Source organism: Streptomyces sp. NPDC051173, assembly GCF_040689515.1.
GTDB lineage: Bacteria > Actinomycetota > Actinomycetes > Streptomycetales > Streptomycetaceae > Streptomyces.
The window spans coordinates 171,259-228,586 of sequence record NZ_JBFBBD010000002.1 but is presented as its reverse complement, the minus strand read 5'-3'; the positions used below and the strand labels follow the sequence as shown (position 1 = coordinate 228,586).

The window sequence follows — 57,328 nt, the reverse complement described above, 5'->3', positions numbered from 1 at the left end:
AAGCGCGGGGCGAGCGGCACGGTCGCCTTGTTGAAGGGCAGGTCGGCGTCGTCCTGCGGCCGCCACTTGGCGAGGCTGCGCCAGTGGACGCCGTCACCGGGACTGCCGGACGGCAGGCTGTCGGGGAACCAGTAGGAGGCGTAGGGCTGGAGGCCGCCCTTCCCTTCGGCTGAGCCCGGGCCGGCGGACAGGGCGAGCGCCGTGACCGCCCCTGCGCCGATGACGACGACCTCGCGGCGGGTGGGTCTTGGGTGCATGTCGTTCCTCCAGGGAACCGGGTTGCCGCCTGGGGCGGGGGATCCTTCCGCAGACTGCGGTCCGGAGAACTCGGCCTGTCCGGCGGCTGAGGACACACGGCGGAGCCGTGTCGGGGGCGAGGGCCTTCCCCTCGCGCGGCGGAGCCGCACATCGATACGGCCGGGAAGGGGCGGGTCCGGGGAAAGGACCACCGGCTACGGGACTTGGTCCACGGTCAGCACCTCCGTGATGCCCCGCCCAGCCAAGTGGTCAGCATCCCCGGTCAATTGGGAGAGCACCACCGCGGGCCGCCCGCCGCCGGAGGTGAGTCGCATCCACGCCTCGAAGTAGTCCCCGCCCGGCGCGCACACCGCCCGCAGCGGCGCCCCCGCGACATCTCCCGCCTCCACGGCCAGCGCGGTCGACCGCGGCGGCGCGGTGGGACCGGCGGCACGGTACTCCCGGGCGAGCCGCGCGACCGTCTCGCCGGCCGGCTTCACCCGCCGGTCGTTGGTGAGCAGCCCCAGCCCGTACTCCAGCTCGGGGAAGTCGGCGAGCGCGCGGTCGACGTCGTGGGAGCACCACCAGGTGATGCCCCACAGGCCCGGGCAGTCCAGCGCGTTGGTGACGGTCGCCTCGGTGAACGCGGCCGCCTGCTCGGGAGCGATGTGCGGGGCGGGCGCCCCGACCTCCTGGAGCCACACCGGCCGGGCCGGGTCCTCGGCCCATGCCTTGGACAGCTCGATGAGATACGCGGCGTGGTGTTCGGTGGCCGTGCCGCGCGGGCCGTGCCGTTGCGCGGTGCCGTTGAAGACCCAGGAGTGCACGGCGGTCATGGCGCCCAGGCGGGCCGAGTGGGCGGGGGTGAAGGGGTGCGCGCCGTCGTACCAGGCGACGTCGTAGGAGGCGTGCAGATGGGTCCGGCCGGGCGCGGCCTTCTCGCAGGCGGCGAGCATCCGGCGCAGCCAGCGTTCCGCCTCACCGGGCCCGATCCGGTCGGGGTCGGGGTGCGGGTCGCCGGAGAACTGGTTGGTCTCGTTGCCGACCGTCATGCCCAGGAAGTGCGGCCGGTCGGCGAGCGCGCCGGCGAGGGCGGCCAGATACTCCTCCTGCGCGGTGACGACCTGGGGGTCGGTGAAGAGGTTGCGGCGGTGCCAGGTCGTGGTCCAGGAGGGGACGAAGTCGAAGCTGGAGAGGTGGCCCTGGAGGCCGTCGACGGCGACGTCGAGCCCGCGCTCGCCAGCCGCGTCCACGAGGCTCACCAGTTGTTCGACGGCGCGCGGGCGGATCAGCGCGCGGTTGGGCTGGAAGACGGGCCACAGGGGGAAGACGCGGATGTGGTCCAGGCCGAGGGCGGCGACGGAGTCGAGGTCGGCGCGGATGTCGTCCAGGTCGAAGTCGAGCCAGTGGTGGAACCAGCCGCGGGTGGGGGTGTAGTTCACACCGAAGCGCATGGGGTGTCCCTTCGGGCGGGGAGCGGGGTCAGCCCTTGACGGCACCTTCGCCGACGCCGCGGAAGAAGTACCGCTGGAGGCAGGCGAAGAGCGCGATGAGCGGGGCGACGGCGATGATGGTGCCCGCGGCGACCAGCCGGGGGTTCTGCTGGAACGTTCCGTGCAGGTAGTTCAGGCCGACCGTCAGCGTGAAGTGGTCCGAGTCGGAGAGCACGATCAGCGGCCAGAGGAAGTCGTCCCACGCGCCCATGAAGGAGAAGATCGCGACGACGGCCAGGGTGCCGCGCACGGACGGCAGGGCGATCCGGCGGAACCGCTGCCAGACGTTCGCCCCGTCGATGACGGCCGCCTCCTCGATCTCGTACGGGAGGTTCGCGAACGCGTTGCGCATCAGCAGCACGTTGAGCGCGCCGACCGCGCCGGGCAGGACGACGGCGGTGAGGGTGTTGTTGAGGTGCAGGTCGCGCATCATGGTGAACTGCGCGATGACGATGGACTCCAGAGGCACGAGCAGCGCCACCACGAACGCGAGCCCGGCGAGCCGCCGGCCGCGGAAGCGCAGCCGGGCCAGGGCGTATCCGGCCAGTGAAGCACCCACAAGGTTGGTGACCACATTGGCGAGAGCGACCTTGAGGGAGTTCAACGCATAGTCCCAGACCGGAATGATGTCGGCGACACCTGCATAATTTCCGGTGGTCGGATGCTCGGGCAGGAAGCCGGGCGGGTAGGTGTAGATGTCCTCGGAGGCGCCCTTGAACGAGGTGGACAGCTGCCAGAGGAACGGCCCGACGGTGATGCCCAGCACGACGAGCATCAGCAGATAGCGCAGCGCCTTCTCCCAGCCGGAGGTCCGCGTCACGAGGCGTTCTCCTTCCGGTCGGCGCGGAGCGCCAGCAGCATCAGCAGCAGCGCGATCACGAAGACGACGAGGGACAGGGCCGAGGCATAGCCCACCCGCCCGTTGAGCCCGGTGCCGGTCCGCTGGACGAGCATCACCAGCGTGGTGTCCTGCCCGGCCGGTCCGCCGGTCGGTCCCGCCAGCAGATAGACCTCGGAGAAGACCTTGAAGGCGGCCACCGACGACAGCGCGCCGATCAGCACCATCGTGGAGCGCAGGGCCGGGACGGTCACACTGAAGAAGCGCCGCAGGGCACCGGCCCCGTCGACCGCGGCGGCCTCGTGGAGCTCGCGCGGGACGTTCCCGAGCGCCGCGAGATAAATGATCATGTAGTAGCCGAGACCCTTCCACACCGTCAGCGCCATGGCGCTGAACAGCAGCAGCCACTCGTCACCGAGGAAGGCCACCGGGCCGGCCCCGAAGAAGCGCAGGATGCCGTTGACGAGCCCGCGGTCGTCCAGCATCCAGGCCCAGATCAGCGACACCACGACGACGGAGGCCACGACCGGGGTGTAGAAGGCGGAGCGGAAGAAGGTCACGCCCGGGAGCCGCTTCTGGACCAGCAGCGCAAGCAGGAGCGGCAGCAGCACGGTGAAGGGCACGACCAGCAGGACGTACAGCCCGCTGTTGCGCAGGGCCACCCAGAACTGGTCGTCGCCCAGCATGTCCTGGAAGTTGCGCAGCCCCACCCAGCTGCCGGGGGTCAGCGTGCGCGCGTCGGTGAACGCCTTCTGGACGGTGGTGAGGAAGGGGTAGAGGTTGAAGGCGGCGATCACCCCGAGGCCGGGCAGCAGGAAGAGCCAGGGGCTGGCCGCCCGGTGGGTGCGCACGCGTGCGGAGGGCTGCTTCACGGCCGTCAGCTCTGCTTGAGGAGCTTGTCGCTCTGCGCGACGGCGTCGTCCAGCGCCCGCTGGGGCGACTTCTTGCCCTGGAGGGCCTTGGCGACCTCGTTCTTGAGGACGACCTTCATCTCCTCGCTCAGCACCACCGGCGTGTAATTCACGGCGCCCTTGAGCATTTTCGCCGAGGCCACCCGGACCCGGCCCTCATCCGTCCCGTCGTCCTTGGTCCAGTAGGGGTCGTCCAGCGAACCCTTGGTGCTGGGGAAGACGGCGACTTTGTGCGCGAAGTCCTCCTGGTTCTTCCGGTCCGTGACGAAGTGCGCGAAGGCGACGGCCGCGGCCTTGTGCTTGCTCTGCTTGCTGACGGCCAGGCCCATCACGTACATGTTCGGCTTGCCCGTGTTGTTCGGGGCGTCGGTGATGCCGAGTTCCTTGTAGAGACCGGGCGCGCTCTGTTTGAAGGTGTCCAGGTCGTGGGCGCTGCCCGGATTCATGGCGACCTTCTGCTCGAGGAATTTCTGCCCCGCCTGCTCCGCGGTATTGGTGAGCGCCTGCGCGTCGAGCCCGCCGTGCGCGTAGAGCTCCTTGTATTTGGTGAGCAGCTCGACGCCCTTGGGCTCGTTGTAGGTGAACTTCGTGGCGTCGGAGTTCATCAGCCGCACGCCGTAGCGGCCGAAGTCCTCGATGGACGGGGTGCCGGCGAGGGTCGCGGTCTTCCCGCCGGACCGTTTCGCCAGGGCGTCGGCGGTGGCGAACAGCTCGTCGTAGCTCTTCGGCGGCTTCTCCGGGTCGAGCCCCGCCTGCCGGAAGAGCGCCTTGTTGTAGAACAGCGGGCCCGTGTTGAGATACCAGGGGAAGGCGTACGAACCGTCCAGCCCCGGCAGCACGTTGCCCTCCCACGCCTCGGGCGTGTACTCGCCCTTGAACTTCGCCGCGGCCTGCTCCCGGTCCAGGTTCAGCAGCAGCCCGGCCTTGGCCAGCGGATAGGAGAGGTCGGGCGACACGTTCACGACATCGGGCAGCGTGCCGCCACCGGCGTCGGCGCTGAGTTTCTCCGCGTAGTTGTCGGCGGGCTGATCGATCCATTTGACCCGCACGCCCGGATTCTGCTTCTCGAATTCCCCGACCAGGCCCTCGAAGTAGTCCTTGAATTTGCTGCGCAGATTCCAGGTCTGGAAGGTGATGCCACCCTCCGCCTTGCCGTCCGCGTCACCACCGTCCGAACCACCGCCGGAGCCGCAGGCGGTGAGCAGCAAGGCGGACGCGAGAAGCGGGACGGCGGCGGCAGCGGTTCTGCGGGAACGGGGCATGGCGCGGCGAACTCCTTCGGTCGGACCGGGAGGTGCGCAACAAAAACTGCACCCGTGGCGGGGTGAAGTCAATACTTCCGCTGTCGGCTAATGCGCTTTAGCCTGCGGTGGGTCACGGTCACTCGCACGCTTCAGTACGGCCCCGCGCCCCGGGCGCGGGCAGAAGGAGAACCATGCGCCGCACCCCGGCCCGCCGCCCGACGATGAAGGACGTCGCGCGCCGCGCGGGCGTCTCCGAGAGCGCGGTCTCCTTCGCGCTCAACGGCCGCCCCGGGGTCTCCGACGCCACCCGCGAACGCGTGCGCCGGGTCGCCGAACAGCTCGGCTGGCAGCCCAGCACCGCGGCCCGTGCCCTGTCCGGCGAGGGCGCGGCCACGGTCGGCCTCGTCCTGGCCAGGCCCGCCCGCACCCTGGGCGTCGAGTCCTTCTTCCTCCAACTGGTCTCCGGCGTCCAGGAAGTGCTCGCCGGACACCGCCTCGGCCTGCTCTTCCAGATGGCCGAGGACATTGACGCGGAGTGCGCGGTCTACCGCCGCTGGTGGGCCGAGCACCGCGTCGACGGACTCCTCGTCGTCGACCCCCGCGCCGACGACCCGCGCCCGGCGCTGCTGGACGAACTCGGCCTGCCCGCCGTCGTCATCGGAGCGCTCGACGGGGACATCGGCGCCCACGGCGCGATCTCCAACCTCTGGGCCGACGACACCGGCGCCATGGCCTCCATCGTCGGCCACCTCCACGGCCTCGGGCACCGCCGCGTCACCCACGTCGCCGGCCTGCCCGAACTCGCCCACACCCGGCGCCGGATGGACTGCCTGCGGGCCGAGGCCGAGCGGCGCGGCCTGCCCGACGTCACCTCGGTCACCACCGACTACTCCGACGCCCAGGGCGCCGAGGCCACGCGGCGGCTGCTGTCCGCGTCACGGCCGCCCACCGCCATCGTCTACGACAACGACGTCATGGCCGTCGCGGGCCTCGCCGTCGCCGCCGAGCTCGGGGTGTCCGTACCCGCCGAACTCTCCATCGTCGCCTGGGAGGACTCCGTCCTCTGCCGCAGCACGCACCCGCCCCTGACGGCGCTGACACGCGACACCCCCGCCTTCGGCCGCCAGGCGGCCGGCCTCCTGGCCGAACTCCTGACGGGAGCCCCGCCCGCCCGGGTCCGGGCGGCCACCCCGCGCCTGACGGCCCGCGAATCGACGGGCCGGGCGTAGGGCCTGTCCTGCGGATCGCTGCCAGGCTGGCGCCGTCTGCCGTCTGCCGTCTGCCGTCTGCCGTCTGCCGTCTGCCGCCGGGCGCCCTTCGAGCGCGTCCTCAAACGCCGACGGGCTGCCGCGGCCGCGGCCCCGGCCCGTCCGGCAGTTGAGGGTCGCTCGCGCGAAAGGGCGGGGCAGCGCGCGTACCCGCCGGCCCGCTCGGTCACCCCCTACCCCCGGCCCTTACCAACCGCTTAGTATGCGAACCGCACGCCACCCCACCACCCCGGAGGCCCCAGTGAAGGCATGGCGAGTGCACAGCAACGGCGAACCCCGGGACGTCATGCGTCTCGAGGACGTGGCGGATCCGCGGCCCGGGCCGGGCGAGGCCCTCGTCCGCGTCCTCGCCGCCGACGTCAACTTCCCCGACGCGCTGCTGTGCCGCGGTCAGTACCAGGTCCGCCCGTCCCTGCCGTTCACCCCCGGCGTGGAGACCTGCGCCGAGATCCTCGCCCTCGGGGAGGGCGCGCAGGGCACGGTGGGAGCGCGCGTCCTCGCGCAACCCGCCCTCCCCGCGGGTGGTTTCGCCGAGCTTGCCGTCGTGGACGCCCGGACCCTGCTGCCCGCCCCCGAGGCCCTGGACGACGCCGAGGCCGCCGCCCTGCACGTCGGCTACCAGACCGGCTGGTTCGGCCTGCACCGCAGGGCCCGCATCCAGCCCGGCGAGACCCTGCTCGTCCACGCCGCCGCGGGCGGCGTCGGCAGCGCGGCCGTACAGCTCGGAAAGGCCGCCGGGGCCACGGTCATCGGCGTCGTCGGCGGCCCCGACAAGGCGCGCGAAGCCCGTGAGAACGGCTGCGACGTGGTGATCGACCGCCGTACCGAAGACGTCATCGCGGCCGTCAAGGACGCCACCGGCGGCCACGGCGCGGACGTCGTCTACGACCCGGTCGGCGGCGACGCCTACACCCAGTCGACCAAGTGCATCGCCTTCGAGGGCCGCATCGTGATCGTCGGCTTCGCGAGCGGGAAGATCCCCAGCGCGGCCCTCAACCACGCCCTGGTGAAGAACTACACCATCCTCGGCCTGCACTGGGGCCTCTACAACACCAAGGACCCGGCCACCGTCCGCGCCTGCCACGACGAGCTGACCAAGCTCGCCGCCCAGGGCGCGATCCGCCCCCTCGTCAGCGAGCGCCTGCCGCTCACCGCGGCGGCCGACGCCGTCCAGCGCGTCGCCGACGGCACGACCACCGGCCGCCTCGTCGTCCTTCCCGCCCAGGAGGGCTCGCGATGAGCGCCCCGGACGCGGGGGAGCTGCGCGACCGCGTCGCCGGGCTCCTCGCCGCGCACGACCCGGCCACCACCGCACCCCTGGACTTCCTGCGGGCCCGCTTCGACGCCGGGCTCGCCTGGATCCACTTCCCCGAAGGACTCGGCGGCCTCGGCGCGACCCGCTCACTCCAACCGGTCGTCGACGCCGCGCTCGACGCCGCGGGCGCCCCCGGCAACGACCCCCGCCGCATCGGCATCGGCCTCGGCATGGCCGCCCCCACGATCCTCCAGTACGGCACGGACGAGCAGAAGCGGCGCTTCCTGCGGCCGCTTTGGACGGGCGAGGAGGTGTGGTGCCAGCTGTTCAGCGAACCGGGCGCCGGCTCCGACCTCGCCGGGCTCGCCACCCGGGCCGTGCGCGACGGCGACAGCTGGACCGTCGACGGCCAGAAGGTGTGGACCTCCAGCGCGCACCTCGCCCGCTGGGCGATCCTCATCGCCCGTACGGACCCCGACGTGCCCAAGCACCAGGGCATCACCTACTTCGTCTGCGACATGACCGACCCGGGCGTCGAGGTGCGGCCGCTGCGCCAGATCACCGGCGAGGCGGAGTTCAACGAGGTCTTCCTCACGGGCGTACGGATCCCCGACGCGCACCGCCTCGGCGAGGTCGGCGACGGCTGGCGGGTCGCGCAGACCACCCTCATGAACGAGCGGGTGGCCATCGGCGGGACACGTGTACCCCGCGAAGGCGGCATGATCGGCGTCGTGGCCCGGACCTGGCGCGAACGCCCGGAGCTGCGCACCCACGACCTTCACCAGCGCCTGCTGAGCCTCTGGGCGGACGCCGAGGCGGCCCGCCTCACCGGCGAACGGCTCCGCCAGCAGCTCAAGCGCGGCCGCCCCGGACCCGAGGGCTCGGGCATGAAACTCGCCTTCGCCCGGCTCAACCAGGAACTCAGCTCCCTGGAGCTCGAACTCCTCGCCGAGGACGGGCTGACCTACGACGACTGGACCATGGTCCGGCCCGAACTCGTCGACTTCACCGGCCGCGACGCCGCCTACCGCTACCTGCGCGCCAAGGGCAACTCCATCGAGGGCGGCACCTCGGAGGTCCTGCTCAACATCGTCGCCGAGCGCGTCCTCGGCCTGCCGCCCGAGCCCCGCAACGACAAGGACCTCCCGTGGAAGGACCTGCCCCGATGACGCCGGACCTGCTCTACTCCGAGGCCGAGGAGGACCTGCGTACCGCCGTACGCTCCCTGCTCACCGCCCACGGCGCCCCCGCGTCCGTGCTCGCCCGCGCCGAGGACGGCCACCCGTACGACACCGGCCTCTGGCAGGCCCTCGCCGCGGGCATGGGCACGGCCGGGCTGCTCGTGCCCGAGGAGTCCGGGGGCCAGGGCGCGACCGCCCGTGAAGCCGCCGTCGTCCTGGAGGAACTCGGCCGCACCGTCGCCGACGTCCCCTTCCTGACCAGCGCCGTCCTGGCCGTACGCGCCCTGCTCGGCTGCGACACCGGCCGCCCCGAGGTCGCCGCCCCGCTCGCCGCACTCGCCGAAGGCCGTCAGGTGGGTGCGCTCGCCGTGCCCCTGCCGACCGCCCCGGGAGCGTCCGCGCGGCCGTCCGTGCGCGCCGAAACCACCGGCTCCGGGCGGGCGTTGCTCACCGGCACCGTGAACGCCGTCGCCGGTGCCGCCGGCGCCGGCATCCTCGTCGTTCCCACGGACACCGGCCTCCACGGCGTGGACCCCACCGTGGAAGGCGTCACGGTCACCCCGCTCACCGCGCTCGACCTCACCCGGCCGATCGCCCGGATCTCCTTCTCCGGGGCTCCGGCCACGCTGCTCGCCGAGCCCGACCGGGCCGCCGCCGCCCTGGACGCCGCGCTGCTCACCGGCGCCGGACTGCTCGCCTCCGAACAACTCGGCGTCGCCGAGTGGTGCCTGGCCGAAACCGTGCGCCACGCCTCCGAGCGACGGCAGTTCGGCCGTCCCATCGGGTCCTTCCAGGCCCTCAAGCACCGGCTCGCGGCCCTCTGGCTGGACATCGCCTCGGCCCGCGCGACCGCGCGCAACGCCGCCGACGCCCTCGCGACCGACGCGCCCGACGCCGCGATCGCCGTCGCCGTGGCCCAGTCCCACTGCGCCGAGGTCGCGGTCCGCGCGGCGGAGGAGTGCGTCCAGCTCCACGGCGGCCTCGGCATGACCTGGGAACACCCGGCGCACCTCTACCTCAAACGCGCCAAGACCGGCGTGACCGCGCTGGGCACGCCCGCCCGTCACCGTCAGTCCCTGGCGCACCTGGCGGACGTGCCCGGCCCCGTCACCTGAGGCGGATCAGGCGCGGATCCGGCCTGGGTCAGCGGCTGTTCCCGAGCGGCGCCCGCCCGTCCGTGCGGCTGTCCGACGTGGTGAACGCGATGATCCTGGCGGCTCCGCGAGCCGCCAGGAAGCGCCGTCGCTGCCAGCGCGAACGGGGCTGGACGCCCCCGCGGTCCCGCTGCGGTACGAGCGCGAGATCGGTGAGGCGCCGGCCGGCCTGGGCGATCTCGCCCAGGAGCCGCTCACGGCGCCGCTCGTTCGCGGTGGCGTGCAACGCGGCGTACAGGCCCTCGATCTCGGCCACCGCCGCTCCGATACGCAGGTTGTTACTGCCGGTCGATGGTGTCCTGCCGTGCGGCAACTGGGCTCCTTCCGTGCGCGATCCAGTAACCGTTCCGATGTGCTGCCGGCTCTGTGGAGGGGGGTGCGGGGACGCGCCGACGGACGTCCCGTGACAGCGGCCCGGCGGATCAGGGGCTCGCCGGGTCGAAGCCGTACCGCAGGGGTGCTTCCTTCACGCGCAGATCGCGCCGGTATACGTACAGCGCCTCGACGCGCATCCCGCTCGTGGAGTCCTCGACCGCACAGGGGTGGGTGACCTGCACCACTCCCGGTCGGTTGGCCAGCCGGATCAGCGCCCCGTCCGCCGGCCCGCCTTCGAGCACGGCCGTCTCCCATTCCGCCACGCCATCGTGTGTCATGGATGACACTTTAGAGGTTGCGCAACTGGGCAATGCTGGCGAGTCGGTGAGGTCCGGGATGAAACCGCCGCCCCGCTGCCACGCGTCACTCACAGTGTCCGGACTCCTGTGCGGATCACGGGCCACAGATCAACCGCTGGAAAGGCAGAACGACATCATGGGCATCATCGGCTGGATCATCCTGGGACTGCTGGCCGGAGCGATCGCGAAGATCCTGCTGCCGGGGCGGGATCCCGGCGGGCTGATCGGCACCACCCTCATCGGCATCGCCGGGGCGTTCATCGGCGGCTGGATGTCGGCCAAGTTCCTGCACAAGACGATCAGCAACCACTTCTTCGACGCCGCCACCTGGGGCTCCGCGATCGCCGGCTCGCTCGTCCTGCTGATCGTGTACCGTCTCCTCTTCGGCAACTCACGCGACTGAGACGTCAGTTCCGGGATCGGCCCGGGGGCCGGTGTGACCCGCGTGAAGAGACATATCGCCTTCGAGAGTCTGCACAACTTCCGGGATCTGGGCGGCTACCGGGCCGCCGGCGGCCGAACGGTCGGCTGGGGCCGCCTGTTCCGCTCCGACTCGCTGGGCAAGCTGCGGGGCGACGACTGGGACCGCTTCCTCGCCCTGGGCGTCCGCACCGTGATCGACCTGCGGTACCCCTGGGAGGTCGAACGCAGCGGACGCGTCCCGCGCCACGAGGGGCTCGCGTACCACAACCTGAGCATCGAGCACCGGCCGTACGACCAGGCGGGCCTGGCGCCGGACATCGAGCCCGCGCGCTTCCTCGCCGACAAGTACGCCGAGGTCGCCGACGACGGCGTCGAGGAGATCCGGCGCGCGCTGGAGATCGTCGCCGACGACACCGCCCCGCTGGTGTTCCACTGCCACTCCGGCAAGGACCGCACCGGCCTGCTGGCCATGCTCGTCCTCGCCCTGATCGGCGTGCACGAGGACGACATCGTCGCCGACTTCGCCCTGACCGGCCTGGCCACCGAGCGCCTGGTGGCCGATTGGCGCGCCAGTTACCCCCACCTCACCCTCACCTGGCCCGGCTACGGCCGCGCCCCCGCCGAGATCATGCGCCTCTTCCTGGCCGACTTGAGCACCCGCTACGGCTCGGTGCGCGGCTATGCCGCGGAGCGGCTCGGTGTCGACGGCGATCTGGTGGCCGCGCTGCGCGGGCGGCTGCTGCATCCATGATCGCGTCGGCCTCCACCCACCAAACCTAGGCATGTTAGGTTTCTGCCTGTACATACTAGGAACGTGGAGGGGGCCGTATGGTGCGCGCAGGGCTGACCGTTGCCAAGCTGACGGAGGCGGCCGCGGAGCTCGCGGACGAGAGCGGGATCGACAAGGTCACGCTGTCCGCGCTCGCCCGGCGCTTCGGGGTGAAGGACGCGAGCCTGTACTCGCACGTCAAGAACGTGCGGGACCTCCGGGTCCGGGTCGCCCTGCGCGCTTCCGAGGAGATGACCGGCCGCATCGCGGCGGCCGTGGCGGGCCGGGCGGGCAAGGACGCGCTCGTCGCCTTCGCCGACGCCTACCGCGGCTACGCCCTCGAACACCCGGGCCGCTACGCGGCGACCCAGATGCGCCTCGAACCCGAAGAGGTCGCCGACTCCGTCGGCCTGCGCCGCAGCGTCGAGCTGACCTACGGCATGCTGCGCGCCTACGGCCTCACCGAACCGGACCTGACCGACGCGGGCCGCCTCCTGCGCAGCACCTTCCACGGCTACATCCACCTGGAGCTCAGCGGCGGCTTCGGCCACTCCCGCGACGTACGCGCATCGTGGTCGCGTTCGCTCGACGCCCTGCACGTACTCCTGGAGAACTGGCCGTCCCGACACACTGGGAGCGAATGATGGACAAGCCCACGACCGGCACCCTCGCGGTGCCCGGTGCCACCCTGTACTACGAAACGCGCGGCAGCGGCCCGGTCCTGCTGCTGATTCCCGGCGGCGCCGGTGACGCCGGGTTGTACGAGGGAATCGCGAGGGACCTCGCCGCCCACTACACGGTGGTCTCCTACGATCCGCGCGGCCTCTCCCGCAGCCCCCTCGACGGCCCCCTCACCGACCAGCGGGTGGACGTCTGGAGCGACGACGCGCGCCGGCTCCTCGACCTGCTCTCCCCGGACCGGGAGGCGTACGTCCTGGGCAACAGCTCGGGCGCCATCGTCGCGCTCGACCTCCTGGCCCGGCATCCCGAACGGCTGCGCCGCGTGGTCGCCCACGAGCCGCCGCTCGTCGAGGTCCTCGAGGACCCCGCGCCGCACCGGGCACTCTTCGCCGAGGTGCGCGACCTCTTCTGCGAGGAGGGGCTCGGCGCCGCGATGGCGCGCTTCAGCGAGGGCCTGGGTGACGACCGCTCCACGGAGGAGGCGACGGAACTGCCGCCCGAGATCCAGGAGATGCTCCCGCGCATGCACGCCAACTTCCCCGTCTTCCTGAAGCACATGCTGTGCCCGTTCTCGGGAGCGGCCCCGGACATCGCCGCCCTCCACCGCGCGTCGGACCGCCTGGTCCTGGCCGCCGGCCGCGACTCCCGCGCCCAGATCCCGCTCCACGGCCCGGCCGCCCGCTTGTCCGACCTGCTCGGCACCGACCTCGTGGAATTCAAGGGCGGCCACCTCGGCTGCACGGAACACCCGAAGGACTTCGCGAAGCAACTGCTGACGGTGCTCGCCTGAGACCCCGGATCCAAGCCCCCGCAGTCCGCGACAACCGCACCGGGCCACGCTGCCGGCGGCTCCCTGATTGGCTCCCCAACCCCCCGAACCGCCCCGCCTCATGACCTCCCCTTTACGTACTGTTTAATTGCAACTGATTCGCAATAGCAGTAAATCGTGAGTAAGAGGGTGTGGGGCATGACGGCCCGGTCCGTACGGGGAGTGGCCGCCGCGGCCATGGCAGGGGTTCTGGCGGCAGGTGCCGCGGCGTGTTCGACGCCGGGCGGGAGCAAGGACAAGGAGTCGCTCGTCGTCGGGCTCGCCAACGAGCCCGAGACGCTCAGCCCGCTGCTCGGCTACGGCAAGGACGGCAACTCCAAGATCTTCGACGGGCTGCTCCGCCGCGACGCGGACATGAAGCTCCGGCCCGCCCTCGCCGCCGCGCTGCCCGCGGTGGCGGACGACGGGAAGACGTACACCTACAAGCTCCGGCACGGCGTGAAGTTCAGCGACGGCGAGCCCTTCTCCGCGAAGGACGTGGTCTTCACCTACCGGACCATCCTCGACGAGAAGACCAACAACGCCGCCAAGGGCGAGCTCGACGCCATCGACGGGGTGAGCGCGGAGGGCGACGACACCGTCGTCTTCAAGCTCAAGTACCCATACGCGCCGTTCGCCGAGCGCACCGTCCTGCCCATCGCCCCCGAGCACGCGGCCAAGGGGCAGGACGTCAACACCGGTTCGTTCAACACGGCGCCGGTCGGCACCGGCCCGTACGTCCTCACCGGCTGGAGCAAGGGCGAGAAGCTCAGCTTCAAGGCCAACCCGGACTACTGGGGCGGCGAGCCGAAGATCAAGAAGCTCACCATGGCGATCATCAAGGACGACGACGTCCGCGCCACCCGCCTGCGCAGCGGCGACCTCGACGGCGCCATCCTGCCGCCGAACCTCGCCAAGCGCTTCAAGAGCGACAAGTCCAAGCTGTCCGTCACCGCCCGGACCACCGACTTCCGCGGCGTCACGCTGCCCACGGCGAACAAGGTGACCGGCGACATCGCCGTCCGCCGCGCCCTCGACCTCGCCGTCGACCGCAAGGCCATGGTCGACAAGCTCCTCGAAGGCGCGGGCAAGGCGGGCTACGGCCCGGTCCCCACCGACAGCGAGTGGTTCGCCAAGGGCACCGAGCGGTCCTACGACCTCGACAAGGCGAAGAAGCTGCTCGACGACGCCGGCTGGAAGACGGGCGACGGCGGCATCCGCGAGAAGGACGGACAGCGCGCGGAGTTCACCCTCTGGTTCCCCGCGGGTGACAAGCTCCGCCAGGACCACGCCCTGGCCTTCGCCTCCGACGCCAAGAAGGCCGGCCTCAAGGTCGAGGTGCAGAGCGGCACCTGGGAGGTCATCGAACCGCGGATGAAGAACGACGCGGTCCTGGCCGGCGGCGGCAACCCCGCCGACCCCGACTTCGACCTCTACAACCTGCTCCACTCCTCGCTCGCCCTCGACGGCTTCAACAACATGGCCGCCTACGCGGACCCCGAGGTCGACAAGGCCCTGGAGGAAGGGCGCCGCAGCGGCGACAAGTCCGCCCGCAAGGCCGCGTACGACAAGGTCCAGCGCGGGCTCGCCGACAACCCCGGCTACACCTTCCTCACCCACGTCGACCACCTCTACGTCATGAACGACGAGTGGCAGGACATCACCACCCAGATCGAGCCCCACGACCACGGCCTGGGCGCCGGACCGTGGTGGAACGTCGAGTCCTGGCAGCCGAAGAAGTGACCCGCGCCGCCGTCCGGCTCCCCTGGGGGCCGATGGTGCGCATGGCCGGACGGCGGCTGCTGGCCGCCGTCCCCGTGCTCGCCGCCGTCACCTTCGGCGTCTTCGCCATCGCCGCGGCCTCGCCCTTCGACCCGGCCCAGGCGTACGCGGGCTCCGCCGGGCTGAGCGCGGGCCAGGGGGTCCTCGACCAGCTGCGCGAGAATCTCGGCGCCGACCGGCCGTTCGCCGTCCGCTGGTGGGACTGGATCACCGCCGCCGTCACCGGCGACCTCGGCGACTCCACCTCGCTGCGCCAGCCCGTCGCCCAGGTCATCGGCGAGCGCATCGGCTGGTCCGTGCTCCTGTGCGCCGTCGCCTTCGCGCTGGCGGTCACCGTCGGCACGGCGCTGGGCGTCCTCGCGGCGCGGCGCCGGGGCAGCCTGTTCGACCGGGCCGTGACCTCCGTGGCGTACGCGCTCGAAGCGGCGCCGCCTTTCTGGCTCGGGCTGCTGGCCATCTGGTTCTTCGCCCTCAAGCTCGACGCCCTGCCCGCCGGCGGACTCACCGACACCGGCAGCGACGCGGCCACCCCCGGCCAGGTCGTCTCCCATGTCGTCCTGCCCGCGGTGGTGCTCGCCGTCTCCCAGCTGCCGTGGTTCGTGCTGTACGTACGACAGGGCGTCGGCGACGCCCTGGAGGAGGACCCCGTACGCGGAGCACGCGCGCGTGGACTGCGTGAACGGACCGTCCTCCTCCATCACGCCCTGCGCTCCGGGCTGCTGCCGGTCCTCACGCTCATCGGTTCGCGCGTCCCCGAACTCATCACCGGCGCGCTCCTGGTGGAGACCGTCTTCAGCTGGCCCGGCATCGCCTCCGCGACCGTGGAGGCGGCCACCAAGGTCGACTTCCCGTTGCTCGCGGCCCTGACCGTCCTCGCCACGGCCGCGGTCCTGGTGGGCAACCTGCTGTCCGACCTGCTGTACGGACTGGCCGACCCGAGGGTGGGATTCGATGGCTGAGACCCTCAGCGGTACGACCCGGCGGGCCCTGCGCGTGCCGCGCCCGAGCGTCTCCGGCGCGCTCGTCGCGGCGGTCGTCCTCGTCGCGCTGCTCGTGCCCGCGCTGTTCCCCCTGGACGAGCAGGCCGTCGACCTCGGCGCCAAGCTCCGCCCGCCGTCCTGGGCCCACCCCTTCGGCACCGACGAGGTCGGCCGCGACCTGCTGCTGCGCTGCGTCTACGGCCTGCGCGTCTCCCTCCTCGTCGGCGTCGTCGCGGCCTTCGCGGCGACGGTCGTCGGCACGGCGGTCGGCGCGCTGGCCGGTGCGCTCGGCGGCTGGGCGGACCGCGTCGTGATGCGGGTCGTCGACCTGTGCTCCTCCGTGCCGCATCTGCTGCTCGGCATCTTCATCGTGGCGATGTTCCGGCCGGGCGTCTGGCCGGTGATCGTCTCGGTCGCCTTCACCCACTGGCTGTCGACCGCCCGGATCGTCCGGGCCGAGATCCTGTCGCTGCGCTCCCGCCCGTACATCGACGCGGCCGTCGTGGGCGGCTCGTCACGGTGGCGCGTCACCGTGCGGCACCTGCTGCCGGGCGTACTGCCGCAGGCCGGGCTCGCGGCGGTGCTGATGGTCCCGCACGCGATCTGGCACGAGTCCGCGCTGTCCTTCCTGGGCCTCGGGCTGCCCACCCACCAGGCGAGCCTCGGCAACATGGTCCAGGCCGCGCGGGGTTCGCTGCTCGCCGGCGACTGGTGGCCCACCCTCTTCCCCGGCCTGTTCATCATCGTCCCCACCCTGGCCATCGCGGGCCTCGCGGCCGCCTGGCGCGACCGGCTCGACCCCCGCCGCCGATCGGAGCTGACGCTGTGACCACGCGTGCCCCCGAAGAGACCGGGACGCCCGGCGACCGGGACACGGCCGATCCCGTCCTGTCCGTACGCGGCCTGTCCGTCCGCTTCCGGATGCGCACCGGCCACGACGTCGCCGCGGTCACCGACGCCACCTTCGACGTACGGCCGGGGGAGTGCCTCGCGCTGATCGGGGAGAGCGGATGCGGCAAATCCGTCCTCGCGTCCGCGCTGCTGGGACTGCTGCCGGCCAACGCCCGGACGGTAGGGCAGGCGCTCCTCGCCGTGGCCGAGGGCGACGCCGACCGCGGGCTGGACCTCCTCGCCGCCGACGAACGCACGCTGGCGCGTACCGTACGCGGCCGCCGCATCGGCCTCGTACCGCAGAGCCCGGCCGCACACCTCACGCCCGTACGCACCGTGCGTTCCCAACTCCACGAGACGCTGCGCGAGCTGACCGGGGTCCGGAAGACCGGGCGCCGGAACGCCGGTTCGGGATCGACCGCGCTCCGGACGGACGGCCTCCGGGAAGCCGGTGAAGCCGCCGCCGCGCGCGCCGCGTTCCCCGCCGACCACCTCGACCGCCACCCCCACGAGCTCTCCGGCGGACTCGCCCAGCGCGCGGCCACCGCGCTCGCCCTGGTGGGTGACGCCCCGCTGCTCCTCGCCGACGAGCCGACCACCGGCCTCGACCGCGACCTCGTGAACCGTACGGCCGACGAACTGCGCCGGCACGCCGACTCCGGGCACGCCCTGCTGATGATCACCCACGATCTGGCGGCGGCGGAGCGCATCGCCGACCGCGTCGCCGTGATGTACGCGGGCCGCATCGTCGAAATCGCCGACGCCACCGCGTTCTTCGGCGCCGAGGGCCCCCGCCACCCGTACGCCCGCGGCCTGCTCGACGCCCTGCCCGAGCGCGCTTTCACCCCGATCCCCGGCATGCCGCCCGAACTCGGCGACCTGCCGTCCGGCTGCGCCTTCGCCGCCCGCTGTGTCAAGGCGACGGACGCCTGCGGAACGGTTCCGCCGCTCGTCGACGGCGTCGCCTGTCACCACCCGGAGGAGAGCTTGACGTGCTTGAACTGAGCCGGATCACCGCGGGTTACGAGCGACGGGCCCCCGTCGTGCGGGAGGTCTCGCTGACCGTCGCGGCGGGGGAGGCCGTGGGACTGCTCGGCCCCAGCGGCTGCGGCAAGTCCACCCTCGCCAGGGTCGCCGCGCTGCTGCACCGGCCCTACTCCGGCAGGGTCGTCATCGACGGCAGCCCCGCCCACGGCTGGCGCCACCGCGCCCCGCGCGAGCAGCGCACCGCCTTCGGCGTCGTCTTCCAGCAGCCGCGCCTCTCGGCGGACCCACGCATGAGGCTCGCCGATCTGATCGCGGAACCGCTCCGGGCCACCGGGCGCCGTGACGAGGCCGACGGCGGAACGGCCGAACTCTCCGGGCGCGTCGGCCTCTCCGCCGACCTGCTGCGCCGGCGGCCGCACGAGGTCAGCGACGGGCAGCTGCAACGCGCCTGCCTGGCCAGGGCGCTCGTGCTGCGCCCGCGCTGGCTGATCTGCGACGAGATGACGGCGATGCTGGACGCGTCCACGACGGCCGCTCTGGTGGCCGTGGTCGAGGAGTACCGCGCGGAGACCGGCGCGGGCCTGCTGACCGTGGGCCACGACCGCACGCTTCTCGGCCGCTGGTGCGACCGTACGGTGCGGTGGGAGGAGCTGGTGGACGCCGCGGAGCCCACGGTCGCCGACTGACCCCTTCCTTTTCCTTTCGGCTACTTCCGGCTGCCCGCGCCGGCCAGTTCCCGCTCGGGAGTCCCGGATGCCCCGGCCGCCGGGCGCGGAGCGGACGCCGCACGGCGCACCGAGGCGACGGCGACACCGGCCAGGACCAGCAGACCGCCGAGCACCGCGCTGAGGGCGGGGACGTTGCCGAGGAACGCGGCGTCCACGGCGAGCGCGGCGACGGGCACCGCGTACAGCACGAGCGAGGCGGTCGACGCGGTCGTCGCACGCAGCGTGCGCGACCAGGTCCAGAAGGCCATGGCCGTGCAGCCCAGGCCCAGCCAGAGGACCGCCAGCGTGCGGTGGGTGTCGGCGGCCGCGATCTCGCCGACGGCGCCCGGGGCCGTCGCCAGCAGCGGGACGAGGCCGAACAGGCTGCCGTAGAAGACGCACTCCGCGCCCGAATACTTCTTGAGCAGCGGCTTCTGGAGCGCGAACGACGTGGCCTGGGTGGCTGCCGCGAGGAGGACCATCAGCGCCCCCATGAGGGAACCGCTTCCGGAGCCCGACGTGACCGCGACCAGCAGCGCACCGCACAGGGCGAGGCCGAGCCCGGCCAGCCCGCGCCGACCGGGGCGGTCGCCGAGGAAGGCCATGCCCAGCACGGTCGTGAAGACCGGGGAAGCGGCGATCAGCATGGCCGCGGTGCCCGCTTCCACGCTCTCTTCGCCCGCGCACAGCAGCACTTGGTACGCGGTCATCCCGGTGAGCCCGAAGGCCGCCATGCGCAGAACGTCCCCGCGCTCGAGGCGGCCGATGCGCTTCAGAGCCAGGCACGGCAGGAGCAGCACCACGGTGATGGAGATGCGCAGGAGCGCGATCGTGGTGGGCGAGTAGTCCGGCAGCGCGACACGGATCGCGGTGAACGCGGACCCCCACAACGCCGCCGTGGCCGCCATCGGAAGCCACGGGGTCGCCGCACGCTGTGCCGCCGTCATAGAAAACACCACCAGCTCGGTCAGGGACTGAGCTGTCAAATTAACAACGCCCGATCTATAAGGCAAATAATGAATTCTATTCCGATCTCAAAGAATTCCTTTGAGTGAGGTGGGGGATTCACCGCCTGCGGACCAGCGGGAAGGGCAAGGTCTCACGGATCGAGAGCCCGGTCAGGAACATCACCAGCCGGTCCACACCGATCCCCAGCCCGCCCGTCGGCGGCATCGCGTATTCCAGCGCCCGCAGGAAATCCTCGTCCAGCTCCATCGCCTCGGGATCGCCGCCCGCGGCCAGCAGCGACTGCGCCGTCAGCCTGCGGCGCTGCTCGACGGGGTCGATCAGCTCCGAATACGCCGTCCCCAGCTCGGTGCCGAAGGCCACCAGGTCCCAGCGCTCGGCCAGCCGCGGATCGGCGCGGTGCGGGCGGGTCAGGGGCGAGACGTCGGTGGGGAAGTCCTTGTAGAACACCGGCAGCCCGGTCCGCTCCTCCACCAGCCGCTCGTACATCTCCAGCAGGATGTCCCCCCGCCGGTCCTCCGGCTTGTGCGGCACCCCCGCGGCGTCGCAGTGCCGCCGCAGCACCGCCACGGGCGTATCGGCGTCGATCTCCTCGCCGAGCGCCTCCGCCACCGCACCGTGGACGGTCTTCACCGGCCACAGACCCGAGATGTCGTGCTCGACGAGCTTCCCGTCGCCGTCCGCGCGCAGAATGACGGCCGAGCCGTGGGCGGCGACGGCGGCACTCTGGATGAGCTCGCGCGTCAGGTCCAGCATCACGTCGTAATCGGCGAACGCCTGATACGCCTCCAGCATCGTGAATTCCGGATTGTGCTTGTACGAGACGCCCTCGTTGCGGAAGGTGCGCCCCATCTCGAAGACCTTCTCCATGCCGCCCACGCACAGTCGCTTCAGATAGAGCTCGGGCGCGATCCGCAGATAGAGGTCCAGGTCATAGGCGTTGATGTGGGTGGTGAAGGGCCGGGCGTTCGCGCCGCCGTGCACCTGCTGGAGCATCGGCGTCTCGACCTCCAGATAGCCCCGGTCGAGCAGCCCCTGGCGCAGCGCCTGCACCGTGGCGCTGCGGGCCCGTACGGTCTGCCGTGCCTCCGGCGAGACGGCCAGGTCCACATAGCGCATCCGCACCCGCGCCTCCGGATCGCTCAGCCCCCGCCGCTTGTCGGGCAGCGGGCGCAGGCACTTGGCGATCATCCGGCTCCTGGTCACGAAGACGGTCGGCTCACCGCGGTCGGTGGTGCCCACCTCGCCCTCGGCCTCGATGTGGTCGCCGAGATCGACATGGGCGGCGAAGCGGCGCAGGCAGTCGTCCCCCGAGTCGTCGCGCGTGAAGGCCAGTTGAAGATCGCCGGACCAGTCGCGGAGCACGGCGAACGCGATGCCGCCGTGGTTGCGCACGAGCAGCACGCGGCCTGCCACGGTCACCCGCTCGCCCGTACGGGACGAGGGCGCGAGCCCCGGGTGCGCGGCCCGCACGGCGGCGAGGGTGTGGGTGCGCCGGGCGTCGACCGGATAGGGATCCACCCCGGCCTCCCGCAGCCGGTCCAGCTTCTGCCGCCTGACCCGCACCTGCTCGGGCAGGCCCGCGAGCTCGTCCTGCCGCTCCTCGCCGCCGGGGCCCTCGCCACCCGCGAAGCCGAGCTCGGAGAGCGAGGGCAGGCCCGCGGTGGAGGCGGGGCTCGTGATGCCCCGCGCCCGGCCCCGGCCCCACAGCTTGCCCAGGCTGGGCACGGCCACGAAGCCCTCGGCGATCCCGGAGGCCAGCCCGATCCGGGCGAGGGCACCCGCGTCGGCGTAGCAGAGGAACCGCGGATGCCACTCGGGGTTGTACTTCACGTTCGACCGGTAGAGCGCCTCCAGCTGCCACCACTTGGAGAAAAACAGCAGCAACTTCCGCCACAGCCGCAGCACCGGCCCCGCACCGATCCGTGCGCCCTCCTCGAAAGCGGAGCGGAATACCGCGAAGTTCAACGAGATGTGCTTGACGCCGAACCGCCCCGCCTGCGCGCACAACTGGGCGACCATGAACTCCATGACCCCGTTGGGCGCCGCTCGGTCGCGGCGCATCACATCCAGCGAGACACCGTCACGGCCCCAGGGCACGAACGACAGCAGCGCGATCATCTTCCCCTCGCTGTCGAACGCCTCGACCAACAGGCAGTCACCGTCGGCGGGATCGCCCAGGCGCCCCAGCGCCATGGAGAAACCCCGCTCGGTCTCGGTGTCCCGCCACGCGTCCGCGCGCTTGATGACCTCGCCCATCTCCTCGTCGGAGAGCGCCGAGTGCCGCCGGATCCGCGTGGTCGCGCCCGTACGCTCCACACGGTTGACGGCCTGCCGGGTCACCCGCATCTCCCGGCCGTCGAGGTCGAACGCGGCCACCTGAAGGATCGCCTCGTCACCCAGTTGCAGCGCCCCGAGCCCGGAGCGGGCATACGCCTTGGCCCCCGTCTCGCTGGCCCCCATCACGGCCGGCTGCCAGCCGTATCGCCCCGCGAGCTCCAGCCAGGCATCGATCGCCGGGGTCCACGCCTCCGGATCGCCCAGCGGATCGGCCGAGGCCAGACAGACGCCCGCCTCCACCCGGTAGGTGACCGCGGACTTGCCGCTCGCGGAGAAGACGACGGCCTTGTCACGGCGGGTCGCGAAATACCCGAGGGAGTCCAGGCCGCCGTAGCGGCCGAGGAGCGCGCGGATGCGCGGCTCCTCGTCGCCGTGCAGCGCCGCTTCCAGCCGCTGCGAACGGAAGAGCGTCATGGCCGCGTTGAGCAGCGCCAGCGCGCCGAGCAGCCCGAGCAGGAAGAACAGCCAGTGCGGCGGGTGCCCGGTGAAGTGCCGGCCGCTGACCAGGCCGCCGCACACCTTGTTGGCCACGAACAGCAGCCGGTTGCCGCCGCCCCGCTCCAGCGAACCCGGGAACGCCGCCACCAGGCCCCAGCCCACCAGGATGGCCACGGCCAGCCCCGCGACCAGCACCAGCAGGGCCCGCAGGAACGCCCCGCGCCGCGACGCCGCGTAGAACTCCCGCCGGGCCAGGATCAGCAGGGTCACCGCGGCGACACACAGCACCAGGGACGGGATCGTGTCCCAGTAACCCACCGCCAGCAGCAGCGCGTCCGCGATCAGCAGCAGGGAGAGATAGCCGAGGACGAACCAGAGGGTGACGCGTTTACGGGCCGCCATGGCCGTGGCGAGCAGCAGCAGGAAGACGGCGTAGGCGAGGTTCGGCGCGGTGGGCACGGTCAGCGTGTCCAGGGCGTCGGTCAAGGGGCGCGCCGCGCGCCGCAGCGGCACGATCAGCGAGGTGACCGCGCAGAACACCCCGAGCAGCCCGAAGAAGACCGCGAACCCGTTGGGCACCCGGTGCAGCAGCCGCTGCCAGGCGGAGCCCGGCCTCTCGCTGCTGTCCCGGCCTCCGGCCCCCGCCGTGGCGGGGGGCGCCGCCGCGTGTGGGCTGTCCGGGGCTGTACGGCTCATTCCGTCAGCCTAGGCAAGGCCCGGCCCACCTGCCCGCCGAGCGCCTGCCCCGGCCGTCCCGGCGGCCGTTCCCCGGCCGTACGGAAGCACGACCGCATCTCCGCCGCGGGGGCTCCGGACCTCTCCGCCCGGCCGACGCGTTCCTGCTGTTGAGAGGCCCGAGCCCGTTCCCGTTCATCTCAGGCCGCCCTCCCGGCATCCGGTCGCCGATACGCCGATGCCGACCTCGTTTGCGCCGATCTTGTCCGCGCGGTCGTCGCCGCGCTCCCGGACGGGTGCACTCCTACCCGATTGGAGTACACGCCCTTCGCAGGTCCCGGCCGCATGATGGGCCAGACTGGCGGACAAACCACTCCGCCGAGGAGGCTCACCGTGGCCGTTTCGATCTCCATGGTCGTACTGCTTCTGATCATGGCGGTGGTATTTCTCCGCAGTGGCGCGCTGCGGGTCTCCCACGCGCTGGTCTGCGTTCTGCTCGGGTTCCTCCTCTCCAGCACGAGCATCGCCCCGACGCTGGCCCACGGGCTCTCGGCCACCACGACGTTCGTCAGCGGCGTACGGCCCTGACGCCCCGGCCGACGGCTGTGGCCGGCCAGGGCGGCGGGTGCTGCTAGCGCCCGATCTCCACGTCCTCCAGCACGCCCAGCGCGTCCGGCACGAGGATGGCCGCCGAGAAGTAGGCACTCACCAGGTAGGACGAGACGGCCTGCTCGCTGATGCCCATGAACCGCACATTGAGGCTGGGCTGATATTCGTCCGGGATGCCGGTCTGGTGGAGGCCCACCACACCCTCGTTCTCCTCACCGGTGCGCATCGCGAGGATCGAGCTGGTCCCCGACTCGCTGACCGGGATCTTGTTGCACGGCAGCAGCGGCACCCCGCGCCAGGAGCGGACGGCTGACCCCAGGACCTCCATGTTCTTCGGGTAGAGGCCACGGCTGCTGCACTCCCGGCCGAAGGCCGCGATGGTGCGCGGATGTGCCAGCAGATACTGCGTCTTACGGCGCCGGGCCAGGAGCTCGTCGAGGTCGTCGGGGGTCGGCGGGCCGCTGCGGGTGTGAATGCGCTGGCCGAGGTCGGCGTTGTGGAGCAGGCCGAACTCGGGGTTGTTGACCATTTCGTGTTCCTGGCGTTCGCGCAGGGCTTCGATGGTCAGGCGCAGTTGCTGTTCGACCTGGTTCATCGGGTCGTTGTAGAGGTCCGCGACGCGGGTGTGGATCCGCAGGACCGTCTGGGCGACGCTCAGTTCGTACTCACGTGGGGAAAGTTCGTAGTCGACGAAGGTGCCCGGGATGGCCGGCTCCCCGATGTGGCCCGAGGCCACGGAGATGTCGGCCTCACCGCGGTGGTTCTGCGCCGGCCGGGGGCGGGAGGCGAAGCCCGCCACGTGGGCGCGCAGGGCCTCGGAGCGGTCGGCCAGCTCCTGGAAGGTCTGGAGGGGGAGTGCCAGGACCGTGCAGCGCGTGACGGCCGTGACGGTGAACGGCCAGGTGGCGTCCGGCTCCAGGGGCACGCGCTCGCCGAAGTAGTCGCCGTCGGCCAGTACTCCGAGTACCGTGTCGTCCCCGTATTTACCGGGGCCCGTCTTGTCGAGCTTGCCGTGGGCGATCAGGAAGATCTGGTCGGCGGGGGCGCCCGCCTGGACCAGGGTGTCGCCCGCCGCGTACTGACGCTGGACGAACCCGTCCGCCAGCGACTCCAGCACGGCGCTGTCCTCGAAGCCGCGCAGCAGGGGCAGTTCGCCCAGCTCCGGTGGGATCACCCGCACTTCCGCGCCGGTCGAGATGAACTCGACCCTGCCGTCGCCGACCGTATAGCTCAACCGCCTGTTCACCCGGTAGGTGCCCGCGGACACCTGGACCCAGGGCAGCACGCGCAGGAGCCAGCGGGAGGAGATCCCCTGCATCTGCGGTACGGACTTCGTCGTGGTGGCGAGCTGCCGTGCCGCGGGAGTGCCGAGGCTCAGCTGCGACTGGCCCGACTGCTCATCAGAGACGGACTCCACTGACGTGGTCATGGCTGGTTATCACCCATCTGTTGCGATCAACTGGTGCTTGCGCTGTCCGACGCGATACGCGTGCGTGGAGCCGGGGGCTTCGGAAATCCGGCCCCGGTCCGGATTTCAGTGCCCGATTTCCACGTTCTCGAGAATTCCCAGGGCGTCGGGAACGAGAACGGCGGCTGAATAGTAGGCGCTCACGAGATACGAGATGATGGCCTGCTCGCTGATTCCCATGAATCGCACCGAAAGGCTCGGGCGGTACTCGTCGGGAATTCCCGTCCGGTGAAGACCGATCACGCCCTGGGATTCCTCCCCGGTGCGCATCACCAGGATGGAGCTGGTGCCCGCTTCGGTGACGGGGATCTTGTTGCACGGGAAGATCGGGACGCCGCGCCAGGCGGGCACCGCGTGCCCGCTCACGTCCACGCTGTCGGGATAGACGCCCCTGCTGTTGAACTCGCGGGCGATCGCCGCGATCGCGCGCGGGTGCGCGAGGAGGAACGCGGGGTCCTTCCACACGGTGGCCAGGAGCTCGTCGAGGTCGTCGGGGGTCGGCGGGCCGGTGCGGGTGTGGATCCGCTGCTTGAGGTCGGCGTTGTGGAGCAGGCCGAAGGCGCGGTTGTTGACCATTTCGTGTTCCTGGCGTTCGCGCAGGGCTTCGATGGTCAGGCGCAGCTGCTGTTCGACCTGGTTCATCGGCTCGTTGTAGAGGTCCGCGACGCGGGTGTGGACCCGCAGGACCGTCTGGGCGACGCTCAGTTCGTACTCGCGTGGGGTGAGCTCATAGTCGGCGAAGACACCCGGCAGCGACGGCTCGCCGGTGTGGCCCGATGCGACGTCGATGGCCGATTCGCCGTGCTCGTTCTGCGGGCGGCCGGAGGTGGCGTGGAAGGCCGCGACATGGGCGCGGAGCTCCTCCGAGGCGGCGAGCAGCTCCTGGAAGGCCTGGCGGGGGAGGGTGAGCACCGTGCAGGCGGTGACGGCCTTGGCGGTGAAGTCCCAGGTCTGCTCGTCTTCCGCGGCGATCGCCCCGTCGCCGAAATACCCGCCGTCGGCCAGCACGTCGAGCACAGCTGTGTCGCCGTACTCGCCCTCGCGCTCCTTGTCGATCTTGCCGTGGGCGATCAGGACGACCTGGTCGGCCGGCTGTCCGGCCTCCACGAGCACGTCACCGGGCTGGAACTCGCGCTGAGTGAAGCGGCCCGCCAGGGCCTCCAGGGTCGCCGCGTCCGTGAACCCCCGCAGCAGCGGCAGCTCGCCCAGCTCGGCGGGGATGACCCGGACCTCCGAGCCGGTGGAGACGAACTCCACCCGGCCGTCGCCCAGCGTGTGCGTCAGGCGGCGGTTGACCCGGTAGGAACCGCCGGGGACGTGAACCCACGGCAGCAGGCGCAGCAGCCACCGCGAGGTGATGCCCTGCATCTGCGGCACGGTTTTTGTCGTGGTCGCAAGATTGCGCGCGGCCGCGGTGCCCAGGCTCAGGGGGGCGGTACCGCTATTGTCCGCGGTACCGGTCTCCACTGATGTCGTCATGATGCGAATGCCCACCTATCCATTGCGAAATGCCCATTGCGGACCCGACGATTTCTTTTCCGCTGATTTTTCGCTCGTGCACCCTCGAAGCTAGCAGCGGGAATCGGGTGACACAGTCACTCACATGGGTGGATTGATCGACGATGTTAGGTTCGGATAAAAATTCCGATTCCGTTGGCGACGGGCCGCTCACCTCCGCCCGACGGGTGGTTGCGGACCGTGGTGCGCCCGTCGTCCGGGTCACGCGTCACCAGGGTGCTCGACCCGCCGCCGTCCAGGTTCACCGCGTCGTCCGCGCCGAGGTCCCGCATGAGGGCGGCCAGTTCGGCGACGGTCATGCCCGAGCGGTATTCGGTGCCGCCGTCCAGGGCCATGAGGAAGAACCGCCGGCCGCTCTCGCCCATGCCCGCCGAGGTCCGCACCGCCGCCGTCGAGCGGTTCAGCCCCGTCAGGGGTCTGCCGCCGCGCAGTACCGGGAAGCCGCCGATGGCGAAGCGGAGCGCTCCCCTTCCCTTGGACTCCAGTCGCTCCTCGACCTTCACCGAGTCGCCGACCCGCAGCTTGCGGAGCTCCTTCGCGCCCCCGTCGCGCCCCACCAGGACCGTCGACCCTGAGGGGATCGCGCCGTGCCCCGGGGTCTTGGCCACCTCCGTCACGCGGTTGCGCCGCACCGTCAGTTCATAGGTGTTGGCACTGCACGGGGCGGAGCGGTCGGTGTCCGTCCCGCACGTCGCCCGCCGCCGCGAGGCCGTACCCCAGTCCGGGGTGTACGCTCCGATCCCGCCCACCGGCAAGGCGTACTGGTTCAGGCCGCGCAGCGTCAGTTTCCTGCCCTTGGCCGTCACCGTGCCCGCCAGGGTCAGGCGGTCCAGCCTGGCCTTGCCGTCCGTCCCGACGCCGATGACGTCCCGGGTCGTCGCACCCGGCGGCATCGACGGCCCGAAACGCTGTCCGTTGGGCACCGCCGCGCCGAGTCGGCGGCCCCTCGCGATGGACGGCCCCACCGGGGCACCCGTCGCCTCGACCCCTGGGTGCTGGGACTCGGTGATGTTGAAGAAGTCGCCGTTGACCCCGCCGACCGCGCCGCTCCGGTCGGCCATGTGGGACACCGTGGACCGCGCGGCGACAGCTCCCGGATAGAGCAGGTCGAGGGAGACGCCCGCTTCGCGGAGGTCGACGGTCAGCAGATGCCCGTACGCGGGCCCGTGCGAGGCCGAAAGGGAGAAGTCCCGGTATTCGACCCCGGGCGCCACAGAAGTCGACGCGCCCAGCCGTAGTGCCTGCTGTGTGCTTGCGCCCGCCGCGTCCGCCCAGGCCGTACCTCCTCCTACCAGCGCTGCCCACGCCACCAGAACCGTCAGCCCCGCGCGTACGCGGCTTCTGCATCCGCTCACAGTCTCCCCAGAGGTCCCGTCAACTCTGGCACGATGCAAGAGAGTTCACCATGCCCCGAAAGAACGACAGGCAACGTGCCGACGTCGACACCGGCAACTCTTGTCACAGCCCTGCCCTTTGGCACTGCGGCCCCGGATACTCGCAGGAGACAGCTCGTGCGGGCCGCCGCCACCGCTGCGGACGCCCCCGATCCGGGAGAGTCGCCATGACCCCTCGTACGCGCCGCGCAGCCGTCATCACCCTGGGAGCCGCCCTCGCCGGCTCCGTCGCGGGACCCGCCGTCGCCCAGCGGGCGGACGCGGCGTCCGGCGCGGGCGCCGCGCGGGGCAAGCCTCCGCTGCGCCGTGCCCACGCGCACAACGACTATGAGCACCTCCACCCGCTCACCGACGCGCTCTCCCACGGCTTCGGCAGCGTCGAGGCCGACATCTGGCTCGTCGGCGACGAACTCCTGGTCGCGCACGACGCCTCCGAGCTCGACCCCACGCGCACCCTGGAGTCGCTCTACCTCGACCCGCTGCTGCGCCGGGTCAGATCCGGACACGGCCGGGTCTACCCGGGGTACGACTTCTCCCTGCAACTGCTCATCGACATCAAGACCGCGGGCGGTCCGGCCTACCGGGAGCTCTCCCGGCATCTTCGGCGCTACCGCTCGATGCTGAGCGTCTGTGACAACGGCCGGGTCCGGCGCGGCGCGGTCACCGCCGTCGTCTCGGGGGACCGGGGTGCCCGCGGCCCCATGGAGGAGGAGCGGGTGCGGCGGGCCTTCTACGACGGCCGCCTCGCGGATCTCGGCAGCGGCGTCCCCGCGTCCTTCGCCCCGCTCGTCAGTGACGACTGGAACCTCAACTTCGCCTGGCAGGGGGTGGGTCCGATGCCCGAACGGGAACGCGCCGAGCTGCTGCGGCTCGTCTCCACCGCGCACGCCGAACACCGGCAGGTGCGTTTCTGGGCCACGCCCGACCGGCCCGGCGCGGCGCGTGACGCCCTGTGGCGCGAACTGCTCGCCGCGGGTGTGGACTACCTCAACACGGACGACCTCGCGGGTCTTGAGGCATTCCTGCGCGCGCGGCGCTGAGCGACCCGCGTAAGGTTCGACAAGCACCGGCAAATCGTATGATTATTGGCGTTTTCGTCGAGGCTGCCACGCGGAGCGGACAGGGGGTTTTCCCACCCTGGAATGTCGCGGTCCTGGGCGGAACGTGTGGCGGTACGGTCACTGCCGCGGTGTCGACGGTCCACGACCGGGAACGCTGGAGCCTATGGCCACTCCACCGGGACCGCCGTACGGCCCGCCCGCGAGCCCGCCTCCGCCGCCCTCCGCCCCGCCTCCGGGCGGGTTCGGCCCGGGTCGGCCGCCGTGGGACCCGGAGCCGCCTTCGGGCGGCGGCGGACGGCGGACGGTGATCGCCGTGACCGTGCTGGTGGCGATCGCGGCGGTCGCGCTGGGTGCGGTGCTGATCATCGGGGACAAGGGCAAGAAGGGGGACGAGCCCGGCAACGGGCCCTCGGCCGACCCGTCGCCCTCGCTCACCCTCCCCAGCGGGCTTCCCTCGGAGCTGCCGACGCATCTCCCCAGCCGACTGCCGACGAGTCTGCCGTCCGGATGGCCCAGCGGCCTTCCGACGAGCCTGCCCAGCGGATTCCCCACGGAATTGCTGCCGTTGCCCGTCGACGGCCGCGCGGACCGGGCCGCCGCTCGGGCCGGTGCCGTCACTGGGCCGGTACGGCCTGGATGTCCAGCTCGATCCTGATGGTCGCACCGATCATGACGATGCCGCGCTGGAGCATCGAGCGCCAGTCCAGGGTGAAGTCCTCGCGGTGCAACTCGGTCGAGGCCGAGCAGGCGGTGCGGGTCTCGCCCATGATGCCGGTGCCGATGCCCAGGTAGCGGGTGTCGAGCGCGACGTTGCGGCTCACGCCGTGCAGATTGAGCACACCCTGGACCGTCCACCGGGACCCGCCGCGGTGCACGAATCGCTCACTGGTGAACTGCATGTACGGGAACTTGGCGACGTTCAGGAACTCGGCGGAGCACAGGTGCTCGTCGCGCTGCTTGACCCCCGTGTCGATGCTCGCCGTCTCGATCACCACATCGATGCGGGAGTGCTCCATGCTCTCGCCGATCCACAGCGTGCCCTCGAAGCGGTTGAACCGGCCGTGCACCTCGGCGAGCCCGATGTGCCGGGAGATGAAGCGCACGGCCGTGTGGTCCGGGTCGATGCGCCACGCGCCGGGAGCCGGCATGGCCGGAGTGGGCGCCGGTTCCATGCCCACCGGTTCGAGGGAGGTCCGGGTGCCCTCCGTGGACATGAAGGTGCGCCGTACGGGCTGGAACCCTTCGGCCGTCACGGCGAGGCTGTACTCGCCGGGCGCCACGGTCGTCGCGAACCGGCCGTGCGGATCGGTCTGCCCGTGGACCACTTCCTGGCCGTTGAGATCCCGCACGGATACTTCCGCTCTGTGCAGCGGAAGCTGGACCGGATCGAGTACCAGGCAGTCGAGAGCCCCCGCGCCGTGCGGAATCGGAGCGACCTCCTGGTGGAGGGAACGCTTACGACGGCACAGCAGGGCGAAAACCATCCCGAAGGGCCTTTCTCTGATCAGAAGGTGACGTACCTGTAGATCACCATATTCCTGCACTGAAAGGCAAAATTTTCCCTACTTCCTGGGAAACTGTGAATTTCACGCACTCCTACCTTTGATTTACCGCCAAGGTGGCTGGCCTCTCAGGGGGTGTGGCCTTCTGTCAGGCCTCCTGGGAACCGTCCGTCAGGAGCGCCGCGAGAGCGGCCGCGGGATCGTCCTCGCAGGGTCCGGCGGGCTGCCAGCGGCCGCTCTCCTTGCGGTACGGCCACCAGCGGCCGTCGCGTCCGTAACGCAGCTGTGTGTCCGAGCCGACCGCCGTCCAGCGGTTGCGCGAGGCGCGCAGTACCGGCACCGTTCCGCCTTCCCGTGCGGCAGTCAGTTGCGCGCCGGCGCGTGCGAGGTCCTCGGCTTCCGGTGTCCATGCGTCCTCCAGGACCGACAGCGCGGCGGGCCCTCCGTGGCCCCATGCTTGTACGGCCTGGGCGAGCCCGGCGCGGTCGCGGCCGCAGCCTGACGCCAGTCGTGCCGCTACGTCGGCCGGCGGCCCGGAGGCGGCGAGGCGCACCGTGTCCTGCCACAGGCTCAGTTCATCTCCCACGGGCGACCGTTCGTGGCCGGGGGCGAGGGCCTCGGCCAGCAGTCTCCGGGCCCGCGCGGCCGCGTCCGCGACCAGGAACTCCAGCGCCTCGGCATCCAGCCCCGGGGCCGGCGCGGTGTCGCCCGACAGCACGGGCGGGCGGCCCACGGCCTCCACTGAGGGCGGTGCGTCGGGCAGCGGCGGTACGAGGAAGCCCGCCCCGAACACCTCGCGGGCCGGGACGCCCGAGGGGGCGGCGCTCGGCTCCGGCGCGTGCGCCGTGGCACGCGCGGAGTTGCGGGCCTGCAGCTCGTCCAGCAGCTCGCGTTCCCCACGCCCACGGATCAGCAAGAGGACGAACGGATCCTGGTCGAGGATCCGCGCCACCTGATGGCACAGCGCCGCCGTGTGCGGACAGTGGTCCCACGCGCCGCAGCCGCACGCGGGCTCCAGATCGCCGATGCCGGGCAGCAGCTCCACGCCGGCGGCCAGCGCGTCCTCCGCGAGGTGCGGGGGTATGTCGTGGTCGAGCAGTGCGGCGATATGGCCGGCACGGTCGGCCACCAGGTCGAGCAGCCGGTCCCAGTCGGCCGCCGAGAGCTCCTGGACCATCACATCGGAGCGGTACGGTGTGCCGTCGCGGTCGCGGACCAGCGCCGTGATCCGGCCCGGCCGCACCGACACCGCGCCCACGGCCCCCGCACGGGCGTGCTTGCGTCCGGACTTCACCTGGCGGCCGTCCAGAGCGGCGTCCTCCAGGGCCTTGAGCCAGGCCCGGCCCCACCAGCTCCGTGCGAAGCTCTGCCCCGGTTCGGGAGGCAGGGCGGCGAAGGTGAGTTCGGTGCCGCCGGTGATGTCGTGTCCGGTCATCGGCCGGTCCCCCTCAGTGCGACGAGTTCGGTGAGTTCGGCGACGGTGAGTTCGGTCAGGGCGGCCTCCGCGGAGCCCAGGACGGAGTCCGCGAGGGCCTGCTTGCGCGCGAGCATCTCCGCGATCCGGTCCTCGATCGTCCCTTCGGCGATCAGCCGGTGCACCTGCACGGGCTGGGTCTGGCCGATGCGGTAGGCGCGGTCGGTCGCCTGCGCTTCCACGGCGGGGTTCCACCAGCGGTCGAAGTGCACCACATGGCCCGCCCGGGTGAGGTTCAGCCCCGTCCCGGCCGCCTTCAACGACAGCAGGAAGACCGGAACTTCACCGTCCTGGAAGCGCTGGACCATCTCCTCGCGCCGCGGCACCGGCGTACCGCCGTGGAGCAGTTGCACGGGCACCCCCCGGGACGTCAGGTGCCGCTCCAGCAGCCTGGCCATCTGGACGTACTGCGTGAAGACCAGAACGCTCGCCCCTTCGGCCAGAATCGTGTCCAGCAGTTCGTCGAGCAGCTCGACCTTGCCCGAACGGCCCTGGACGCGCGGGGCAGCCTCCTGGAGGCCGTCTTCCTTCAGGAACTGCGCCGGGTGGTTGCAGATCTGCTTCAGCCCGGTGAGCAGCTTGACGATCAGGCCACGTCGCTGGAAGCCGTCCGCGGCCTCCACCTCGGCGAGCATCTCCCGGACCACGGCCTCGTAGAGAGCCGTCTGTTCCTTGGTGAGCGCGACCGTGCGGTCGGTCTCGGTCTTCGGCGGCAGCTCGGGGGCGATACCCGGGTCCGACTTGCGCCGGCGCAGCAGGAACGGGCGGACGAGCGCGGCGAGGCGCTCGGCCGCGCCCGGATCCACACCGCCTTCGACGGCCTGCGCGTAGCGCCGGCGGAAGCCGCCGAGCGAACCCAGGATGCCGGGCGTCGTCCAGTCGAGGATCGCCCACAGCTCGGAAAGGTTGTTCTCCACCGGAGTGCCGGACAGCGCGACCCGGGCCTTGCCGCCGATGGTGCGCAGCTGCTTCGCGGTGTCGGAGTGCGGGTTCTTGACGTGCTGGGCCTCGTCGGCGACGACCAGGCCCCAGTCGATCCCTCCCAGCCGCCGAGCGTCCAGCCGCATCGTTCCGTACGTGGTGAGGACGAACTCGCCGTCCGCCAGACCGTCCAGACTCCGTGTGGGGCCGTGGAAGCGGCGCACGGGCGTACCGGGGGCGAACTTCTCGATCTCGCGCTGCCAGTTGCCCATCAGGGAGGTCGGGCAGACGACCAGGGTCGGGCCGGTCGCGTCCCGCAGCGTCCCGCGGTGCAGATGCAGGGCGATGACCGTGATGGTCTTGCCGAGACCCATGTCGTCGGCTAGGCAGCCGCCCAGCCCCAGCGAGGTCATACGGTGCAGCCAGTCGAGTCCCCGCAGCTGGTAGTCACGCAGGGTGGCGGCGAGTGCGGCGGGCTGCGCGAGGGGCTCCTGGGCACTCTCCGGGTCGGCGATAAGGTCGCGCAGCGCCGCCAGCCAGCCGCTCGCCCGGACGTCCACCAATTCCTCGGCGCCTCCGGGGCCTTCCGTCTGCGTACGCCCTGTCAGGGCCGCGCCGAGCGCTTCCACGGGGGTGAGCTTGCGGTCCTGGCGGCCCTGGGCGCGGCGTACGGACTCCGGGTCGAGGAGCACCCACTGGTCGCGCAGGCGCACGGCCGGGCGGCTGGCCTCCGCGAGGCGGTCCAGTTCGGCCTGTGTCAACTCCTCGTCGCCCATGGCGAATCGCCAGCTGAAGGTGAGCAGCGCGTCGGCCGACAGCAGGGACGGCATCGCCGAACGGTCGTCGCTCCGGCTGTGGTCGGTGTCCTCCTGTGGGCCGACAACCGCGTACGAGGTGAGTTTGCGGGCCACTTCCTTCGGCCAGTGCACCTGGACGCCGGCGGCGTCCAACGCCTCGGAGGCGGCTCCGAGCAGTTCGCCGACCTCCTCGTCGGCGAGGTCGATGGCGTCGGGTGCCGGGGCCGAGAGCAGGGGAGCGAGAGCGGACCAGGCGTGGGCGGCGCGGCGCAGGGCGAGCAGCGCGTTCATGCGAGCTCCCTTGCCGAGCGAGGCCGTGAGGGGTGAGGCGCCGGACCATACGTCGGCCGCGTCCGCGACGAGTGCCGGGTCGGCGAGGCTGTGCAGTTGGAGCACGGCCCGGAAACGCGGAGAGGCGTCCACCTCCGTGTCGGTGAGCCCCAGCACCTCGACGCGGAGGGACAGCCGTACGCCGGCGTCGTGCCCGGCGGCCACGCTGTCCGCCCACGCGCGCTGTTCGGGTATCCGCCGGGGTTCGGTGGCGGCGAAGGCGGGGCCGCCCGCCGCGACCGCGGCGGCGGGAGTGCGCGGCAGGCCGTCGGCCACAGCGTCCAGGAAGGCGCGTACGAGCCGTTCGGGCTCGGGTAGCAGTAGGGGGTCGCCGCCGTCGTGCGGGAGCGGCACGCAGTGCGCGGCGGGCGGCATGGCGGCCGCCAGCTCCCGGATCCGGGTCATGTCCTCGGGGGCCAGCGGTCCGACGCGCCAGGCGTCGTGATCGGTCGCGGTCAGTCCGGGGAGCAGGCGGCCGCGGGCGGCCAGTTGGAGGGCGAGCACTGCCGCCGCACCCCAGAAGGTGGCCGTCTCGTCGGCGCGTGCCGCGCGGGCGCGGGTGAGAACCGGCACGGCTTCACGCACGGGCAGCACCACGGCCCGGACCGTCGTGGTGGAGACGCCGGTGCCGTCGTCCACGGCGACGGTCAGTTCCTCGACGCTGCCCGGTGCGCCGGGCGGGTCCTCGTCCGGCCGCCAGAAGGCCACGCGGCCGGTGCGTGCCGGGTCACCGGGGAGAAAGACCGCCGAGCACTGTGCGAGCCGGGAGATCTCGGAGGGCGTTGCGGCAGAGGGTGGTGTCACTGGGCTGAGCATTCCTCAAATTTGACTAGTGGAGCTCGGAGCGGCCGAGGATACAGGGAAGCCCCACCGGAAGCGCCTCCTCCGCGTGTGACGCGCGACACGTACCACCTTGTGACCTCTCGGGGTGGGCCCAGCCCCCCACGGTCAGGGGGGAATGCCCCCGGCGGATCCGGGTGGTGCCGCCATGGCTGCGAGATGCCCCGGATCCGTACGTTCTGTGAGGTCAGCTCGCTGGTCCGAACTCCCCGGAGACCTCATGCGCCAGGCCACCACCTCGCTCGCGGAACGCACCGCGGGCAGCGATTTCGCGCCGCTCCTGCGTCTGGTCCGGGAGGAAGGACTCCTCGACCGGCGCAGGGGCAGGTACGCGTTCACCATCGTCGCGGACCTGCTCGCACTCGCCGCCACGGCCGCTGGAACCGCGCTCGCAGGGGACGCCTGGTGGGCTGTGCTCCTGGCCGTGCCCGCCGCCGTCTTCTGCGCCCGGATCGCCTTCGTCGGCCACGACAGCGGGCACGCGCAGATAGCCGCCACCCGACGCGCCAACCGCGTACTCGGCCTCCTGCACGCGAACCTCCTGCTGGGCATGAGCTATGCCTGGTGGAACGACAAGCACATCCGCCACCACGCCAACCCCAACCACATCGACAAGGATCCGGACGTCGGCGTCGGCGCGCTCGTGTGGACGCAGCGACAGGCCGCCCAGCGGCAGGGATTCACCCGCTGGCTCACCCGTCACCAGGCCCGGCTCTTCTTCCCCATGCTGCTGCTCGAAGGCATCGCCCTGAAGGTTTCGAGTGTGCGTGACCTCAAAAGGCAGGAAGCGCGCGAGCGGTGGATCGAGGCGGCACTCCTCACGTTCCATGTGGTGGGCTACACGACGCTCCTGCTGTGCGCACTGTCGCCCGGCAAGGCGCTGGTCTTCGCGCTGCTCCACCACGCGCTGTTCGGCCTCCACCTCGGCATGGTCTTCGCGCCCAACCACAAGGGGATGGACATGCCGGACCCGGACGGGGAGCGCTGGGGGCATCTGCGCCGCCAGGTCGTCACTTCGCGGAACGTGCGGGGCGGCGCGCTGACCGACTGGTTCATGGGCGGACTGAACTATCAGATCGAGCACCACCTCTTCCCCAGCATGCCCCGGCCCCACCTGCGACTCGCCCGGCCCCTCGTCCGCGCGCACTGCCGCGCGGTCGGGCTGCCCTACACCGAGACCGGACTGGTCGACTCCTACCGGCAGGCGCTGGGCCACATGCATGAGGTGGGTGCCCCGCTCCGGACCGGGTGAGGAACCGAACAGAACCCCTGGGCGTTCTCCAGGACAAGCGGCAGCCGTCGCGAAGGAGGCACGGACATGAGCAACAGGGCCAAGGTCGCCGTCGCCGGCGTGGTGGTGGGGGTGATCCTGCTGTGGCTGCATCCCTGGGTGGGCCTGCTGGTGATGCTGGCGGTGCCGGCCGCCGCCTATCTGCTGCTGGATCCCGCACAGCGCAAGAGGCTCCGCAGGGTGTCCCGCAAGCAGCTGGGGCGTTAGCCGGTGAAGGCCGGGGCGAGGGCGGCGGTCATGGAGAGCCGGGGGCTGCCGGAGCCGTCCGCCGGGACGGTCCACAGGTCGGAGCCGTAATCCCCGGGCAGGGAGTAGACGAGGGTGTGCCCGTCCCGCCAGATCGCCTGGTCGTCGACGTTCCGGTGTTCGGCCGTGGCACTCTCGCGCAAGGTACGCAGATCCAGGACGTACAACCGCCAGGGCGCGTCGGAGGAAGCGCCCTCGACGCGCTTCTTATAGGCAATACGCGTTCCGTCGGGCGAGAGGGAGGGGCACTCGACGTTGGTGTGCAGGGTGCGCAGTGTCCGGTCGGAGCGGTCGCCACGTACGAGATAGGTTCGCCCGCCCGTGGCGACGGTCGCGTAGAACCGGGTGTCGTCGGCGAAGGTGACGCCCCAGACGTTGAGATCGGATGCCCGGTGGAGGCGGCCGTCAAGGAAGAACCGGTACTCCTCGAGGTCGCGGTCCAGGCTCCAGGTGCGGGTGTCGAGCACCGAGGTGCGGGTGGAGAAGGCCGTGCCCGCGTAGGAGTCACCACTGACGAAGACCGTCCAGGCCACGCTCCGGCCACTCGGGGACACCCGGGCCCGGGTGGGAATGCCGGCCAGGTCGTAGTGGCGCAGCTCGCGCAGCTGCGCGTCGAGCACCACGGCACGGTAGCTGTCGCGGAGCCTGCCGTGCACCGCTTGGAGGCAGATGCCGGTGCCCGCGGCCGCGTGGAAACGCAGGCAGCGTACTCCGGAGGAGGTGCGCGGCGCGGCCGGGTCGTCCGCGGGAACGGTGGAGATCTCGTCGCGGTGCGGGCCCCAGGCCATGTTGCGGAAGAGGCTGAGCCCCGGAGCGTCCAGGGCGACCTTCCCCGCGCGTACGCGCGGGCCGCCCGGTTGCGCGCGGTCCTTCTCGGCCGACCGTCCGGCGGCGTGCAAGGTGGCGCCCACGGCGACACCGCCCAGGATCAGCACGGCGGCGAGCAGGGCCAGGATGCGGCTCTTGCGGTTCAACGGGCAGGCTCCGGTGAGATGTCGGGCGAGGGGCGCAGCAGCAGGGCACTGACGGCGACGGAAACGCTGAGACCGGCCGCCGCCGCGCCCAGCGCCACGCGGTCGCCCCAGGTGGTCCAGGCCACCCCGAAGGCGATCGAGCACACGAAACGGGCGGCTGCCTGACCTGTCTGGACCACCGCGAGCCCCGTGCCGCGGATCGCCGCGGGCACGGCGTCGGCGGTCACGGCGGCCAGCACTCCGTCGGTCGCCGCGTAGAAGCTCCCGTGCAGCGCGAGCACGACGAAGGCGAGCGTCGTCGAGTCGCCGAGCGGGGCGACCAGCAGGCCGTACGCGGTCAGCAGCGCCAGGTGGCCGCAGAGGAACAGCCGGCGGCGGCCCACCCGGTCGGCGATCGTCCCGAAGGGCACGGCCAGCAGGAGGAACGCCGCCGCTGTTCCCAGCGGCAGCAGCGGGAACCACGTCTCGGAGAGATCCAGGCGTCGTTGGAGGGTGAGGTAGAGGAACGAGTCGCTGACGGTCGTCAGCCCCAGCAACGCGGCACAGCCGGTGAGTCGGCGTACCGACGGCCGCCGCAGAACGGTCCGTAGGGGTGCGCGGTCGACGGCCGGTTCAGTCGACGCGGCGGCAGCGCGGTGCCCCGGGACGAACAGCAGGAGCACGAGGACGCCCAGCGCCGCGATGCAGCCGCTGACGGTGAAGACGGCGTCGTAGCCGTCGGCCGCCGCTCGCAGGATCACGAAGGCGACGAGCGGGCCGAGCAGGGCTCCGGCGGTGTCCATCGCGCGGTGCACGCCGAACGCCCGCCCCCGGGTGCCCGGTTCGCAGGACAGGGAGATCATGGCGTCGCGTGGTGCGGTGCGCAGGCCCTTGCCCGTACGGTCCGCCGCGAGCACCGCACCGATCAACGGCACGCTGTGCGCCACCAGCAGGAGGGGCTTGCAGAAGGCGGAAAGGCCGTAGCCGACCGCGGCGACGGCCTTGTGACTCCCGCCGCCCCGGTCGGAGATCCTGCCGCCGATGAGCCGTACGAGCGCGCTGACGCCGTTGTAGACGCCGTCCAGGAGGCCGAAGCCGAGCGGGGACAGGCCGAGTCCCGCGACGAGGTAGAGCGGCAGGACGGCGGTGACCATCTCCGAGGAGACGTCGGTGATCAGGCTGACGCTGCCCAGGGCGAGCACGGCTCCGGGCACGAGGGCGGCCCGCCGGCCGGGGAGGGGGTGCCGGCCGGCGGTGTCGGAGGGTTCCGGGGTGGTGCGGCTGTCCGCGAGATACACGGTCAGTTGTTCCAGATGCCGGTGATGTCCTTGCCGTTCGCGGCGTTACCGGCGTGCGAGGTGCCGTACATGTCCTCGACGGTGCGCAGGACGTCGTAGTGGTTGTAGGTGGCGTCGGAGGTCGAACCGGCCCGCACGGGCTGTCCGTAGAGGACCGTCGGGATGCGGTTGCCGCTCAGCCGGTTGTCCTCGTCGAAGGTGATCAGCAGCAGGCTGTTGTGGGCCGTGGCCCAGTCGGCGTAGCTCTTGAGGTTGTCCTTCAGCCAGGTGTCACCGGTGCCCACGGAACAGTCGTGCATGTCACTGCACAGGTTCGGGACGACGAAGGAGACCTTCGGCAGCTTGCCGAAGTCGCTGGGGAAGGCCGCCATGGTGTGCGCCGTGCTGGTGGGGACGTTGTCGAAGCCGAACCAGGGATTGTGCTTCTGGGCGTACTTGCCACTCTTGCACGTGGTCGAACCCTCGGCCGGCAAGGACTCGTTGTAGCTGGCCCAGGTCTTGCCCGTGGTCAGGAGCTCGGAGGCGAGGTTCGGCGCGTCGCTGAAGCCGGGGGTGACGCAGCTGTCGTCGGTGACGCCCTGGGTGTCCCCGGAGAACAGCGCGTAGTAGTTCGGCTGGCTGGGGTGGGTCTCGGCGTACGACGCGGTCAGGTTGGCGCCCCCGGAGGCCAGGGAGTTGATGTACGGGGCGCTCGAGCTGCCGATGACCTGGTCGTAGGCGTGGTTCTCGAAGACGACGACCACGACGTGGTCCGGAGTGGGCACGGCCTCCGCGGCGGAGGAGTCCGCGGCCCACAGTCCGAGTGACGCGGCGGCGAGCCCGAAGGCGGTGGTCAGGGCGGCGAGACGGTGGCGGGGAAGGCGCGGGGCGCGGGACTTGCTGGCTGCGGCGGGCACGGGTCCTCCGTACGGGGTGGGCGACAGCGCAGGCGACGTGGGGGCGTGGAATCAGGGGGTGGGGCCTGCGGGTTCGGTGGCAGCGTAGAGCGGAGGCAATGACATGTACACGTCTTTCTGGTGACGGGGGTGGGAACAGTGGCCGAGCGGGAGCGCGCCCCGTGACTGTCAGTGCCGGCGGTGACGGTCGGATCATCGACGTCGCGCTTGAACGGGGCGCGACGGCGGGATTGCCGTAAGGGGGAACGGATGGTGTCGGGCGCGGTGAAGGCCGTATGCCGCAGCGGTGAGCGCGAGTTCAGCGAGTCCGTGCGGGAGAATCGTGTTGCTGGAGGGGTTGGGCGTGGAGGGGGACACTCACCCGGGAGCGCACCTTCCGCTGGAACGTGTCCAAGCCGTTTCCGGAGCTGGGCGCCATGCTCCGGTGGGTCAGGCGGCGGGAAGGCCCAGCAGTGTCCGGGCCACGTGCTGCGGGGTCTGGCCGTGCTCGCGAGCCAGTGCGATGACCGCACGGCAGGCGAGCTCGTTCACGCCGAAGCAGAGTGCCTCCGGTGAGACCCATCGCGCTGCCTCCGCGCTGGTCTCGTGATCGTCCTCGGCGCAGGCCGCCACATAGGCGGCCGCCGCTTCGAAGAGATTGCTCCGGCGCCCCGCGGACGGTGGCGGCACAGGGGGCTGCCCGGCCACTTCGATGCGCTTGCGGAGCCTGTCGAACACGTCGATCACCTGCCCCCGTGAGCCGATTGCCCTGCGGTCGTTCAAGTGTGCCCGGCGCCCATAGAGTTGAACCTCCGACGAACGAAGGGGCGACCGCCGAGTGAAGCGTTTCGACTGGCTCAAGGAGATCCAGCGGCTGGATCCGGAGAAGGACTTCCTGCGGATCTACCGGATCACCGCGACCCTCGAATTCCCCTGGGACGTGACCCGCGCACTCGAGCTCGCGCTCTACAGGACGTACGCCGTGCCCAGCATCGGCGGCCTCCTCGCCGCGACCGGAGAGTTCCCCGACCGCACGCAGAAGCGCTACGACGACACGGCACTGCTGCTGGACGCGGTCGTCGAGCACGGCTTCGACCACGAGAGCGGCCGGTCGGCGATCCGCCGTATCAACCAGATGCACCGCGGTTACGACATCAGCAACGACGACATGCGGTACGTCCTCAGCACCTTCGTCGTCGTTCCCGGGAGGTGGATCGACACGTACGGCTGGCGTCGCCTGTCCGAACACGAGCGGCACGCGCTGGCCACCTACTACCGCACTCTCGGCGAGCACATGGGCATCCAGGACATCCCCCGGTCGTACGCCGGTTTCCAGCGCTTCCTCGACGCATACGAAGACGCTCACTTCGGCTGGGACGAAGGCGGGCGGAGGGTCGCGGACGCCACCCTCGATCTGATGGCGTCCTGGTATCCGCGTGCCCTCGCCCCGCTGGTGCGCGGCGCGGGCAGGGCCCTCCTGGACGACCCGCTACTGCGCGCGTTCCGCTACGAGCGGCCGCACCCCGCCGCCCGTGCGCTGGCGCACGGCGCCCTGCGCGCCCGGGCCAAGGCCGTACGGCTGCTGCCTCCGCGCCGCACCCCTCACTACGTCCGCCAGAACCCCGAGATCAAGGGCTATCCGAACGGCTACGACATCGCGGCGCTCGGCACGTTCCCCGCACGCCGGTCCGGTGCGAACGTCCCTACCTGCCCGGTCTCTCACGGACGCCCGGACCCGGACGCCGCGGAGTGAGCCGACGGCCTCCCACTGCGCATCGGTCCCGGTGGTGGGCTCACTAGACTCGCTGGGAATATCGGCGTGTTCGGAATGGAGAAGGCGTGCGGCAAGCGGAATTCGGAACAGAGGGCGACCACATACGCTGGACGGAGGCGGCCGGAAGCGGCCCCGCGCGCGTCTACGTCCACGGCCTGGGGTCGGCGTCGTCCGTGTACAACGCCCACATCGCCGCCGACGCGACGCTCACGGGGCGCCGTTCTCTCTTCGTCGACCTGCCGGGGCACGGCATCAGCGACCGGCCCACCGCGTTCGGCTACACCCTCGAAGAACACGCCGAGGCGCTCGCCTCGGTCCTGGACGCGGACGGGGCCGCGGGCGCCGAGCTCGTCGCCCACAGCATGGGCGGGTCGGTCGCCATCGTCCTCGCGACCCGGAGGCCGGACCTCGTGTCCCGCCTCGTCCTGGCCGAAGCGAACCTCGACCCGAACCCGTCACCGACGGCCGGGAGCAGCGGCATCGCGGCCTACGCGGAGAAGGAGTTCGTACGGGGCGGCGGCTTCACGGAGACGCTGGAACGGGTCGGCCCCACCTGGCGGGCGACGATGCGATGGGCCGACCCGACGGCCCTGCACCGTTCCGCGGTCGGGCTGGTCCGCGGCACCGACCCGACGATGCGCCGCCAGTTGATGGACCTGACCATTCCGCGCACCTATCTGATGGGTGAGCTGAGCGGAGAGCTCAGGGACCGTGCCGGACTGGTCGCCTCCGGTGTGGCCGTGCTGACCGTGGCCGGCGCCGGGCACAACATCATGTTCGACAACCCCGCCGCATTCGCCGCCGCGATCGCGAAGCAGCCCGCCTCGGCCTCGTGACCACGGGCTGCCCGCATTCCCCGGGGCGGGCAGCCGCCGCCGACCGGCCGCGCCCAGGACGTCGCGCGGATCAGTCCGCCACCGAGGCCAGGGCCACGACCTTGTCGATCCGGACGCGGACCACCAGCTCGCCGGGGACGCCATTTCGCGCCCCGAACTCCTCGGCGCGTTCGTCGCCCATATAGCGCCCGGCGATTCTGGTCGCCCACGTGCGCACTTCGTCGAGGTCGTCGCTCAACTCGGCACGCCCTTGCACGGTGACGAACGAGAACGGGGGCCGGTCGTCGTCCACGCAGAGCGCGATCCGGCCGTCGCGGGCGAGGTTGCGGCCCTTGACCGTATCCGCGCCGGTGTTGAAGACCAGGTCGTCACCATCGAGCACAAACCAGATGGGCGCGATGTGCGGACTTCCGTCCGCGCGTACCGTCGAAAGCTTTCCGGTGCGGGTACCCATGGAAAGAAAGGCGCGCCACTCGTCCTTGTTCATTTTCTGTGCCATGTCCCCATCTTGTGCCAACTGGCGCACAGACGCGTGCCGACAGGCCGGGCGGGTTGCCGACAGCGCGCAGGTGAGCAAGGCTGGCACGGCAGTTACGGGGAACGGCGGAACGGGGAGGCGGGACATGGCACTCGGCAAAGGACTCGACTGGATGCTGGACGACCTGACCGAGCGCGTCGAGCACATACGCCACGCGTTGGTGCTCTCCAACGACGGACTGGTGACGGGTGCCAGCGTGAGCCTCGAAAGAGAGGACGCCGAGCACCTCGCCGCGGTCGCCTCGGGGCTGCACAGCCTCGCCAAGGGCACGGGGCGGCAATTCCGGGCAGGCGGAGTGCGGCAGACGATGGTCGAATTCGATGAAGGTGTCCTCTTCGTGACAGCGGCGGGCGACGGCAGCTGCCTTTGTGTCCTCGGCGGCCCCGGGGCCGATATCGGCCATGTCGCTTATGAAATGACCCTCTTGGTCAACCGGGTCGGCGAGCACTTGAGCGTGGAGGCGCGACAGCAGGGCGCTCCCCGTGGGGATGCCGACCGCGAGCTCTGACCGGAGTTATCCACAGGGTGGACGCGCTGTCGCACCCCACCGCTACAGTCGTGACTGTCAGTGATCGGTCCGTAGCGGGGAGGAAGTCATGACGGTGCGGCAATGCCATGAGCCGGGCACAGCGGGGGCCGGGGTTCCGTTCGGGAGAGCGGCCCGTGAGCTGGAGCTCAAGCCACGCGAGTTCGAACTGGCCGTGCAACTGGGGCATGTACGGACCGTCGCGGCGGGGCCCGGCGGGCGTCGGAGAGTCCCACGCGACGAGATCGAGAGGCATCTGGCCGGGTCGGGGTTCCCCGACACGCTCCGCACCCGGGTGTGGGTGGTCGGCACCGCCGAGGGAGCCGAGCTGATGGGCATCAGTCCGGCCCGGTTCGGCCGCCTCGCGAGAGCGGGCTGCTTCGCGCCCGTGCGCTTCTACGTCAACAGGTACCGGGCGGTGGTCTGGCACTATCTCGCCGCCGATCTGGTGGAGTTCGCCGACGCCAGCCCCGACCTGCTCACCGGCCGCACTCCTCCCGCGCTGCGCACCGCCCTGGCGGAGAGGGAGGACAGGCGGGCCCGGACCTGGCGCGCCCGACGGGTCGACCAGCTGCTGGCCCTGGCCGAGGAACCGTGGGAGCGGGCCGCGGTCATGGCATCGGTGCTCGGCCCCGAGCAGTTGGCCGATGCCGTGCCCGACCCCTATGAACGCGCCTACGTGAGCGCGATGCGTCCGGAGCTCGCGTACGGGCGCTCGAACGTCGCGGCCGGGCGCGAGGTCATCGACAGGGTGACCCTGGCATCCGAGCCGGATGAGATCGAGCGGTATCGGCGCAGGCTCACCATCGCGCTGGCCGAAGCCCGTGTGATCCGGCAGGCGCCGGAAGGGCCACAGGTCGCCGGGGCACAGGTTGTCCCCACAACGGTGACAGCAGAGCCGATTGCCGCCGCGGCTGGGGCACCCACGGCCGCCGGCACCCGTGGATCACCGGGTGCGCGACAGCGGACACCGTCGGGGTTCCGCGCGCTGTGGAAATGGCTGCGACGCGGGAAAGCGCTCGCCCGCGACTGAAGCCGCTCTCACGGCACCTTGCGGAACAGCCCCTCCTGCATCACGGACACCAGAAGCCTGCCCTCTCGGTCGAAGATCTGGCCGCGCGCCAGGCCCCTGGCGCCCGTGGCGATGGGCGACTCCTGCTGGTAGAGGAACCACTCGTCAGCGCGGATGGGCCGGTGGAACCACATCGCGTGATCCAAGGACGCCAGATCGAAACCGCGCGGACCCCACAGCGGTTCCACCGGGATGCGCACCGCGTCGAGGAGCGTCATGTCGCTGGCGTACGTGAGGGCGCAGGTGTGCACCAGCGGATCGTCACCCAGCGGCCCCAGGGCACGCATCCACACCGCGCTGCGCGGTTCCGCGTCGGCCAGTTCCTGCGCCGTCCAGCGCAGCCGGTCCACGTAACGGATGTCGAAGGCGAGCCGGCGCTCCATGTGCCGCAGAGCGTTCGGCAGCTCCCCGCCGAGGTGCTCGCGGATCTCATCCGCGAGCCCCGGCAGTTCCTCCGGTCCCGGCACCTCGGGCATCGCCACCTGGTGCTCGAAGCCCGGCTCGGGCTGATGGAAGGAAGCGGTGAGATTGAAGATCGTTCGCCCCTGCTGGACGGCCACCACCCGCCGCGTGGTGAAGGACCGCCCGTCGCGCACCCGCTCCACCTGGTACACGATCGGCACGCCCGGCCGCCCCGGGCGCAGGAAGTACGCGTGCAGCGAGTGGACCGGGCGGTCACCGTCGGTGGTCCGTCCGGCCGCGACCAGTGCCTGGCCGGCGACCTGCCCGCCGAAAACCCGCTGGAGGGACTCGTCCGGGCTGCGGCCCCGGAAGATGTTCAGATCGATCTGCTCCAGATCGAGCAGACCCACCAGACGGTCGGTCGGACTGGCCATCGGCACTCCTCTGCTGGTGCGGCGCCGCGCACGGGCGGCGCCTCGGAGGCTACAGCTGCCCCACGTCCATGACGCGCACCACCGCGCGGCCTTCCTCGTCGGAAGCCGCGAGATCCACCTCGGCGGAGATGCCCCAGTCGTGGTCGCCGTTCGGGTCGGCGAAGGTCTGCCGGACCCGCCACAGGCCGTCCTCCGGCTTCTCCTCGATGCGCAGCAGCTTCGGCCCGCGGGCGTCGGGACCGGTGCCCAGCTCCTCGTACTCGTCCCAGTACGCGTCCATGGCCTCGCCCCAGCGGTCCTCGTCCCACCCGGCCTCGGCGTCCATCTCGCCGAGCTCGCCGACCTTGTCGAGCGCGGCGAGCTCGACACGGCGGAACAGCGCGTTGCGCACCAGCACCCGGAAGGCGCGGGCGTTCGAGGTGACGGGCTTGACCTGGTCGGCGCGCTCCTGCGCCTCCTCCGCCGTCTCGTCCTCGGGGTTGGCCAGCTGCTCCCACTCGTCCAGCAGGCTGGAGTCGACCTGCCGGACCATTTCACCGAGCCAGGCGATCAGGTCCTCGAAGTCGTCGGACTTCAGGTCGTCGGGAACGGTGTGGTCCAGCGCCTTGAACGCCCCGGCGAGGTAGCGCAGCACGATGCCCTCGGTCCGCGCGAGGTCGTAGAAGGAGGTGAACTCCGTGAAGGTCATGGCCCGCTCGTACATGTCGCGGATGACCGACTTCGGGGACAGCGGGTGGTCACCGACCCAGGGGTGGCTCTTGCGGTAGAGGTCGTAGGCGTGGGTGAGCACCTCCTCCAGCGGCTTGGGATAGGTGACGTCCATGAGGCGCTCCATGCGGTCCTCGTACTCGACGCCGTCCGCCTTCATCGCCGCCACGGCCTCGCCCCGCGCCTTGTTCTGCTGGGCGGCCAGGATCTGCCGCGGGTCGTCCAGCGTCGACTCGACCACCGAGACCATGTCCAGCGCGTAGGACGGGGACTCCGGGTCGAGGAGCTCGAAGGAGGCGAGCGCGAAGGTCGACAGCGGCTGGTTGAGCGCGAAGTCGGACTGGAGGTCGACCGTCAGTCGTACGATCCGGCCCTCGGCGTCGGGCTTGTCGAGCTGCTCCACCACGCCGCCGTCGAGCAGCGAGCGGTAGATGGCGATGGCGCGGCGGATGTGCCGCAGCTGGTTCCTGCGCGGCTCGTGGTTGTCCTCCAGCAGACGGCGCATCGCCTCGAAGGCGTTGCCCGGGCGCGCGATGACCGCCAGCAGCATCGCGTGAGTGACCCGGAAGCGTGAGGTGAGCTGCTCGGGCTCGGAGGCGATGAGCTTCTCGAAGGTGTTCTCGCCCCAGTTGACGAAGCCCTCGGGAGCCTTCTTGCGGACCACCTTGCGGCGCTTCTTGGGGTCGTCGCCCGCCTTCGCCAGCGCCTTCTCGTTCTCCACGACGTGCTCGGGCGCCTGGGCGACGACGAAGCCCGCCGTGTCGAACCCGGCCCGGCCGGCCCGGCCGGCGATCTGGTGGAACTCCCGGGCGCGCAGCGTCCGCACCCGCTGGCCGTCGTACTTGGTGAGGGCGGTGAACAGCACCGTACGGATCGGCACGTTGACCCCGACGCCCAGTGTGTCCGTACCGCAGATGACCTTCAGCAGGCCCGCCTGTGCCAGTCGCTCCACGAGGCGGCGGTACTTGGGCAGCATGCCGGCGTGGTGGACGCCGATGCCGTGGCGCACATAGCGCGAGAGGTTCCGGCCGAACTTGGTGGTGAAGCGGAAATTGCCGATCAGCTTGGCGATCTCGTCCTTCTCCTCGCGCGAGCACATGTTGATGCTCATCAGCGCCTGCGCCCGCTCCACGGCGGCGGCCTGGGTGAAGTGGACGATGTAGACCGGCGCCTGATGCGTCTGCAGCAGCTCGGTCAGGGTCTCGGTCATCGGGGTCGTGCGGTATTCGTAGGAGAGGGGGACGGGACGGGTCGCCGACCGGACCACGGTGGTGGGCCGCCCCGTGCGGCGGGCGAGATCCTCCTCGAACCTGGAGACGTCACCCAGCGTCGCCGACATCAGGATGAACTGCGCCTGCGGGAGTTCGAGCAGCGGGATCTGCCAGGCCCAGCCCCGGTCGGGTTCCGCGTAGAAGTGGAACTCGTCCATGACGACCTGACCGATGTCGGCGTCCTTGCCGTCCCGCAGCGCGATGGAGGCGAGGACCTCGGCCGTGCAGCAGATGATGGGCGCGTCCGCGTTGACCGACGCGTCACCTGTGAGCATGCCGACGTTCTCCGTGCCGAAGATCTTGCACAGGTCGAAGAACTTCTCCGAGACCAGCGCCTTGATGGGCGCGGTGTAGAACGTCACCTGGTCGTTGGCGAGCGCGGTGAAGTGCGCTCCCGCCGCGACGAGGCTCTTCCCCGAGCCGGTCGGCGTCGAGAGGATCACGTTCGCTCCGGAGACGACCTCGATCAGTGCCTCCTCCTGCGCGGGGTAGAGCGTGATACCCCGCTCCTCGGCCCAGGTCGAAAAAACTTCGAAGAGGGCATCGGGGTCGGCATGGCTCGGCATCTGATCGATAAGGGTCACCCCTCCATACTGCCTGGCCCGGGGCCGTATCAGAGAACCGGGCGATCAGATGAAGATCATCGGACGCTACGCTGAGTCGGCGACCTGGCGTCAGGAATGCACGACGTCGGCCAATAAAAGGGGTGAAACGACCATGATGGGACCGGCGCACTCGCTCTCGGGGGCTGCCGCCTGGCTGGGGGTGGGGGCCGCAGTCGCCGCCGCTGGCCACCCGATGCCGTGGCCGGTGCTGATCGTCGGCGCCTTGATCTGCGCCGGCGCGGCACTCGCCCCCGACCTCGACCACAAGTCGGCGACCATATCGCGCGCCTTCGGCCCGATATCCCGCTCCCTGTGCGAGATCATCGACAAACTCTCGCACGCCGTCTACAAGGCCACCCGAGGCCATGGCGACCCGCGGCGCAACGGCGGCCACCGCACCCTCACCCACACCTGGCTGTGGGCGGTCCTGATAGGGGGCGGCGCCTCGGTGCTCGCGATGACCGGCGGCCGCTGGGCGGTGCTCGGCATCCTCTTCGTCCACCTCGTGCTCGCCGTCGAGGGGCTCCTGTGGCGGATGGCCAGGACGTCCAGTGATGTCCTGGTGTGGCTGCTCGGCGCCACCAGCGCCTGGATACTCGCCGGCGTCCTGAACCAGCCGGGCAACGGCTCCGACTGGCTGTTCGGCGACCCGGGCCAGGAGTACATGTGGCTCGGCTTGCCCATCGTCCTCGGGGCGCTCGTGCACGACATCGGTGACGCGCTCACCGTCTCCGGCTGCCCGATCCTGTGGCCCATACCGATCGGCCGCAAGCGCTGGTATCCGGTGGGCCCGCCGAAGTCGCTGCGCTTCCGGGCGGGCAGCTGGGTGGAGCTGAAGGTCCTGACGCCGGTGTTCATCCTGCTCGGAGGGGTGAGCGGGCTCGGCGCCCTGGATCTCGTCTGATCCCAGGGGCCCGGCCCGCCACCGACTACCGGTGCCAGGACCGCCACAGCGCCGCGTACGCCCCGTCCGCCGCGACCAGCTCGTCGTGACTGCCCAGCTCGGTGATGCGGCCCTCTTCCGCGACCGCGATCACATCCGCGTCGTGGGCGGTGTGCAGCCGGTGCGCGATCGCCACGACCGTACGTCCCTCCAGGACCCTCGCCAGTGAGCGCTCCAGGTGCCGGGCCGCCCGCGGATCCAGCAGCGACGTCGCCTCGTCCAGCACCAGCGTGTGCGGGTCGGCGAGGACGAGCCGCGCCAGCGCGATCTGCTGGGCCTGGGCGGGGGTGAGCGAGAGCGCACCGGACCCGACCTCCGTGTCGAGGCCCTGCTCCAGTGCTCGCACCCAGGCATCCGCGTCCACGGCGCCGAGGGCGGTCCAGAGCTCGCCGTCATCGGCGGTCATGCGGGCGAGCAGCAGGTTGTCGCGCAGCGAGCCCACGAAGACGTGATGCTCCTGATTCACCAGGGCCACATGCCGCCGCACCCGCTCCACGGGCATCCGGGCCAGCTCGGCGCCGCCGAGCGTCACCGCGCCGGAGCGCGGGGCGTAGATGCCCGCCAGCAGCCGCCCCAGCGTCGACTTGCCCGCGCCGGACGGCCCGACGAGCGCCACCCGGCTGCCCGGCCTGACCTCCAGCGACACCCCGTGCAGTACATCGCTGCCCGCGCGGTAGCCGAACCTGACCTCGTCGGCCCGCACGTTCCGGCCCTTCGGCTCCGTGCCCTCGGCCTCACCGTCGGGCTCGATCTCACGGACCCCCACCAGCCGGGCCAGCGAGACCTGAGCGACCTGGAGCTCGTCGTACCAGCGCAGGATCAGCCCGACCGGATCGATGAGCATCTGCGCGAAGAGGGCGCCCGTCGTCAGCTGACCGACGGAGACCCACCCCTGGAGGACGAAGACACCACCGATGATCAGCACCGAGCCGAACACCAGCGTATGCGTCACGTTGATCACCGGGAACAGCACCGAGCGCAGCCACAAGGTGTAGCGCTCCCACTGCGTCCACTCCGAGATCCGCCGGTCGGACAGCGCGACCCGGCGCGCGCCCAGCCGATGGGCCTCGACGGTCCGCCCCGCGTCCACCGTCTCCGTCAGGGACGCCGCGACCGCGGCGTATCCCGCGGCCTCGGACCGATAGGCACTCGGCGCCCGCTTGAAGTACCAGCGGCAGCCCACCACCAGCACCGGCAGCGCCACCAGCACGCACAGCGCCAGCGGCGGCGCCGTCAGTGTCAGGGCGCCCAGGAGCAGCCCCACCCACACGAAGCCGATCGCCAGCTGCGGCACCGCCTCGCGCATGGCGTTCGCCAGCCGGTCGATGTCCGTGGTGATGCGGGAGAGCAGGTCGCCCGTACCGGCCCGCTCCAGGACACCCGGAGGCAGCGCCACCGACCGTACGAGGAAGTCCTCACGCAGATCCGCGAGCATCTCCTCGCCGAGCACCGCCCCGCGCAGCCGCACCAACCGTACGAACAGGGTCTGTGCGGCCAGGGCGACCGCGAACAGCGAGATCGTGCGCCCCAGATGGAGGTCACGCGCCCCCGACGACAGATCCTCGACCAGTCCGCCGAGCAGGTACGGACCCACCATGGACGCGGTCACGGCCAGTGCGTTCACCGTCACCAGCAGGACGAAGGCCTTCCGGTGCCGACGGAACAGCCCGCGGACGTAAGCCCGTACGGTCGTCGGTGCGGCCACGGGCAAGGTGGTCGCCGACTCCGGTGCCGCCGGGTCGTAGGCCGGTAGCGCCACGCCGATCATGCCGACTCCTCGATGGGCTCGATCTCCTTGAGCTCGGTGAGCTCCGACTCCAGTTCCGCGGTCCCCGCGGTCTTCTCCCCATCGCTCTCGGTGTCTGACTCCCGTGTGACGACAGCGCGATAGACGGCATCACGCAGCAGCTCACGGTGCGTTCCTTCGGCCGCGACAGTGCCCTGTTGCACGAACACCACGCGGTCGGCCCGGTCGAGCAGCAGCGGACTGGAGGAGAAGACCACGGTCGTGCGGCCCTTTCGCAAAGCCTTCACCCCGTCCGCGACCCGCGCCTCCGTATGCGAGTCCACGGCAGAGGTCGGTTCGTCGAGCACCAGCACCTGCGGATCGGTCACCAACGACCGAGCCAGGGCCAGCCGCTGGCGCTGCCCTCCCGAGAGCGAACGGCCGCGCTCGGTGATCCGGGTCCGCATTGGGTCGCCGGAGTCGTCAGCCGACGCCTGGGCCAGCGCGGTCAGCACATCACCGCACTGCGCCGCGGCCAGAGCCGCCTCGGTGCCGACGGCCCCCGAAGCCGGCACGTCCAGCAGCTCCGCGAGCGTCCCCGAGAGCAGCACCGGGTCCTTGTCCTGGACGAGTACCGCGGCGCGGGCCGTGCCCAGCGGGAGCTCGTCCAGTGCCACACCTCCGAGCCGGGCCGAGGCCACCCCGGCGGTGTCGCCCGCTGCGTGCCCGCCCAGCCGGTCGGCCAGCCTCCCGGCGGCATCCGGGTCACCGCACACCACCGCGGTCAGCAGACCGGCAGGCGCGAGCACTCCGCTCGCCGGGTCGTGGAGATCGCCTGATGGTGCCGGCCCGCGGTCGGCGTCGTCCGTTGCCGGTACGGTGCGCCGGAGCGCGAGCACCCTGGCAGCGCGCGCCGCGGACGGACGGGAGAAGGAGTACGCCATGGCGATCTCCTCGAACTGGCGCAGGGGGAAGAGCAGGAAGGTGACCATGCCGTAGACGGTGACCAGTTCACCGACGCCGATGCGCCCGTCCTGAACCAGCCCGACGCCGTACCAGACCACCGCGATCAGCAGCAGCCCCGGCAGTGCCACCTGCACCGCGGCGATCAGCGCCCACATCCGGGCGCTGTGCACGGCTGCCTTGCGGACCTCCTGCGACGCCCGCCGATAGCGGGCCAGAAACAGCTCCTCGCCGCCGATGCCCCGCAGCACACGCAGCCCGGCCACCGTGTCCGAGGCCAACTCCGTCGCCCGGCCCGCCTTCTCACGCTGCTCGTCCGCACGCTTCGTCGCACGAGGCAGCAGCGGCAACACGGCCAGCACCAGTACGGGCACGCCGATCGCGACCACGACACCCAGCGCGGGCTGGTAGATCACCAGGGCGACACACACCGCCACGGTGGTGAACGCGGCCGAGGCGAAGCGCGACAGCGCCTCCACGAACCAGCCGATCTTCTCCACGTCACCGGTCGAGACGGCGACCACTTCACCCGCCGCGACCCGCCGGGTCAGGGTGGCCCCCAACTCGGCCGTCTTTCGGGCTAGGAGCTGCTGCACCCGGGCGGCCGCCGTGATCCAGTTGGTGACCGCCGTACGGTGCAGCATCGTGTCACCCAGGGCGATGAGGATGCCGAGCAGCACCATCAGGCCACCCGCCAGCGCCAGCCGTATGCCCGACCGGTCGACGACCGCCTGCACGGCGACACCCATGGTCACCGGCAGCAGGGCCACGGACACCATGTGCAGGCTGCCCCACAGCATGGCCTTGATCTGACCTGTCAGTTGATTCCGTCCCAGCCACAGCAGCAGGTGAGGCCCGGATCGGACGTCGGGCCGGCCGGGGTCGGGATAGGGGAGATCGCGAATCTGCATGACATCCCGGGTTCGAGTGAAGGGTGGGAGTGCTGAAAGGTTCGCGCCACTGGAGTGCTGGGTTCAACTGGTTTTCCCGAGGCGGCGACGCATCAGGCCAAAGGGGCTCTGGCGCGCCGCTCCATGAAGCGCTTCACTCCTGCCCCATGAGACGACTGCTTCTCGCGCTGTGCGCCGCGGCCATCGGGCTGTCGCTGGGCGTGAATCCGGCGACGGCCGCGGGCCCGCCGACCGAGTTCGGCACCGACTGGCACGACCCGGTCACCGCCGCCCCGCCGATAGCCACTCCGGACACCCGGTCCTGCAAGGTGACCGTCGCCGACACCGAATTCCGCGACTACACGCCCTACAAGAGCACGTACACGCCGCCCAAGGGCTGTGGTGACCACTGGAACAAGGTGGTCCTGCGGCTCGAAGGGGCTGTCGCCGGACGGCAATTCGACCGCCTGGGCTATCTGCACATCGGCGGCGTCGAGGTCCTGCGCACCTCCACACCCGAGCCTTCACCCCAGGGCATCGCCTGGAACGTGGAGAAGGACGTCACCCGCTATGCCGCCACGCTGCGGAACGAGCAGCCTGTCGAGATGCTCATCGGCAACACCGTGGACGGCACGTACACCGGCGTCATCAAGGTCAAGGTCACGTTGACGTTCTACGCTGCCGAAGGCCCGGTGAAGGCCGCGTCCACCCCGGACAAGGTCCTCACCCTCGACGGGGCGCACAGCGTGGGATCGGCGTACGAAGGGCAGCTGACCACCCCGCGCAACAGCGAGCGAATCGTGGCCGAGGTCTACGCGACGGGCTCGGGCGGCGGCTGCGAGGAGTTCTGGTACCTCACCGTGCCCGATTCCGCGCCGTACTCGTGCAAGGCCAAGGACGGCCCCTATCGCGAGGTCCAGGTCGCGGTGGACGGCCGCCTGGCGGGCATCGCCGCGCCGTTCCCGACGGTATGGACCGGAGGCTGGTCCAACCCCTTCCTCTGGTACGTGATTCCGGGCCCGCGCGCCTTCGACGTGCGACCCGTCGAGTACGACCTCACGCCCTTCGCCGGGCAGCTGAACGACGGCAAGCCGCACCGGGTCACGGTCTCCGTCGCCGGACTGCCCGAAGGGCAGAGCGGCTGGAGCACGCCCACCAACATCCTGGTCTGGCAGGACGCCAAGTCGGCCGTGGTCGCCGGTGCCTTGACCACCCACGACGCGGGCGATCCCCGCAACACCACCGCTTACGAGCCCGGTGCCGAGCGGCATCTGCGAGCCGACGGCGGGCACTCCCTGACCGTCGCCGGATACCTCGACACCTCGCGCGGCCGGGTGACGACGACCGTCACACGGAACATCACGGGTAAGTCCGACCACCGCTGGAACGAGAACGAGACGACGGACGCGCTCCAGGCGCGGTGGAACGACGACGAGACGGTGACGACCGCCGGGCGCGGGCCCGCCACCACGACCCGCGCTCACCGGACGTACACCATGGACGGGGCGACGACGGTCTCGACCGCAGACCGTCTGCGCACGGTCATGACGATGGGGGATCGGGCGGACAGCGTCACTGTGCGTGCAGGCAGGCGTCTCACCTGGTCGAGTTTCGACGACACCTATAAGGGTGACGCCGCGTACAACCAGAACGTATCGCGCGACCAGCGGCACGCGACCGGTGTCTCGCGTGAGCGGTACCGCCTCGAAGGCCCCGGTACCTGCTACGACCGCACGCTGGCGACGGCCCAGGGCGAGCTGACGGAGGACCGGCGGCGCTGCTGACCGGCGCGGTGGAGCGGGCCCTTGGGGAACACTGCCCGGGGCCCGCCTTCCGGCGGACAGCGCGACGTCAGCAGTGCTGGTCCGGGCCGTTCAGCAACTCGGCCAGCAGGCTGCCGAGCAGTTCACGCCGCTCGGCGGAGAGCGGGGCAAGGGTGTCCTCGACGGCGGTCCGCCGTGCTTCACGCAGGGCGCGCAGGGTGGAGCGACCGTGATCGGTGAGCTCGATCCGGATGACCCGCCGGTTGGACGGATCCGGAACCCGGCGCACGGAACCGTGCTCCTCCAGGGCGTCGACCAGCGTGGTCACGGCACGCGGCACGACCTCGAGCCGCTGGGCGAGATCCGCCATACGCGGCGGCTCCTCGTAGTGCGCGACGGTGCGCAGCAGCCGGGCCTGGGCGGGTGTGATGCCGACCGGCCCCAGATAGAGCTTCTGCGCCCGGTGGAGCCTGCGGGTGAGGCGCAGCAGCTGTTCGGTGAGCTGGGCGGACGAATCGGAAGCGGTCATGATCAGAGATTACAGGACTCAGTGCATTGTGAGCATAGGTAACAATGAGCTATGCTCGCTACGCGGTCGGATCTCCATCGCCGACCTCGCGGGCCGGTAAGTTGCCGGTTCCGTTCGCGCCTCGCTCGCGCGCACCCTTCGTGATCAGAGAACCAGGAGCCCATGCGTCACGACCAACCTGACTGGACACCTCCGCCCGCAGACCCGGAGCAACCCGCGCAAGTGCGCAGGATCCTCCGGCTCTTCCGTCCCTACCGCGGCAGACTCGCCCTCGTCGGGCTGCTCGTCGCCGCCTCCTCGCTCGTATCGGTCGCCTCGCCCTTCCTCCTGCGTGAGGTCCTCGACGTAGCCATCCCGCACGGCCGTACGGGCCTTCTCAGCCTGTTGGTGCTCGGCATGATCGCGGCGGCGGTCGTGAACGGCATCTTCGGTGTGTCGCAGACGCTGATCTCCACCACGGTCGGCCAGCGAGTGATGCACGACCTGCGCACCGCGGTCTACGACCGGCTCCAGCGCATGCCTCTCGCCTTCTTCACCCGGACCCGCACCGGTGAGGTGCAGTCCCGCATCGCCAACGACATCGGCGGCATGCAGGCCACGGTGACCTCGACCGCCACCTCGCTGGTCTCCAATCTCACCAGTGTCGTCGCCACGGTGGTGGCGATGCTGGCCCTGGACTGGCGGCTCACGGTGGTCTCCCTGCTCCTCCTGCCGGTCTTCGTGGGGATCAGCCGGCGCGTCGGCCGCGAGCGTAAGAAGATCACCTCTCAGCGGCAGAAACAGATGGCCGCCATGGCGGCCATGGTCACCGAGTCGCTGTCGGTGAGCGGCATCCTTCTCGGCCGCACCATGGGCCGCTCCGACTCCCTCACTCGCGCGTTCTCCCAGGAGTCCGAACGACTCGTCGGGCTCGAGGTCCGCGCGAACATGGCCGGGCGCTGGAGGATGTCCACCATCGGCGTGGTCATGGCGGCCATGCCCGCTCTCGTCTACTGGGCGGCCGGTATCGCGTTGCAAGCCGGCGGCCCCAGCATTTCCCTCGGCACCCTCGTCGCCTTCGTCTCGCTCCAGCAGGCCCTCTTCCGGCCGGCGATCAGCCTGCTGACCACGGGTGTGCAGATGCAGACCTCCCTCGCTCTCTTCCAGCGGATCTTCGAATACCTCGACCTGCCGGTCGACATCGCCGAACCGGAAAAGCCGGTGCGGCTGGAGAAGGTGCGTGGTGAAGTCCGTTTCGAGGACGTCACGTTCTCCTACGAGGCGCAGGGTTCAGAGGCACAAGGCGCAGGGGAACCGCCGAGACAAGCGCTCAACGGCATCGACCTGGAGGTTCCGGCCGGTGGCAGCCTGGCCGTCGTCGGCCCGACCGGCTCGGGCAAGAGCACCCTCAGCTATCTGGTGCCGCGGCTGTACGACGTCGTCGGCGGCCGGGTTCTCCTGGACGGGGTCGACGTCCGTCACCTCGATTTCGATACGCTCGCCCGCGCCGTCGGAGTGGTCTCGCAAGAGACGTATCTCTTCCATGCCTCGGTCGCCGACAATCTGCGGTTCGCCAAACCGGATGCCACGGACGAGGAGATGGTGGCGGCGGCCAAGGCCGCGCAGATCCACGAGCACATCGCTTCCCTGCCCGACGGCTATGACACCCTCGTCGGGGAGCGCGGCTACCGCTTCTCCGGAGGCGAGAAGCAACGGCTGGCCATCGCCCGCACGATTCTGCGTGATCCGCCCGTCCTCATCCTGGACGAAGCGACCAGTGCCCTGGACACCCGCACGGAGCACGCGGTGCAGCAGGCCATCGACGCCCTCTCCGCGGGCCGTACGACGATCACCATCGCGCACCGGCTCTCCACCGTCCGCGACGCCCATCAAATCGTCGTGCTCGACGGGGGACGCGTCGCAGAGCGGGGCACTCATGAGGAACTCCTCACGTACGACGGCCACTACGCCGCCCTCGTACGCCGCGACGCCCATGTCGCTGCGAGCGTCTGAGGGGGAGGAGCCGGACGGCTACGGCCTACGAGAAGCCGCATCGGACGGGTGTGCGAGGAGAAGGGGGAGGGGATTCAATGGATCATGACGCAATCCGAGTCCCTGCCTGTCGACGGTGGCGGAGCCGCCGGCACCCCGAATCCGGTGAATACGGCAGGCTTCCGCTCCCGGTCCCGGTCCTCTGTCCGTCAGCTCGCTGCGGCATCGATCGGCAACGCCGCTGAATGGTACGACTGGTACGCCTATTCGTTCCTCGCGACCTACTTCGCAGATCAGGTCTTCCCCAAGGGCTCCGGGAATTCCCTGGTGCCCCTGCTGTCCAGCTTCGCCGTCTTCGCCGTCGGCTTCTTCATGCGTCCGGTCGGAGGTCTCCTGATGGGGGCCGTCGCCGACCGTCGAGGCCGACGGGCCGCGCTGACCGTCACCATTCTGCTCATGGGCGGCGGCAGCTTGCTGGTGGCACTCACGCCGACCTATGCCTCCGTGGGTGTCCTCGCGCCTGTGGTGCTCGTTATCGCACGCCTCGTCCAAGGGCTCTCCGTTGGAGGGGAGTTCGCGGCCTCGACGACGTTCCTCATCGAATCGGCAGGCCCCGGCCGAAGGGGGCTGTTCTCCAGCTTCCAATATGTGTCCACGACCCTTGGACAACTCCTCGCATCCGGCAGCGCGGCCCTCCTGGCCCACCTCCTCACGGATGAACAAATGGGTGACTGGGGCTGGCGCGTTCCCTTTCTTCTCGGAGCTCTCATCAGCCTCGTCGGATTCTGGATCCGGCAGGGAGCACACGAGACGCATCAGGCGGTGCGAGAGACAGCCGCGCGACCGTCGCTCTTCGAAGGCATGCGCCGCTACCCTCGCCAGTCACTCCTGATCTGCGGGATCACGGCGGGCGGCACCCTCGCCTACTACACCTGGACCACCTACCTGCCGACGTACGCCCAGGTGAACGCCAATATCGGCAAAGGCGACGCACTGCTCGCAGGGACGATCTCCCTGGCCTTCTTCGCCGTACTCCAGCCCCTCGGCGGCATGGTGTCGGACCGCATCGGGCGTAAGCCCTTGCTGATCGGCTTCGCA

Annotated in this window: 51 protein-coding genes (2 of these 51 running past the window's edge); 26 read left to right on the top strand and 25 right to left on the bottom strand. The window is 71.0% G+C overall.

Annotated features, from left to right (window positions below):
- From AB0435_RS02495 to AB0435_RS02475, 5 genes are all read right to left on the bottom strand, one after another.
- Positions 1-257, bottom strand: partial view of an endo-beta-N-acetylglucosaminidase gene (locus AB0435_RS02495; RefSeq protein WP_366426000.1) — the beginning only. Its footprint begins 1,765 nt before the window's first position; the window shows 257 of its 2,022 coding nt (coding positions 1-257); it begins with the start codon at positions 255-257; its stop codon lies off the left edge, out of view.
- A gap of 195 nt (positions 258-452) precedes the next feature.
- Positions 453-1,691, bottom strand: coding sequence for a glycosyl hydrolase (locus AB0435_RS02490; RefSeq protein WP_366425999.1), 1,239 nt, complete (start codon positions 1,689-1,691; stop codon positions 453-455).
- Positions 1,692-1,719: 28 nt separating this feature from the next.
- Positions 1,720-2,505, bottom strand: a complete 786-nt coding sequence (locus AB0435_RS02485) for a carbohydrate ABC transporter permease (RefSeq protein WP_366002380.1) — start codon at positions 2,503-2,505, stop codon at positions 1,720-1,722.
- 41 nt (positions 2,506-2,546) lie between these two features.
- On the bottom strand, positions 2,547-3,440 hold the full coding sequence (locus AB0435_RS02480) for a sugar ABC transporter permease (protein ID WP_366425998.1): 894 nt from the start codon (positions 3,438-3,440) through the stop codon (positions 2,547-2,549).
- 5 nt (positions 3,441-3,445) lie between these two features.
- On the bottom strand, positions 3,446-4,741 hold the full coding sequence (locus tag AB0435_RS02475) for an extracellular solute-binding protein (RefSeq protein ID WP_366425997.1): 1,296 nt from the start codon (positions 4,739-4,741) through the stop codon (positions 3,446-3,448).
- Positions 4,742-4,914: 173 nt separating this feature from the next.
- Between AB0435_RS02475 and AB0435_RS02470 the strand changes: the two genes are divergently transcribed.
- The 4 genes from AB0435_RS02470 (at position 4,915) to AB0435_RS02455 (ending at position 9,542) form a co-directional block, all read left to right on the top strand.
- Entirely contained in the window at positions 4,915-5,952 is a 1,038-nt protein-coding gene (locus tag AB0435_RS02470; protein WP_366002246.1) for a LacI family DNA-binding transcriptional regulator, read from the top strand.
- Positions 5,953-6,232: 280 nt separating this feature from the next.
- Positions 6,233-7,231 (top strand): NADPH:quinone oxidoreductase family protein, encoded by a 999-nt coding sequence (locus AB0435_RS02465; RefSeq protein WP_366425996.1) that lies wholly within the window; start codon positions 6,233-6,235, stop codon positions 7,229-7,231.
- Entirely contained in the window at positions 7,228-8,415 is a 1,188-nt protein-coding gene (locus tag AB0435_RS02460; RefSeq protein WP_366425995.1) for an acyl-CoA dehydrogenase family protein, read from the top strand. The genes AB0435_RS02465 and AB0435_RS02460 overlap by 4 nt, the downstream gene beginning before the upstream one ends.
- Positions 8,412-9,542, top strand: coding sequence for an acyl-CoA dehydrogenase family protein (locus tag AB0435_RS02455; protein WP_366425994.1), 1,131 nt, complete (start codon positions 8,412-8,414; stop codon positions 9,540-9,542). The genes AB0435_RS02460 and AB0435_RS02455 overlap by 4 nt, the downstream gene beginning before the upstream one ends.
- A gap of 28 nt (positions 9,543-9,570) precedes the next feature.
- Here AB0435_RS02455 and AB0435_RS02450 read toward each other — a convergent pair whose 3' ends face one another.
- Together AB0435_RS02450 and AB0435_RS02445 are read right to left on the bottom strand one after the other, a co-directional pair.
- Positions 9,571-9,894 carry a hypothetical protein gene (locus tag AB0435_RS02450; protein ID WP_366425993.1) on the bottom strand — a complete coding sequence of 108 codons (324 nt, stop codon included), beginning with the start codon at positions 9,892-9,894 and terminating at the stop codon, positions 9,571-9,573.
- A gap of 109 nt (positions 9,895-10,003) precedes the next feature.
- The gene (locus tag AB0435_RS02445; RefSeq protein WP_366425992.1) at positions 10,004-10,234 is read right to left on the bottom strand and encodes a hypothetical protein; all 231 of its coding nucleotides are present in this window, start codon (positions 10,232-10,234) and stop codon (positions 10,004-10,006) included.
- Between the two features lie 157 nt (positions 10,235-10,391).
- Between AB0435_RS02445 and AB0435_RS02440 the strand changes: the two genes are divergently transcribed.
- From AB0435_RS02440 to AB0435_RS02400, 9 genes are all read left to right on the top strand, one after another.
- Positions 10,392-10,658, top strand: a complete 267-nt coding sequence (locus AB0435_RS02440; protein WP_366425991.1) for a GlsB/YeaQ/YmgE family stress response membrane protein — start codon at positions 10,392-10,394, stop codon at positions 10,656-10,658.
- A gap of 42 nt (positions 10,659-10,700) precedes the next feature.
- Complete coding sequence (locus AB0435_RS02435; RefSeq protein WP_366425990.1) at positions 10,701-11,429, top strand: tyrosine-protein phosphatase; 729 nt, start codon at positions 10,701-10,703, stop codon at positions 11,427-11,429.
- Positions 11,430-11,506: 77 nt separating this feature from the next.
- Positions 11,507-12,091 (top strand): WHG domain-containing protein, encoded by a 585-nt coding sequence (locus AB0435_RS02430; RefSeq protein WP_366425989.1) that lies wholly within the window; start codon positions 11,507-11,509, stop codon positions 12,089-12,091.
- A complete protein-coding gene (locus AB0435_RS02425) occupies positions 12,091-12,918 on the top strand; it encodes an alpha/beta hydrolase (RefSeq protein WP_366426043.1) in 828 nt (275 codons plus the stop codon). Before AB0435_RS02430 ends, AB0435_RS02425 begins: the two co-directional genes overlap by 1 nt.
- A 177-nt stretch (positions 12,919-13,095) precedes the next feature.
- Entirely contained in the window at positions 13,096-14,679 is a 1,584-nt protein-coding gene (locus tag AB0435_RS02420; RefSeq protein ID WP_366426042.1) for an ABC transporter substrate-binding protein, read from the top strand.
- Positions 14,680-14,720: 41 nt separating this feature from the next.
- Entirely contained in the window at positions 14,721-15,677 is a 957-nt protein-coding gene (locus AB0435_RS02415) for an ABC transporter permease (protein ID WP_366426041.1), read from the top strand.
- Complete coding sequence (locus tag AB0435_RS02410; protein WP_366002255.1) at positions 15,670-16,527, top strand: ABC transporter permease; 858 nt, start codon at positions 15,670-15,672, stop codon at positions 16,525-16,527. The genes AB0435_RS02415 and AB0435_RS02410 overlap by 8 nt, the downstream gene beginning before the upstream one ends.
- Positions 16,528-16,619: 92 nt before the next feature.
- A complete protein-coding gene (locus AB0435_RS02405; RefSeq protein ID WP_366426040.1) occupies positions 16,620-17,594 on the top strand; it encodes an ABC transporter ATP-binding protein in 975 nt (324 codons plus the stop codon).
- Complete coding sequence (locus AB0435_RS02400) at positions 17,582-18,262, top strand: ATP-binding cassette domain-containing protein (RefSeq protein ID WP_366425988.1); 681 nt, start codon at positions 17,582-17,584, stop codon at positions 18,260-18,262. The genes AB0435_RS02405 and AB0435_RS02400 overlap by 13 nt, the downstream gene beginning before the upstream one ends.
- Positions 18,263-18,282: 20 nt before the next feature.
- On the opposite strand, the gene AB0435_RS02395 is transcribed toward AB0435_RS02400, so the two are convergent.
- Together AB0435_RS02395 and lysX are read right to left on the bottom strand one after the other, a co-directional pair.
- The gene (locus AB0435_RS02395; RefSeq protein WP_366425987.1) at positions 18,283-19,269 is read right to left on the bottom strand and encodes a DMT family transporter; all 987 of its coding nucleotides are present in this window, start codon (positions 19,267-19,269) and stop codon (positions 18,283-18,285) included.
- A 79-nt stretch (positions 19,270-19,348) separates the two neighbouring features.
- Entirely contained in the window at positions 19,349-22,723 is a 3,375-nt protein-coding gene (lysX, locus tag AB0435_RS02390) for a bifunctional lysylphosphatidylglycerol synthetase/lysine--tRNA ligase LysX (protein WP_366425986.1), read from the bottom strand.
- Between the two features lie 372 nt (positions 22,724-23,095).
- On the opposite strand from lysX, the gene AB0435_RS02385 reads away from it, so the two are divergent.
- Positions 23,096-23,290: a hypothetical protein gene (locus tag AB0435_RS02385; protein WP_361520260.1), complete on the top strand. Its 195-nt coding sequence runs from the start codon at positions 23,096-23,098 to the stop codon at positions 23,288-23,290.
- A 43-nt stretch (positions 23,291-23,333) separates the two neighbouring features.
- Here AB0435_RS02385 and AB0435_RS02380 read toward each other — a convergent pair whose 3' ends face one another.
- From AB0435_RS02380 to AB0435_RS02370, 3 genes are all read right to left on the bottom strand, one after another.
- Entirely contained in the window at positions 23,334-24,740 is a 1,407-nt protein-coding gene (locus AB0435_RS02380) for a family 2B encapsulin nanocompartment shell protein (protein ID WP_366002259.1), read from the bottom strand.
- Between the two features lie 105 nt (positions 24,741-24,845).
- On the bottom strand, positions 24,846-26,258 hold the full coding sequence (locus AB0435_RS02375) for a family 2B encapsulin nanocompartment shell protein (RefSeq protein ID WP_366002260.1): 1,413 nt from the start codon (positions 26,256-26,258) through the stop codon (positions 24,846-24,848).
- A gap of 146 nt (positions 26,259-26,404) precedes the next feature.
- The gene (locus tag AB0435_RS02370) at positions 26,405-27,652 is read right to left on the bottom strand and encodes a phosphodiester glycosidase family protein (protein ID WP_366425985.1); all 1,248 of its coding nucleotides are present in this window, start codon (positions 27,650-27,652) and stop codon (positions 26,405-26,407) included.
- Positions 27,653-27,858: 206 nt separating this feature from the next.
- Here AB0435_RS02370 and AB0435_RS02365 point away from each other — a divergent pair, with 206 nt between their 5' ends.
- Together AB0435_RS02365 and AB0435_RS02360 are read left to right on the top strand one after the other, a co-directional pair.
- On the top strand, positions 27,859-28,731 hold the full coding sequence (locus tag AB0435_RS02365) for a phosphatidylinositol-specific phospholipase C/glycerophosphodiester phosphodiesterase family protein (RefSeq protein WP_366002262.1): 873 nt from the start codon (positions 27,859-27,861) through the stop codon (positions 28,729-28,731).
- A gap of 334 nt (positions 28,732-29,065) precedes the next feature.
- Positions 29,066-29,407: a hypothetical protein gene (locus tag AB0435_RS02360; protein ID WP_366425984.1), complete on the top strand. Its 342-nt coding sequence runs from the start codon at positions 29,066-29,068 to the stop codon at positions 29,405-29,407.
- Here AB0435_RS02360 and AB0435_RS02355 read toward each other — a convergent pair.
- The 3 genes from AB0435_RS02355 to AB0435_RS02345 all read right to left on the bottom strand — a co-directional run bounded on the left by AB0435_RS02355 (position 29,367) and on the right by AB0435_RS02345 (position 34,592).
- On the bottom strand, positions 29,367-30,236 hold the full coding sequence (locus AB0435_RS02355; RefSeq protein WP_366425983.1) for a YceI family protein: 870 nt from the start codon (positions 30,234-30,236) through the stop codon (positions 29,367-29,369). The genes AB0435_RS02360 and AB0435_RS02355 overlap by 41 nt on opposite strands.
- A gap of 166 nt (positions 30,237-30,402) precedes the next feature.
- The gene (locus tag AB0435_RS02350; RefSeq protein ID WP_366425982.1) at positions 30,403-31,689 is read right to left on the bottom strand and encodes an SWF or SNF family helicase; all 1,287 of its coding nucleotides are present in this window, start codon (positions 31,687-31,689) and stop codon (positions 30,403-30,405) included.
- A complete protein-coding gene (locus tag AB0435_RS02345) occupies positions 31,686-34,592 on the bottom strand; it encodes a DEAD/DEAH box helicase (RefSeq protein ID WP_366425981.1) in 2,907 nt (968 codons plus the stop codon). Before AB0435_RS02345 ends, AB0435_RS02350 begins: the two co-directional genes overlap by 4 nt.
- Positions 34,593-34,836: 244 nt before the next feature.
- On the opposite strand from AB0435_RS02345, the gene AB0435_RS02340 reads away from it, so the two are divergent.
- Positions 34,837-35,868, top strand: a complete 1,032-nt coding sequence (locus tag AB0435_RS02340; protein WP_366002267.1) for an acyl-CoA desaturase — start codon at positions 34,837-34,839, stop codon at positions 35,866-35,868.
- Between the two features lie 66 nt (positions 35,869-35,934).
- A complete protein-coding gene (locus AB0435_RS02335; RefSeq protein ID WP_366425980.1) occupies positions 35,935-36,114 on the top strand; it encodes a hypothetical protein in 180 nt (59 codons plus the stop codon).
- Here the strand turns inward: AB0435_RS02335 and AB0435_RS02330 are convergent.
- The 4 genes from AB0435_RS02330 to AB0435_RS02315 form a co-directional block, all read right to left on the bottom strand.
- A complete protein-coding gene (locus AB0435_RS02330) occupies positions 36,111-37,127 on the bottom strand; it encodes a TolB-like translocation protein (RefSeq protein ID WP_366002269.1) in 1,017 nt (338 codons plus the stop codon). The two genes, AB0435_RS02335 and AB0435_RS02330, sit on opposite strands and share 4 nt — an antisense overlap.
- Positions 37,124-38,404 (bottom strand): MFS transporter, encoded by a 1,281-nt coding sequence (locus AB0435_RS02325; protein ID WP_366425979.1) that lies wholly within the window; start codon positions 38,402-38,404, stop codon positions 37,124-37,126. Before AB0435_RS02325 ends, AB0435_RS02330 begins: the two co-directional genes overlap by 4 nt.
- 2 nt (positions 38,405-38,406) lie before the next feature.
- Positions 38,407-39,240 carry an alkaline phosphatase family protein gene (locus tag AB0435_RS02320; RefSeq protein ID WP_366426039.1) on the bottom strand — a complete coding sequence of 278 codons (834 nt, stop codon included), beginning with the start codon at positions 39,238-39,240 and terminating at the stop codon, positions 38,407-38,409.
- A 489-nt stretch (positions 39,241-39,729) separates the two neighbouring features.
- Entirely contained in the window at positions 39,730-39,993 is a 264-nt protein-coding gene (locus tag AB0435_RS02315; RefSeq protein ID WP_366426038.1) for a hypothetical protein, read from the bottom strand.
- 124 nt (positions 39,994-40,117) lie between these two features.
- On the opposite strand from AB0435_RS02315, the gene AB0435_RS02310 reads away from it, so the two are divergent.
- Positions 40,118-41,032, top strand: a complete 915-nt coding sequence (locus AB0435_RS02310; RefSeq protein ID WP_366002272.1) for an oxygenase MpaB family protein — start codon at positions 40,118-40,120, stop codon at positions 41,030-41,032.
- An 86-nt stretch (positions 41,033-41,118) separates the two neighbouring features.
- Positions 41,119-41,889, top strand: coding sequence for an alpha/beta hydrolase (locus AB0435_RS02305; protein ID WP_366425978.1), 771 nt, complete (start codon positions 41,119-41,121; stop codon positions 41,887-41,889).
- A gap of 70 nt (positions 41,890-41,959) precedes the next feature.
- Here AB0435_RS02305 and AB0435_RS02300 read toward each other — a convergent pair whose 3' ends face one another.
- Positions 41,960-42,388, bottom strand: coding sequence for a PPOX class F420-dependent oxidoreductase (locus AB0435_RS02300; protein WP_366002274.1), 429 nt, complete (start codon positions 42,386-42,388; stop codon positions 41,960-41,962).
- A gap of 124 nt (positions 42,389-42,512) precedes the next feature.
- Between AB0435_RS02300 and AB0435_RS02295 the strand changes: the two genes are divergently transcribed.
- Together AB0435_RS02295 and AB0435_RS02290 are read left to right on the top strand one after the other, a co-directional pair.
- On the top strand, positions 42,513-42,935 hold the full coding sequence (locus AB0435_RS02295) for a roadblock/LC7 domain-containing protein (protein ID WP_366002275.1): 423 nt from the start codon (positions 42,513-42,515) through the stop codon (positions 42,933-42,935).
- 88 nt (positions 42,936-43,023) lie between these two features.
- Complete coding sequence (locus AB0435_RS02290) at positions 43,024-43,986, top strand: DUF6397 family protein (protein WP_366002276.1); 963 nt, start codon at positions 43,024-43,026, stop codon at positions 43,984-43,986.
- 8 nt (positions 43,987-43,994) lie between these two features.
- Here AB0435_RS02290 and AB0435_RS02285 read toward each other — a convergent pair whose 3' ends face one another.
- Both AB0435_RS02285 and AB0435_RS02280 read right to left on the bottom strand, forming a co-directional pair.
- Positions 43,995-44,861 (bottom strand): acyl-CoA thioesterase II, encoded by an 867-nt coding sequence (locus AB0435_RS02285; RefSeq protein ID WP_366425977.1) that lies wholly within the window; start codon positions 44,859-44,861, stop codon positions 43,995-43,997.
- A 49-nt stretch (positions 44,862-44,910) separates the two neighbouring features.
- Positions 44,911-47,424: a DUF3516 domain-containing protein gene (locus tag AB0435_RS02280; protein ID WP_366002278.1), complete on the bottom strand. Its 2,514-nt coding sequence runs from the start codon at positions 47,422-47,424 to the stop codon at positions 44,911-44,913.
- Between the two features lie 133 nt (positions 47,425-47,557).
- Here AB0435_RS02280 and AB0435_RS02275 point away from each other — a divergent pair, with 133 nt between their 5' ends.
- Positions 47,558-48,349, top strand: a complete 792-nt coding sequence (locus AB0435_RS02275; protein WP_366002279.1) for a metal-dependent hydrolase — start codon at positions 47,558-47,560, stop codon at positions 48,347-48,349.
- A 25-nt stretch (positions 48,350-48,374) separates the two neighbouring features.
- On the opposite strand, the gene AB0435_RS02270 is transcribed toward AB0435_RS02275, so the two are convergent.
- Together AB0435_RS02270 and AB0435_RS02265 are read right to left on the bottom strand one after the other, a co-directional pair.
- Positions 48,375-50,156: an ABC transporter ATP-binding protein gene (locus AB0435_RS02270; protein WP_366002280.1), complete on the bottom strand. Its 1,782-nt coding sequence runs from the start codon at positions 50,154-50,156 to the stop codon at positions 48,375-48,377.
- Positions 50,153-51,988, bottom strand: coding sequence for an ABC transporter ATP-binding protein (locus tag AB0435_RS02265; protein ID WP_366425976.1), 1,836 nt, complete (start codon positions 51,986-51,988; stop codon positions 50,153-50,155). The genes AB0435_RS02270 and AB0435_RS02265 overlap by 4 nt, the downstream gene beginning before the upstream one ends.
- 146 nt (positions 51,989-52,134) lie before the next feature.
- Between AB0435_RS02265 and AB0435_RS02260 the strand changes: the two genes are divergently transcribed.
- Positions 52,135-53,751, top strand: a complete 1,617-nt coding sequence (locus AB0435_RS02260; RefSeq protein WP_366425975.1) for a peptide-N4-asparagine amidase — start codon at positions 52,135-52,137, stop codon at positions 53,749-53,751.
- A gap of 67 nt (positions 53,752-53,818) precedes the next feature.
- On the opposite strand, the gene AB0435_RS02255 is transcribed toward AB0435_RS02260, so the two are convergent.
- Positions 53,819-54,259, bottom strand: coding sequence for a MarR family transcriptional regulator (locus tag AB0435_RS02255; protein ID WP_366002283.1), 441 nt, complete (start codon positions 54,257-54,259; stop codon positions 53,819-53,821).
- A gap of 162 nt (positions 54,260-54,421) precedes the next feature.
- On the opposite strand from AB0435_RS02255, the gene AB0435_RS02250 reads away from it, so the two are divergent.
- Complete coding sequence (locus AB0435_RS02250; protein WP_366425974.1) at positions 54,422-56,251, top strand: ABC transporter ATP-binding protein; 1,830 nt, start codon at positions 54,422-54,424, stop codon at positions 56,249-56,251.
- An 84-nt stretch (positions 56,252-56,335) separates the two neighbouring features.
- Positions 56,336-57,328, top strand: partial view of an MFS transporter gene (locus tag AB0435_RS02245; RefSeq protein ID WP_366425973.1) — the 5' portion only. Its footprint extends 348 nt past the window's final position; the window shows 993 of its 1,341 coding nt (coding positions 1-993); it begins with the start codon at positions 56,336-56,338; the stop codon falls past the right edge of the window.

Coding starts and splice junctions, on each gene's coding strand:
- AB0435_RS02490 (WP_366425999.1), bottom strand. CDS start 1,691: ATGCGCTTCGGTGTGAACTACACCCCCACCCGCGGCTGGTTCCACCAC.
- AB0435_RS02485 (WP_366002380.1), bottom strand. CDS start 2,505: ATGCTCGTCGTGCTGGGCATCACCGTCGGGCCGTTCCTCTGGCAGCTG.
- AB0435_RS02475 (WP_366425997.1), bottom strand. CDS start 4,741: ATGCCCCGTTCCCGCAGAACCGCTGCCGCCGCCGTCCCGCTTCTCGCG.
- AB0435_RS02470 (WP_366002246.1), top strand. CDS start 4,915: ATGCGCCGCACCCCGGCCCGCCGCCCGACGATGAAGGACGTCGCGCGC.
- AB0435_RS02460 (WP_366425995.1), top strand. CDS start 7,228: ATGAGCGCCCCGGACGCGGGGGAGCTGCGCGACCGCGTCGCCGGGCTC.
- AB0435_RS02455 (WP_366425994.1), top strand. CDS start 8,412: ATGACGCCGGACCTGCTCTACTCCGAGGCCGAGGAGGACCTGCGTACC.
- AB0435_RS02445 (WP_366425992.1), bottom strand. CDS start 10,234: ATGACACACGATGGCGTGGCGGAATGGGAGACGGCCGTGCTCGAAGGC.
- AB0435_RS02440 (WP_366425991.1), top strand. CDS start 10,392: ATGGGCATCATCGGCTGGATCATCCTGGGACTGCTGGCCGGAGCGATC.
- AB0435_RS02430 (WP_366425989.1), top strand. CDS start 11,507: ATGGTGCGCGCAGGGCTGACCGTTGCCAAGCTGACGGAGGCGGCCGCG.
- AB0435_RS02425 (WP_366426043.1), top strand. CDS start 12,091: ATGGACAAGCCCACGACCGGCACCCTCGCGGTGCCCGGTGCCACCCTG.
- AB0435_RS02420 (WP_366426042.1), top strand. CDS start 13,096: ATGACGGCCCGGTCCGTACGGGGAGTGGCCGCCGCGGCCATGGCAGGG.
- AB0435_RS02415 (WP_366426041.1), top strand. CDS start 14,721: ATGGCCGGACGGCGGCTGCTGGCCGCCGTCCCCGTGCTCGCCGCCGTC.
- AB0435_RS02410 (WP_366002255.1), top strand. CDS start 15,670: ATGGCTGAGACCCTCAGCGGTACGACCCGGCGGGCCCTGCGCGTGCCG.
- AB0435_RS02405 (WP_366426040.1), top strand. CDS start 16,620: ATGCGCACCGGCCACGACGTCGCCGCGGTCACCGACGCCACCTTCGAC.
- lysX (WP_366425986.1), bottom strand. CDS start 22,723: ATGAGCCGTACAGCCCCGGACAGCCCACACGCGGCGGCGCCCCCCGCC.
- AB0435_RS02380 (WP_366002259.1), bottom strand. CDS start 24,740: ATGACCACGTCAGTGGAGTCCGTCTCTGATGAGCAGTCGGGCCAGTCG.
- AB0435_RS02375 (WP_366002260.1), bottom strand. CDS start 26,258: ATGACGACATCAGTGGAGACCGGTACCGCGGACAATAGCGGTACCGCC.
- AB0435_RS02365 (WP_366002262.1), top strand. CDS start 27,859: ATGACCCCTCGTACGCGCCGCGCAGCCGTCATCACCCTGGGAGCCGCC.
- AB0435_RS02355 (WP_366425983.1), bottom strand. CDS start 30,236: ATGGTTTTCGCCCTGCTGTGCCGTCGTAAGCGTTCCCTCCACCAGGAG.
- AB0435_RS02350 (WP_366425982.1), bottom strand. CDS start 31,689: ATGACCGGACACGACATCACCGGCGGCACCGAACTCACCTTCGCCGCC.
- AB0435_RS02345 (WP_366425981.1), bottom strand. CDS start 34,592: ATGCTCAGCCCAGTGACACCACCCTCTGCCGCAACGCCCTCCGAGATC.
- AB0435_RS02340 (WP_366002267.1), top strand. CDS start 34,837: ATGCGCCAGGCCACCACCTCGCTCGCGGAACGCACCGCGGGCAGCGAT.
- AB0435_RS02335 (WP_366425980.1), top strand. CDS start 35,935: ATGAGCAACAGGGCCAAGGTCGCCGTCGCCGGCGTGGTGGTGGGGGTG.
- AB0435_RS02300 (WP_366002274.1), bottom strand. CDS start 42,388: ATGGCACAGAAAATGAACAAGGACGAGTGGCGCGCCTTTCTTTCCATG.
- AB0435_RS02295 (WP_366002275.1), top strand. CDS start 42,513: ATGGCACTCGGCAAAGGACTCGACTGGATGCTGGACGACCTGACCGAG.
- AB0435_RS02290 (WP_366002276.1), top strand. CDS start 43,024: ATGACGGTGCGGCAATGCCATGAGCCGGGCACAGCGGGGGCCGGGGTT.
- AB0435_RS02285 (WP_366425977.1), bottom strand. CDS start 44,861: ATGGCCAGTCCGACCGACCGTCTGGTGGGTCTGCTCGATCTGGAGCAG.
- AB0435_RS02275 (WP_366002279.1), top strand. CDS start 47,558: ATGATGGGACCGGCGCACTCGCTCTCGGGGGCTGCCGCCTGGCTGGGG.
- AB0435_RS02270 (WP_366002280.1), bottom strand. CDS start 50,156: ATGATCGGCGTGGCGCTACCGGCCTACGACCCGGCGGCACCGGAGTCG.
- AB0435_RS02265 (WP_366425976.1), bottom strand. CDS start 51,988: ATGCAGATTCGCGATCTCCCCTATCCCGACCCCGGCCGGCCCGACGTC.
- AB0435_RS02260 (WP_366425975.1), top strand. CDS start 52,135: ATGAGACGACTGCTTCTCGCGCTGTGCGCCGCGGCCATCGGGCTGTCG.
- AB0435_RS02255 (WP_366002283.1), bottom strand. CDS start 54,259: ATGACCGCTTCCGATTCGTCCGCCCAGCTCACCGAACAGCTGCTGCGC.
- AB0435_RS02250 (WP_366425974.1), top strand. CDS start 54,422: ATGCGTCACGACCAACCTGACTGGACACCTCCGCCCGCAGACCCGGAG.